We start from the raw sequence: 55,732 nt of genomic DNA on the forward strand, positions 1-55,732 counted from the left end.
CATAACGGTGGCCGCGGACAGCGAGACGCCCGGCTGGGACGTCCAGCCGGGCGTCCGCCCCGTGGCCTCCGGGGACGTCTACCAGCCGCGCTCGGCGAGGCGGTGCGGCGCCGGGATGTCGTCGACGTTGATGCCGACCATCGCCTCGCCCAGGCCGCGCGAGACCTTGGCGATCACGTCGGGGTCGTCGTGGAACGTGGTGGCCTTGACGATGGCGGCGGCGCGCTTGGCGGGGTCGCCGGACTTGAAGATGCCCGAGCCGACGAACACGCCCTCGGCGCCGAGCTGCATCATCATGGCGGCGTCGGCCGGGGTGGCGATGCCGCCCGCGGTGAACAGCACCACCGGCAGCTTGCCGGTCTTGGCGACCTCGGCCACCAGCTCGTACGGCGCCTGCAGTTCCTTGGCGGCGACGAACAGCTCGTCCTCGGGCAGCGAGGTGAGGCGCTTGAGCTCGCCCCGGATCTTGCGCATGTGGGTGGTGGCGTTGGAGACGTCGCCGGTGCCGGCCTCACCCTTGGAGCGGATCATCGCGGCGCCCTCGGTGATGCGGCGCAGCGCCTCACCGAGGTTGGTGGCCCCGCACACGAAGGGGACGGTGAACTGCCACTTGTCGATGTGGTTGGCGTAGTCGGCCGGGGTGAGGACCTCGGACTCGTCGATGTAGTCGACCCCCAGCGCCTGGAGCACCCGGGCCTCGACGAAGTGGCCGATCCTGGCCTTGGCCATCACCGGGATCGAGACGGCCTCGATGATGCCGTCGATCATGTCGGGATCGCTCATCCGGGACACGCCGCCCTGGGCGCGGATGTCGGCGGGGACACGCTCCAGCGCCATGACCGCGACGGCTCCGGCGTCCTCGGCGATCTTCGCCTGCTCCGGGGTGACGACGTCCATGATGACACCGCCCTTGAGCATCTCGGCCATGCCGCGCTTCACGCGGGCGGTGCCGACGGCGGTGGTCTCGTTGACTTCGGGGGTGCTGCTGGACACGGTGCTACCTCACGACGGCGGGCCTACGGATTCCCCTCCATGGTAGGCGCTGGCCGATCCCGCACCCGACGCGCCCTTATGTCAGAGTCGATCACGCTGTTTGTCCGTCACGGCGCGACGGGCTTGCGCGAGGCGAGCACGACCCAGACCTGGCCGCGCGCGAACGGCATGGGCGTGCCGTCGGCCATGGTGTAGGTGGTGCCCTTCTTCTCCGAGGGGCGCGACCATTTCACGCGGTAGGCCTGGCCGTCCCTGAGCACGACGCCGGTGCCCTTGCCCACCGTGTGCACGAGCGGCGTGTAGCTGCCGGTGAAGTCGTGGAACTCCGAGCGATCGGTCTTCACCCACTGGATGACGATCGTCGGGGCGCCCTGCTGGCCGCCCTCCGCCGCCATGTCCTTCTCGCCGTCCTGCGTCACCAGCCAGCGCTTCTGGGCGGCCGACCAGGCGAACGTGAAGCGGGCCGCGGGATAGCGGACGCTGACGCTCTTCTGCGGCGTGCCCCCGGCCGGCGGTTCGTCGGAGAAGACGAAGCCGATGTCGTCCGCCTTGCTCGCCTGCGGCGCCTTGGCCAGCAGCTTCCTGGGGCTGCCGACCAGGTTGTACGGCGCGACCCGCCCGGCGGCGCGGGTGTATGCGCCGGGGACCCGGCTGTCGGACACGTCGAACAGCGAGGCCTTCTGGACGTAGGGGATCATCTTCGTCTGCACGCCGGAGTAGGCCAGGGCGGGCTTGCCGAACATGGGGAGGATGTGCAGGTCGGAGATGCGGGCGCTGCGGACCGGCCCCACCTGGGCGGGCAGCTTCGAGGAGAAGATCGCCATGAGCCGGGTGAGCCCGCCCTCGACCTGCTCGACGAAGACGACGTCGGCGCTGCGCAGGCCCATCTGCGGCTTGCCCGCGTGGGTGTTCTCGATCTTCACGGCGAGGACCGGTCTGCGGGCGGCGACGGGGCGGCCCGTGAACGGATGCTCGGGAGGCGGCGTCGGCGAGGGGGACGCCAGCGGGCTCGCGTCCTGAGACTGGGCGGCCGGCTTGTCACCGCCCGAGCACGCGGTTCCGGTCAGGATGACCGCCATGGCCAGCGTGAAGCCGATCCCTGCCCGCACCGTACCCGCTCCTCCCGGTGGAGAGCCCCCCGCCGCCAGGCACGACGAACCTGGCCCACGCGGACCCGTTGATCAGCATGGCGATGAAAACGCGATGAGCTTACCGGGATCAGACCGTAATGCCCGACAAAAGGTGACTATCCAGTAGCGAGGGATTCGGGTGGTTCGTCGTCGATGTCGAAGAAGCGGGGCGGATCGGTGTGCCCGGCCAGGCGCAGCGACCGGGCCAGCCAGCGCCGCTGCGCCGTGCGGGTGACGCCGGCGGCGTTGTTGTAGAACCGGCGCGAGTAGCCGACCTTGGCGACGGCCGTGTCCAGCTCCTCCAGCAGCGCCGCCCCCGCGGGATGCTCGGCCAGCTTCTCCCGGAACCGCTCCTGGCCGACCACCGCCCGCAGCGTCCTCGACAGGTCGCTCTCGGCGTGCTCGCGCTCGTCCGGCCCCGCCGTACGGGCCTCGTGGGCGGCCGCGGCGAGCACCAGCGAGGTGGCGGGGTCGAGGATGCGCGAGCCGGCGAGCTCAAGGCAGACCGCGGCGCGGCGCAGCAGCGCGGCGTCGAGCGCGGCCTGCGCGGTCTCCAGGCGGATGTGGAGACGGTCGAGCCGCCCGGCCCGCCAGGAGACGTAGACGGCGAACAGCACGACGACCACGGCGGCCACGAGGATCAGGGTCGTGGTCACGCAGGCACCTCCCCGTGCGGCGCCGGGCCGCCGGGCCCGGCCGCGCCAGTGTCGACGGTCACGGCAGCGCCTCCTCCACCACGCCCCCGCCGGCGTGGGTGACCGTCTCATAGACGCGCACGACCTCCCGCGCGACCGTCGACCAGTCGTACTTCCACACCGCGTGGCGGGCCTCGTCGGAGAGCTTGGCGCGCCGCTCGGCGTCGTCGAGCAGCCGGGCGGCCTCCCCGGCCAGGGCGGCGGCATCCCCGGTGGCGAACAGCGCCCCCGCCTGCCCCTCGCCCAGCACGCGCCGGAAGGCGGGAATGTCGCTGGCGAGGATCGGCGCCCCGGCCGACATGGCCTCGGTGAGCACGATGCCGAAGCTCTCCCCGCCCAGGTTGGGCGCGCAGAAGACGTCCACGGAGTGGTAGGCGCGCACCTTGTCGGCCTCGCTGACCAAGCCGAGCAGCCCGACCCTGTCCCGGTACGGCTTGGGCACCCGCCCGAGCACGTCGTCGGGGTCGCCGGGGCCGGCGATCAGCAGGCGCAGCGCGGGCCGCTCGGGGGCCAGCAGGGCGAACGCCTCCAGCAGCACGGCCAGGCCCTTGCGCGGCTCGTCCATCCGCCCGAGGAAGCCGATCACGTTGCCGTCCGGGCCCCAGCCCGGCAGCGGCTCGCCCTCGGCGTACCTGCGCACCGTGACGCCGTTCGGGATCAGCACCGCGTCGCCGCCGAGATGCTCCACCAGCGTCTTGCGGGCGGCGTCGGAGACCGCGATCCTGCCCGTGATCTTCTCCAGCGCGCTCTGCAGCATCGGCGCGGCCACCGACATCGCCCGCGACCGCTCGTAGGAGGCGTGGAAGGTCGCCACGATGGGCCCGCGGGCGACCCAGCAGGCGAGCACGCCGAGGGACGGCACGCCGGGCTCGTGCACGTGCAGCACGTCGAACCCGCCTTCCCTGATCCATCTGCGCACCCGGTTGGCCGACAGGAACCCGAAAGCCAGGCGGGCGACCGACCCGTTGTACGGCACGGGCACGGCGCGGCCCGCCGAGGTCACGTACGCCGGCAGCTCGGCGTCGTCGGCCGCGGGGGTGATGACGGACACCTTGTGCCCGTCGTCGATGAGCGCCTCGGCGAGGTCCCTGATGTGCGCCTGCACACCCCCGGGGACCTCCCAGGTGTAGGGGCAGACGATGCCGATCTTCACGACTCGGTCCCGGCGCGGGGCTCCAGGTCGTCGAGCCACAGGCGCTGGAGCATGTGCCAGTCCTCCGGATGCTCGGCGATGCCCTTCTCGAACACCGCCGCCAGGGCCTGGGTCATCACCTGGGTCTTCTGCTTCCGCGTCCCCTCGGTGGGGACGGGGATCTCCTCGTGGATGCGGATGCCCCAGCCGTCGCCGTCGAACCACAGCACGGCGGGCAGCAGTGCGGCGCCCGTCTGGATCGCCAGCACGGCGGGGCCGGCGACCATGCGCGTCCTGGCGTCGAAGAACTCGACCTCGACCCCGGAGGCGGTCAGGTCGCGCTCGGCGGGCAGGCAGACCGGCCTGCCCGCGCGCAGCCGCCTGGCGAGCGTGCCGAACGCCATGGCGCTGCCGCCGTCCCTGCCGGTCAGCGGCAACACCTCCATGCCGAGTCGCTCGCGGTAGGCGGCGAACCGCTCGAACAGCGACTCCGGCTTCAGCCGCTCGGTGACGGTGGTGAAGCGGTGACCCATGTGGACCAGCCAGGCGCCGGCGAGGTCGTAGTTGCCCATGTGGGGCAGCGCGACCACCACTCCCCTGCCCCGGGCCAGGTTGTCGAAGATGTGCTCGCCCCCGGTGGCCCGGGTGCCGTCGAGGATGCGCTCGCGCGTGTAGGCGGCGAAGCGGAACGACTCCATCCAGTACCGGAAGTAGGAGCGCATGCCGGCCCGGCTCAGCTCGCGTACGGCGTGGTCGCCGGGGTCACCGCCGACGACGCGGGCCAGGTTGGCCTCCAGGCGGCGCACGGACTTGCCCCGCCTGAGCCACAGCCAGTCGGCGAGGACCCGGAAGAACCAGGCGGCCGCCCGTTCCGGCACGTATCGGACCACGGCCCAGCCGGCGATGTACGCCGCCGCGACCAATCGGTCGGCGAGCGGCACCCTGCCGGATCGCGGGGGCCGCCCGGGGGGTGGGCCGGCCGTGCCCTTCATTTGACCACCGCCTGTCTGTAGACGTGCACCATCCGCTGGACCACCGTGACGGAGCTGGCCGCGGCGAGCAGCCAGAGCCCGGCCGCCAGGATGTACGGCACGCCGAGGCCGGACAGTCCGGCCGCGACGAGCACGACCACGAGACGCTCCCCCCGTTCGGCGATGCCGACGTTCGCGGTCATGCCGAGGCCCTCGGCCCTGGCCTTGGCGTAGGAGACCAATGCTCCCGCGACGAGACAGAAGAGCGCGACGATCGCGAGGACGATCTCAGGCTCGTCCTTGAGGACGAAGTAGAGGATCAGCCCCGAGAAGATCGAGGAGTCACCGAGACGGTCGAGGGTGGAGTCCAGGAAGGCGCCCCACGTGCTCCCCTTGCCCGTCATCCGGGCCAGCACGCCGTCCAGGAGGTCGGCGAGCACGAAGAACGTGATGACGAGCGTTCCCGCGAACAGATGCCCGAGCGGGTAGAAGACGAGAGCCGAGGCCACCACTCCGAGTGTGCCGATCGTGGTGATCACGTCGGGCGAGATCCCCCAGCGGGCGAGGGCTCGCCCCAGCGGGGTCATGACCCGGGTGACGGCGGGGCGCAGGATGTTCAACATCGCCGTCCGATCGTAGGCCATCCGGCGCCGCCGCACCTCGCAAGCACATTCCGCCGAAAAGTCTTGTGATATGCGCCACATGGGTAAAGGGTGAAGAACACGCGCCCGCAGGACCGCGCAGAGATGTCACGGAGGTGAACCGCCGTGTCAGCCGCCGCCGCACGGTCCTGGAAGGGCGAGGCCCCCGGGCGCGGACAGCGACGGCACGAGCGGCCGGCGCGGGGTGCGTGCCACGTGCCCATCCCGACCGCTCAGAGATTCGGGAGGCGATGTGGCCGAAAGATCAACCGGCGCGACAACAGGGGCCGCGGGCAGGGCACCCGCGGCCGATCGGCCGGACATGGTGCGCAATGTCGTGCTGGTCGGCCATTCCGGGGCCGGGAAGACCACGCTGGTCGAGGCGCTGCTCGCGGAGACGGGCACCATCCAGCGTCCCGGCCGGGTCGAGGACGGCACGACGGTCAGCGACTTCGACGAGGTGGAGGTGCGCCAGCAGCGTTCCGTCAACCTGTCGGTCGCCCCCGTCGTTTACAACGGCATCAAAATCAATTTTCTGGACACCCCCGGGTACGCGGACTTCGTCGGCGACCTGCGGGCCGGGCTGCGCGCGGCCGACGCGGCGCTGTTCGTCGTCTCCGCGGCCGAGGGCGTGGACGGGCTCACCCGCATGCTCTGGGAGGAGTGCGCACTCGTCGGGATGCCCCGCGCCGTGGTCATCACCAAGATCGACCACCAGCGCGCCAACTTCGACGAGGTGCTCGCCACCTGCCAGGACGCGTTCGGCGACGGCGTGGCGCCGCTCTACCTGCCGGTGGACGGCACCGGGCTGCTCGGCCTGCTGTCGCATCGGCTGTTCGACTACAGCGGCGGGCGCCGGACCGAGCGGGAGCCGGACGCCGACCAGCTCGCGCTCATCGAGCAGTACCGCGGCGACCTCATCGAGGGGATCATCCAGGAGAGCGAGGACGAGTCCCTGATGGACCGCTACCTCTCCGGCGAGACGATCGACACCAAGGTGCTCATCGACGACCTGGAGAAGGCGGTCGCCCGGGCCGGCTTCTACCCGGTCCTCGCCACCGCGCCGGGTGTCGGCATGCTGGAGCTGCTGGAGATCGTCACTCAGGGCTTCCCGTCGCCTCTGGAGCACCCGCTGCCCAAGATCACCTCGATCGACGGCAAGCCGTGCAGGCAGATCACCGCCGATCCCGACGGCCCTCTCGTGGCCGAGGTCGTGAAGACCACGAGCGATCCGTACGTGGGACGGATCAGCCTGGTCCGGGTCTTCTCGGGCACACTGCGCCCGGACATGACGGTGCACGTCTCCGGTCACGGCCTGGCGGAGCGGGGGCACGAGGACCACGACGTCGACGAGCGGGTGGGCGCGCTGTCGTCGCCGCTCGGCAAGTCGCAGCGGACCCTGGGCAAGTGCGTCGCCGGGGACATCTGCGCGGTCGCCAAGCTGTCGCGGACCGAGACGGGCGACACGCTCTCGGACAAGGACGACCCGCTGCTGGTCGAGGCGTGGACCATGCCGGAACCGCTGCTGCCGGTCGCCGTCAGGGCCAGGTCGAAGGCCGACGAGGACAAGCTCAGCCAGGCCCTGAGCCGCCTGGTGGCCGAGGACCCGACCCTGCGGCTGGAGAACAACGCCGAGACCCGCCAGCTCGTGTTGTGGTGCATGGGTGAGGCGCACTCCGACGTCCTGCTCGACCGCCTGGCCAAGCGGCACGGGGTGGAGGTCGAGAAGATCGGCCTGCGCGTGCCCCTGCGGGAGACGTTCGCCGGCAAGGCGCAGGGCCTGGGGCGCAACGTCAAGCAGACCGGCGGCCACGGTCAGTACGCGATCTGCCACATCGAGGTCGAGCCGCTGCCGTCGGGCGGCGGGTTCGAGTTCGTGGACAAGATCGTGGGCGGCGTGGTGCCGAGGCAGTTCATCCCGTCCGTGGAGAAGGGCGTGCGGGCCCAGATGGAACGCGGGGTCGTCGCCGGCTATCCGATGGTCGACGTGCGCGTCACGCTCTACGACGGCAAGGCCCACTCGGTCGACTCCTCCGACATGGCCTTCCAGATCGCCGGTCAGCTCGCGCTCAAGGAGGCCGCGTCCAAGGTGGCGACGCACCTGCTCGAACCGGTGGACGAGGTGTCGGTGCTCGTGTCGGACGAGTACGTCGGAGCCGTGATGTCCGACCTGTCCTCCCGCCGCGGCAGGGTGCTCGGCACCGAGCCGGTCGGCACCGGCCGCACGCTGGTGCGCGCCGAGGTGCCGCAACTGGAGATCACGCGGTACTCGATCGACCTGCGGTCGCTGTCCCACGGGGCGGGCACGTTCAGCCGCTCCTTCCTTCGGTACGAGCCCCTGCCCGCCCACCTTGCCGACAAGGTGGCCGCGACGGGCGAGTAGCGGAGCGATTCGCAGCCCCGGCGGCCCGCCTCCCGGCCGCCGGGGTTTTCGCAGCTCACCCATGCCGTCGCCGACGCCGGGTTTCGCGCCTCCCGGGTAAGGGGAGCCCCAGAAGGTGCCCCGCGTCACGTCTGTATCACAAATTCATTTCGTTTTTCTGGCTAGACCGCTCTTTTGCCGATGTAAGACTTGTGGCCGGACTTACTGGCAAATCGGAGGGGTAGCCACGTGACCGAGCGGAGACAGGTCGTCCGCCCGCTGATCGCGACCACCGTCATCGCCGCCCTCGCCGTCGGAGCCGCCTACACGTTCGGTCCCGGCGCCCAGGCCGAGAAGGTCGGCGCCGAGAAGGACGGCCGTACGGCGGTGCCGAAGGCGACGCGGCAGCACGTCGACGCGGAGACTCTCACGGCGGCGGCCACCTGCGCCACCAGCGCGCAGTACCCCAAGCGCCAGCTTCGCGGCGTCTGGATCGCCACCGTGCACAATCTCGACTGGCCGTCGAAATCGGGTTTGTCACCCGATAGGCAGAAGGCCGAATATGTGAAACTCCTCGACAACGCGGTCACAAGGCATCTGAACGCGGTGTTCTTCCAGGTGCGGCCCGCCTCGGACGCGATCTACCGCTCGTCACTGGAGCCGTGGTCCCAGTGGCTCACTGGCACGGCCGGCCGGGACCCGGGCTGGGATCCGCTGCCGTTCCTCGTGGATGAGGCCCACAAGCGCGGCCTGCAGTTCCACGCGTGGTTCAACCCCTACCGGGCGGCCGACTCGGCCTCCTCGAAGCTGCCCGCCGGGCACCCGGCGCTGCTGCATCCCGACTGGACCGTCAAGCACGAGGGCAAGCTGTATTACAACCCCGGCCTGCCGCAGGTGCGCGACTGGGTGACCAAGGTCGTGACGGACGTCGTCAAGCGCTACGACGTCGACGGCGTCCACTTCGACGACTACTTCTACCCCTACCCCGGCCAGGGCACGCGCTTCGCCGACCAGGCCGCGTACAAGAAGTACGGCAAGGGCCTGACGCTGGCCGACTGGCGGCGGCGCAACGTGAACCAGCTCGTCGCCCAGGTCTCGCGGGCGGTCCACACGGCCAAGCCGTACACCGTCTTCGGGATCAGCCCGTTCGGCATCTGGCGCAACAAGAACGAGGACCCGGCCGGCTCGGCCACCAAGGGCATGTCGGCCTACGACTCGATCTACGCGGACGCCAAGGCGTGGATCAAGGCGGGCTCGGTCGACTACGTGATGCCCCAGCTCTACTGGCCCCGGGGATTCGCCGCCGCCGACTACTCCGTGCTCGCCAAGTGGTGGGCCGACGCGGTGAAGGGCACCGGCGTCGGCCTCTACATCGGGCAGGCGCTCTACCGGGTGGGCACCGCCGACACCCCGGCCTGGACCAAGGCGGGCGAGCTGCCCGCCCACCTCACGCTGAACCGCAGGTATCCGGAGATCTCGGGCGACGTCTACTTCAGCGCCGCGCAACTGGTGAAGAACCCGCTGGGCGTGCTCGACCGGATCGTGAAGAGCCACTACGCCCGCCCGGCGCTGCCGCCGGTGCTCAGGCAGGGGTCCGCACCCGCGGCCCCACGCGGGGTGAAGGCTGCCGGTGGGACGCTGATGTGGCAGGCCCAGCCGGGCGCCCAGTCATACGGGATCTACCGGGTGACGGGCAAGGACGCCTCCTGCGCCACGGCGGACGCGCGCAACCTGGTGGCCGTCGTGCCGGCGTCCCAGGCTCCGTCGTACGCCGCCCGCGGCCCCGGCGCCTATTACGTCACCGCCGTCGACCGCCTCGGCAACGAGAGCCCCGCGACCCGGGCCTGACCACCCGGGCCTGCCACCCGGGCCGCGGCCCTGCCTCCGCCGGAACGGGTCGCCGTGGATTGCTGCGCGGCCGTCAGCGGGTCCGATAGCGTGGTCGCGAGTTTTTTCAAGATCACGCACCGGGACTGCACGTACGGGGACTGCGTATACGGGCACTGGGGGTCGCCGGTGAGAGGCACGTGGATGAAGCGGGCGGTCGTCGCCGTGGTGTTCGGCGTGTCGGCCGTGGCCTCCGCTCCCGCGGCGTCCGCGTACGCCGGGCTCACCGCCGCGTCCGCCAGGCTCACCGCCGCGTCCGCCGGGCTCACCGCCGGACCGGCGACGGCGGCCGGTGAACGGGTCGTGCTCGTCGGAATCCCCGGCCTGATGTGGAGTGACGTCACCCCGGCCGACACCCCGAACCTCTGGCGGCTCGCCGGTGACTCCGCCGTCGGCTCCCTGTCGGTGCGAGCCGTGCGCAAGGACACCTGCCCGTACGATGCCTGGCTCACGGTCTCGGCCGGGGTGCGGTCGGCGGTGGGGGGAGCGTGCGGCATGGCCCCCACGCCGAAGGCCGACGGCGAGGGGGCGGTGATCCCCGAGTTCTCCTGGCTGTGGGAGGTGCGGGAGCAGCGCGAGGCGGGCACGCTCGGTCAGGCTCTGCACGCGGCCGGGCGGACGACGATGGCCGTCGGCCCGGGAGCGGCGCTCGCGCTGGCCGACCGCGAGGGCCGGGTGGACGTCTACGCCCCCTCCCCCGCCGAGGTCGCGCAGTGGACGCGCGGCGACGTGGTCGCCGTGGAGATCCCCGACCTCGTCGCGCCCTACGTCTCCGGCGACCGGCTGACCGACGTGCCCGAGCGCCTGCCCGCCGACGCGCGGCGGGCCGCCGCGCGGGCGGCCGACGCGAAGCTGGGCGCGTTCCTGCCGCGGCTCGGATCGGCGACGGTGCTGGTCGCCGGGCTCTCCGACCACGGTTCCGTCCCCCACCTCAGAACCGCGATGCTGCACGGCCACGGCAGTGATCTCGGCAGTGACCCCGGTAGTGACCCGAATGGCGGACCGGCGCGGACGCTCGGCGCCCGGTCCACCCACAGGGACAACATGATCATCCTGCCGGATCTCACCGCCACGATCCTGGCCAGGGCCGGGGTGGACGCTCCCCCGGCCGTCGTCGGCGTGCCGGTCGAGACCCACGCGACGGATGCGAACCTGGACGAACGTGTGGCGGCCCTGCGCACCGCCGACGTCGCCGGGCAGACCATCCGCGACACGACGGGCGTCTTCTTCACCACGCTCGCCGTGCTCCAGGTGGTCTTCTACGTCACCGCGTTCCTGCTGCTGCGCCGCCGCGACGGGCTGCCCGCCGTACGGGCCGCCGCCGTGGCGCTCGCCGCGATCCCCGTCTCGACCTATCTCGTCAACCTCACCCAGTGGGCCCGTACGGCACAGCCCGCCGTCATGCTCTTCGCCTCGATCGCGGCGATCGCCGTGGCGCTGACCGTGGCGGCCCTCGCGGGACCGTGGCGGCGCGGCGTGCTCGGGCCGCTGACGGTGATCGCGGCGGTGACCGCGGCCGTGCTGCTCGGCGACCTGCTGACCGGCACGCCCCTGCAGCTCAACAGCCTGATGGGCTACACGGGCGTGGTCGGCGCCCGCTACTACGGCCTCGGCAACATCCCCTTCGCGTTGCTCGCCACGGCCGTGCTGCTCGTCACCACGGCCGCCGCCGACCGGCTGGTCAGGGCGGGCCGCAAGACCGTCGCGGTGGCTCTGGTCGCCGCGCTCGGGGCCTTCGCGATGCTGCTCGACGGCTGGCCGGGCGTGGGCAGCGACTTCGGCGGCGTCATCGCCTTCGTCCCGGGCATCGCGGTCACCGCCCTGATCGTGGCGGGCAAGCGGGTGTCGATCGTCAAGCTGGGCGCGTTCTGCGCCGCGGGCGGCGTTCTGGTGATGGCCATCGCCTACCTCGACTACCTGCGCCCCCCGGCCAGCCAGACGCACCTGGGCCGCTTCGTGGGGCAGGTGGCCGACGGCACGTTCCTGCCGGTGATCTCCCGCAAGCTCGGCGCGATGCTCTCCACGCTGCTCAGCCCCAACCTGATGCCCGTGGTGATCACCGCGTTCGCGTTCCTCGTCTTCGCGCTGCTGCGGCCGGGGGCGGCGAGCGCCGGCGTCCTGCCGATCGCGTTCGAACGGGCGCCCATGCTCAGGGCGGGCCTGCTCGGCGCGCTCGTGAGCGGCCTGGTCGGCATGCTCGTCAACGACTCGGGGGCCGCGGTGCTGTCCATGGCCCTGGCTCTGGCCGTGCCGCTCGTCCTCAGCGCCGGCATCCGCGCCCTGCAGCACGGCGAGGCGGTCCTGCCCGCCGGATCGCCGGGCCCGGCCGCGAGCCCCGCGGCGGCCTGACGGCCGTCCGGGCAACCGGCTCGTGGCCGAGGAGCGGTCGGTCAGGAGGCGGGCCAGGCCTCGGCGAGCAGGTCGCGCGTGTCGCGCAGCAGTTGCGGCAGCACCCTGGTGTGCCCGACCACCGGCATGAAGTTGGTGTCGCCGCCCCACCGGGGCACCACGTGCTGGTGAAGGTGGGCGGCGATGCCCGCGCCCGCCACACCGCCCAGGTTCATGCCGACGTTGAAGCCCTGCGCCCCGCTCGCCTTGCGCAGCGCCTGCGTCGCGCGCTTGGTGAACTCGGCCAGCTCTGCCGTCTCGGGCCCGTCGAGGTCGGCGTAGTCGGACACGTGCCGGTAGGGGCACACCATCAGGTGCCCGGAGTTGTACGGATAGAGGTTGAGGACGGCGAAAACGGCCGATCCCCGGGCCACGATCAGCCCGTCCTCGTCGGGGAGCCGGGGAATCTCGCAGAACGGGCAGCCCTCATCCGCGCCGGACCCGCTGGGCTTGTTCTCGCCCTTGATGTAGGCCATCCGGTGCGGGGTCCACAGGCGCTGGAAGCTGTCGGGAATCCCGGCGCCCGCCTGCTCGATCGGCTCTGAATCCACGGCCGCGATCTCCTCCGCTCCCGTTGCCCCGGTGCGTTCAGCACTGGCAGCAGCATATGACCCCGCGGATCTCCTCTCACCGGCCGGGTTGCACCAGACTCTCGACCATCAGGGCCGCACCCACCCGGACTCTCGACCACCCAGACTCTCGACCACCCAGACTCTCGACCACCCGGACTCTGGACCACTCAGCCCACGACCACCGGGGCCGCGACCGACGGACACCGATATCCGCGGACACCGGACGGCTCGGGTGATCATCGGGCAGAATGCACGTGCCGGACGCCCACCCCCCGAGGAGCCGTCACATGAGCGAGGCCGCCGCCGTCGAGGAGCGAGTGGAAGACCAGACCGACGCGTACGCCGAGGGGAGCCTCGACGACCCGGCGGGCGTGGAGGCGGCCGTTCCGGCCGAGCCGGACCTCTCCCCGGAGACGCCGAGGCCCGGGACGCCGGCCGCCGACGTCCTCAAGGGCCGGATCAAGGTCGCCGACGAGGTGGTGGAGAAGGTGGCCGCGCTGGCCGCCCTTGAGATCCCCGGCGTGGCCGACCTGGGTGGCGACCTGGAGCGTGCCTTCGAATCCGTGCGCGACCGCATCGGCGTGGGGACCAAGCGGGCGACGCAGGGCGTGCAGGCCAGCATCCAGGACCGGCAGGTCTCGGTCGACGTGACCATCGTCATCGTGTACGGCCACGTGGTTATGGACGTCGCCACCGAGGTCAAGGTCAACGTGGCCAGGTCGGTGAGCCGGATGCTCGGCATGCGCGTGGTCGAGGTCAACGTGACCGTCGACGACGTCCGCCTCCCGGGTCAGGACGCTCCCACCGAGGATGCCCCGGCCGCCTGAGCCCGCCCGGTGTAGGCGCGGTGCCGGCCGGTGTCAGCGCGGTGCTGGCCCAGTGCCGGCCGGTGTCAGCCCGATATCGGCCCGGTGCCGGCCTGGTGCCGGCTGGTGTCCGGCCGGTGCCGCCGGAGGACCTTCCCACAGCCGCGAGATTCCCCCACGCTGCCGGGAGAAGCGAGAACGCGGGGGCCCCGGATGGGGGCCGCCCGCGTTCGCGACGATGACGGGTCAGACCTGGACGCGGCGGCGGACCGCGTCGACGATCTCGTCGATCGCCTGGTCGATCGGCACGCCGTTCTTCTGCTCGCCGTTGCGGTAGCGGAAGGACACCGCGCCGGCCGCGATGTCGTCGTCGCCCGCGAGCAGCATGTACGGCACCTTGGCCTTCTGGGCGTTGCGGATCTTCTTCTGCATGCGGTCGTCGCTCTCGTCGACCTCGATCCTGATGCCCTGCTCGCGCAGCCGCTTGGCGACGTCCTGCAGGTAGGGCGCGTGGGCGTCGGCGATCGGGATGCCGACCACCTGCACCGGGGCGAGCCACGCGGGGAACGCGCCCGCGTAGTGCTCGACCAGCACGCCGAAGAAGCGCTCGATCGATCCGAACAGCGCCCGGTGGATCATGACCGGTCGCTGCCGGGTGCCGTCGGGAGCCTGGTATTCGAGGTTGAAGCGCTCGGGCAGGTTGAAGTCGAGCTGGATGGTCGACATCTGCCAGGACCGGCCGATCGCGTCCCGGGCCTGAACGGAGATCTTGGGCCCGTAGAAGGCCGCGCCGCCCGGGTCGAGGACCAGCTCCAGCTTCTCGGACTCGGCCACCTCCCGCAGGGTCTGAGTGGCCTCCTCCCAGGTCTCGTCGCTGCCGACGAACTTCACCGGGTCCTTGGTGGAAAGCTCCAGGTAGAAGTCCTCCAGGCCGTAGTCGCGCAGCAGGTCGAGCACGAACCGCAGCAGCGAGGTGAGCTCGTCGCGCATCTGCTCGCGGGTGCAGTAGATGTGCGCGTCGTCCTGGGTCAGGCCGCGTACGCGGGTCAGGCCGTGCACCACGCCCGACTTCTCGTAGCGGTAGACCGTGCCGAACTCGAACAGCCGCAGCGGCAGCTCACGGTAGGACCGCCCGCGCGCCCTGAAGATCAGGTTGTGCATCGGGCAGTTCATCGGCTTGAGGTAGTAGCGCGCGCCCTCCAGCTCCATGGGAGGGAACATGCCGTCGGCGTACCAGTCGAGGTGGCCGGAGATCTTGTAGAGGTTGTCCTTCGTGATGTGCGGGGTGTTGACGAAGGAGTAACCCGCCTCCTCGTGCCTGCGGCGCGAGTAGTCCTCCATCACCCGGCGGATCACGCCGCCCTTGGGGTGGAACACCGGCAGGCCGGAGCCCAGCTCGTCCGGGAAGGAGAACAGGTCAAGCTCGGCGCCGAGCTTGCGGTGGTCGCGCTTCTCGGCCTCCTCCAGGAGCTTGAGGTACTCGTCCTGCTTCTCGCGGGTCTCCCAGGCGGTGCCGTAGATGCGCTGGAGCTGCGGGTTCTTCTCGCTGCCCCGCCAGTAGGCGCCGCCGGACCGCATGAGCTTGAAGGCCGGGATGACCCGGGTGCTCGGCAGGTGCGGCCCCCGGCACAGGTCCTTCCAGCACAGCTCGCCCGACTTGGCGTCGAGGTTGTCGTAGATGGTGAGCTGGCCGCCGCCGACCTCGACGTTCGCGCCGTCGGCCGCCTCGGCCGCGCCGCCCTTGAGCCCGATGAGCTCCAGCTTGTACGGCTCGGCGGCGAGCTCGGCGCGGGCCTCGTCGTCGCCGATCGGGCGGCGCCGGAAGGTCTGCCCCTGCTTGACGATCTCGCGCATGCGCTTCTCGATGCGCTTGAGGTCGTCGGGGGTGAACGGCTCGCGGACGTCGAAGTCGTAGTAGAAGCCGTTCTCGACCGGCGGGCCGATGCCGAGCTTGGCGTCGGGGAAGATCTCCTGGACGGCCTGGGCCATGACGTGCGCGGTGGAGTGGCGCAGGATGGCCCGGCCGTCGGGGCTGTCGATCGCGACCGGCTCGACCACGTCGCCCTCGGCGACCTCGGTGGCCAGGTCGCGCAGCTCGCCGTCGATCCGGGCGGCGATCACCGACCTGCCGTCGGCGCCGAGCGCCTCCCCGGCCGTCGTACCCGCCGCCACCACGCGCTCGGCTCCGGCGAGGGTGATGCGTATCTCAAGGGCGGCGGACACGGTGGCTCCTTAGGACAGGTCGGCGCATGGATCTCGGATGGCCGCGCGCCCGAGGCGGCGGCTCCGGTCGCATCCGATGCTACCGGTGCCGTCGCCCCCGAATGGCGGTGATGCGCCGCGTCCGCCGCCGTGCCCGCCGCCGTGCCCGCCAGCCATGCCCGCCGTCGGACTCGCCGCCGTCCCCGCTGCCGGACTCGCCTCCCGGAATCAGTAGGGCCACGTCCAGTCGCGGATCTCGGCGGGGTCCTCGCCGAACTCGCGGGTGTACGCGCGGGCGCGCAGCCGGGCGTCGGCCATGCGCTGACGCAGGTGGGCCGTCCTGCCGCCCAGGCCGGGCACCCGATCGATCACGTCCATCACCAGGTGGAAGCGGTCGATGTCGTTGAGCATCGCCATGTCGAACGGCGTGGTCGTGGTGCCCTCCTCCTTGTAGCCGCGCACGTGCAGGTTGTCGTGCCCGGTCCGCCGGTAGGTCAGGCGGTGGATCAGCCAGGGGTAGCCGTGGAAGTTGAAGATGACCGGCTTGTCCGTGGTGAACAGCGCGTCGAACTCGGCGTCGCTCATGCCGTGCGGGTGCTCGGAGGCCGGCTGCAGCCGCATGAGGTCGACCACGTTGATCACCCGGATCCGCAGTTCGGGCAGGTGCTCGCGCAGCAGCGCGGCGGCGGCCAGGGTCTCCAGCGTGGGCACGTCACCGGCGCAGGCGAGCACGACGTCGGGCTCGGCGCCCGCGTCGGTGGAGGCCCACTCGAGGATGCCCAGCCCGCGGGTGCAGTGGACGACCGCCTCGTCCATGCTCATCAGGTCGAGCACGGGCTGCTTGCCCGCCACGACGACGTTGACGTAGTCGCGCGAGCGCAGGCAGTGGTCGGCGACCGACAGCAGGGTGTTGGCGTCCGGCGGCAGGTAGACCCGGACGACCTCGGCCTTCTTGTTGAGGACGACGTCGAGGAAGCCGGGGTCCTGGTGGCTGAAGCCGTTGTGGTCCTGGCGCCAGACGTGGGAGGACAGCAGGTAGTTCAGCGAGGCGACCGGCCGCCGCCAGGGGATCTTGCGGGAGGACTCCAGCCACTTGGCGTGCTGGTTGAACATCGCGTCCACGATGTGGATGAACGCCTCGTAGCAGTTGAACAGCCCGTGGCGGCCGGTCAGCAGGTAGCCCTCCAGCCAGCCCTGGCACTGGTGCTCGCTGAGCACCTCCATGACCCTGCCCCGGGGGCCGAGGTTCTCGTCGGTCGGCAGCAGGGCGGCCTCCCACTCCTTGTCGGTCGCCTCGAAGACGGCCGACAGGCGGTTGGAGGCGGTCTCGTCCGGGCCGAGCAGCCGGAAGTTCGCAGGGTTGGCCGCGATGACATCGCGCAGGAACGCCCCGAGGACGCGGGTCGGCTCGCTGGAGGCGCTCGCCGGCGCCTTGACCTCGACCGCGTAGTCGCGGAAGTCGGGCAGCACGAGCGGGCGCAGCAGCTCCCCGCCGTTGGCGTGCGGGCTGGCGCTCATCCGCAGCGGCCCGTCCGGGACGGTCCGCGTGATGATCTCGACCGGACGTCCGTCGACGTCGAAGAGCTCTTCTGGCCGGTAGGAGCGCATCCACTCCTCCAGAGCCTCCAGCCGGTCGGGCCGGTTCCGCACGTCGGTCAGCGGCACCTGGTGGGCGCGCCACGTGCCCTCGACCGGGAGCCCGTCGACCTCGCGCGGCCCGGTCCAGCCCTTCGGCGTACGCAGGATGATCATCGGCAGCGGGCCGCGGTCGGCCATCTGCTCGAAGACGGTGTCGAGGGTCGCGGCCATGAGCTCGTGCATCTCCGCCGGTTCCTGGCCGGCGACGATGTGCGGGCGGTAGCCGTACCCCTCGAAGAGCTTGACCAGCTCGTCCTCCGGGATCCTGGCCAGCACGGCCGGATTGGCGATCTTGTAGCCGTTCAGGTGCAGGATCGGCAGGACCACCCCGTCGGTGTCCCGGTTGAGGAACTTGTTGGAATGCCAGCCGGTGGCGAGCGGGCCGGTCTCGGCCTCGCCGTCGCCGACGACGCAGGCCACCACCAGGCCGGGGTTGTCGAAGGCCGCGCCGTACGCGTGGGAGAGGGCGTAACCGAGCTCGCCGCCCTCGTGGATGGAGCCCGGCGTCTCGGGGGCGACGTGGCTGGGGATGCCACCGGGGAAGGAGAACTGGCGGAAGAGCCTGCGCATGCCCTCGGCGTCCTGGGTCACATGGGGGTAGCGCTCGGTGTAGGTGCCTTCGAGCCACGCGTGGGCGACCGCCGCCGGGCCGCCGTGACCGGGGCCGGCGATGTAGATCATGTCCTGGCCGCGCTCCCGGATGATCCGGTTGAGGTGCGCGAAGCAGAAGTTGAGCCCCGGCGTCGTGCCCCAGTGGCCGAGCAGCCGCGGCTTGACGTGCTCGGGGCTGAGCGGCTCGGTCAGCAGCGGGTTGTCCATCAGGTAGATCTGGCCGACGGACAGATAGTTCGCGGCCCGCCAGTAGGCGTCGATGTTCCCGTATGCGTCCATGCCCCTGACACTTTCCCAGCGGTGGCGGGTGAACCAGGGTCTTTCGCCCACAAAACAGCGTGCCCACCGACGGTAGTCTTGGCGCCATGCCCGGCACCCGATGGCTCGACGAGGAGGAGCAGCACACCTGGCGTTCCTACCTGCGGACCAGCCAGCTCCTGCAGGAGGCCCTCGAACGGCAGCTGCAGCGCGACTCGGGCATGCCGCACGCCTACTACATGATCCTGGTGGTCCTCTCCGAGTCGCCCGGGCGGACCATGACGATGACCGAGCTGTCGGCCATCCTCCAGTATTCGGTGAGCCGCCTGTCCCACGCCGTCTCCCGGCTGGAGGAGAAGGGCTGGGTGCGGCGGCTCAAGCGGCCGGAGGACCGGCGAACGACCGTCGCCGAGCTCACCGACGAGGGCTTCGCCGCGCTCGTGGAGGCGGCGCCGGGCCATGTCGAGGAGGTCCGCCGGGTGCTGTTCGACCCCCTCACCCCCGGTCAGGTGCGGCAGTTCGGTGAGATCCTCGACACGATCCTGTCGGCCTTCGAGTACCACAGGGCCGCGGAGGCCGAGGGTTCGCCCGCGCTCGACGCCGCCGCCCAGTGAGATACGGCCGCACCGACATCCGGCCGCAGCGAGATCCGGCCGCAGCGAGATCCGGCCGCACCGCGATCCGGCGCAGTGAGATCCGGCGCAGTGAGATCCGGCCGCAGCCGGTCTCGCGCGCGACATGGTCACGCCTGATCAGCGCAGCAGGAGATCGACGGCTACCTCCAGTCGTTCGAGGTAGACCTCCCGTGACGCGACCTGATGCTTGATTCCGATCGACGCGCTGATCATCGTCTGCGCGACAAGGGGAGCCGCCTCGCGTCCCGACGTGATGGCGACCGCGTCTGTGATCAGTTCCTCGAAACGTCGCCGCGGAGTCTCGATGATCTCTCCGAGGAGGTCGGGATTGTCCTCGATGACCATCGCGACATCGCTCGCCAGCGGGCCGATGTAGCGGCCTGCCCACTGATCGAACGCTTCGACGAGACGCTCCGAAAGGGGTCGGCCGGTGTCGGCCAGGACGTGTTCGACCGCTGTGATATCGCGATTCAGGGCCTGGGTGACCGCCGCACGGAACAGAGTCTCCTTCGAGGAGAAGAGGAAATAGAGCCCGGGGCGCGAGATGCCCGCCGCACGCGCGACCTCCTCCATCGAGGTCTTCCGGTAACCGAATCGCGCGAACGTGACCATCGCGGAGTCCAGAACCGTGATCCGACGATCGGTATCGGCGACTGTCGACGGCGGGTGACCGACCTCGGGACTGCTCATGAAACGAGCATACGAGCCAGCGGCGCACTATACAAAACCCGTCTAGTGTGTATAGTCACCGCCATGACCATGCGCGAACTCATCACTACACCCTTCACCTCCTCCAGCACCGCGGACGAGGTGCTGCGCGGCGTCGACCTCACCGGGGTCCGCGCGATCGTGACCGGAGGTTCCTCCGGAATCGGCGCCGAGACCGCTCGTGCGCTGACCTCCGCCGGAGCGGAGGTAACGCTCGCCGTTCGGAACACGACCGTGGGCGACGCCGTCGCCGACACGATCGCGAAGTCGACCGGACGGATCCGGCCCCGAGTCGTCCGGCTCGACCTCGCCGACAGAAGCACCGTCACGCGATTCGTCGACGCATGGAACGGTCCACTCCATCTGCTGATCAACAACGCGGGCGTGGTCACCGGTGGCCTCGAACGTACGCGTGAGGGCTGGGAGCTGCAGTTCGCGACGAACCATCTCGGCCACTTCGCCCTCGCCACCGGCCTGCACGACGCCCTGGCCCTGGGAGCGGCCGACCGTGATGGAGCACGGATCGTCTCGGTCAGTTCGACCGCGCACATGCGTTCCGGCATCGACTTCGACGACCTCCACTTCGAGCGTCGCGGCTACGACCCGCAGATCGCCTACGCCCAGTCGAAGACGGCGAACTCTCTTTTCGCCGTCGAGGCGACTCGCCTCTGGGCCTCCGACGGCATCATCGCCAATGCGGTGAACCCCGGCGGTGTCGCGACGGGACTGCAGCGCAACTTCACCGCGCGGCAGAAGGCATCGCTCGACGCGGCCGAGGCCGCCGGAATCTTCACCTACAAAACGGTCGAGCAGGGAGCCGCCACCAGCATCGTCGCGGCCGTCGCCCCGGAGTTCGCCCACTTCGGAGGCCACTACCTCGACGACTCACAAGAGGCTTACACCGTGCCGGACGACGCCGACCTCGCCCAGCACCCGCACGGCGTCAAGGAATGGGCGCTCGACCCCACTGCCGCCAAGCGCCTCTGGACGGTCTCGACCGACCTGCTCCGCGTCTGACCTCTCGACGCCGCAGCAACCGACAGGAGTCAGCCTGCGTGGCTTCGAAGCACCAGTCAGCAGGCCGGACCGGCCTACGACCGGAGTGGCTCGCAGGTAGGTCCGCCACCCCGGCATCCCGGGCTCCCCGTCTGCGGAGCCGCCCTGCGCCGGCACATCCACGACAGCCCCGCGCCGGTCATCGCAGGACGCGGATGCTCATCCCCACCGGGTGCCGGTGGATGCGATCGGCTGACCCTCAGACCTTCGGGTTGTGCCGCGCTTCCGGGTTGTGCCGGGCGATGGCGGCGTTGAGCGCGGTGGCGAAGACCGTCCACCCGGCGTACGGCAGCAGCAGAAGCCCGGCCGTGCGGTCCTGCCGAAGGAGGCGGCGGGTCAGCAGCGCGTTCGACACGTTGAGCGCGAGGATCTCCGCGAGCGCGAGGCGGGGGTTGCGGGCCTTGAAGAAGAGCGGCGGCCAGGCCGCGTTGAGCGCCAGGTTGGCGGCGAGCGCACGCCGCAGGGCCGGCCGGGAGCCGTCGTCCCCGTGCGACAGCGCCCGGGCGGAGGCGTAGGCGATCGTCGCGTACAACGGCGTCCAGACCAGGCCGAACGCCTTCGGCGGCGGCTGCCAGGAGGGCTTGCGCAGGCGGGCGTACCAGCCGGAGCGGGCGTCGGTGGACAGGCCGCCGACCGCGGCGGTCGCGGTCACCGCGAGGGCCGTCCGCACTAGCGTCTTCTTCGATGTGCGCCTCATGCGTCCTCTTTCTTCCCCCTCGTCCGCACTCATGCGGGAACGGGGTTACTCCTTGGGCCCCGTGGTCAGGCTGCCGGCCGCAGCAGGGTGGACAGGCGGTGCAGGCCGCGGGCCGTGCGCGCCTTGACCGTGCCGAGCGGGACCCGCAGGTGCTCGGCGATCTCCCGTTGTGTCAGGTCTCCGTAGTAGGCCAGCTCGATCGCCTGGCGCTGCACCTGCGGCAGCGAGGCCAGCGCTCGGCGGATCCGGTCGCGGTCGGCGAACTGGTCGCCGTCCAGCCGGCCGTCGCGCCCCGCCGGGTCGGGGACCGCCTCCAGCGGCACCGTCGCCGGGGCCCGCGCCCGCAGGTGGTCCACCGCCCGGTTGCGGGCGATGCCGAGCAACCAGGCCGGCAGGCTGCGGCCCGGGTCGAAGCGGTGCCGGAAGCGCCACACCTCGGTGAAGACGACCTGCATGACGTCCTCCACGTCCTGAGGTGGCACGAGTTTGCGCAGGTAGGAGCGCACGGCCGGCGAGTGCACCCGGTAGCACTCCCCCAGCGCTCCCGTGTCCCCCGCGGCGAGGCGGAACTCCAGGGTCTCCTCCATCAGCCCCCCTTGGGCAGAAGACTCGGCGAAAACTTATTCAAAACCTATTCATAGCTGCCCGCGCTGGCAGCGGACAACCATGGGGGCCGAACACCGGATCAAAGATGCGCCAAAGAGGGCGAATCACCGCAGAGTGGTCATTACCGCCGACAGGGCGTCACGAAACGTGTTCACCCGGATGACATGCGTGGGCAGGCCGTCGCGCCACCCGGGGCCGCCGACCACGACACGGCAGGCGGGACGGAGCCCCGGCAGACCGGCCAGCGGGGTCGGATCGCCCGTCTCCCGCAGCTGCGACCACACGAACACCGCCGCGGGACCGAGGCGCCGCATCGCGTCCGCCAGCGTGGTGTACGGCGTGCGCGCCCCGAGCACGCGGGTCTCCACCCCGAGCACGCCGAGCGCGGCGGCCAGCGCGTGGATCGGCAGCGCGTGCTGCTCCTCCTCCGCAGCGGCCAGCAGGACAGGACGGGGATGCACGGGCGAGGGCACACGCGCGGAGAACCGCGCCAGTGCGGCCTGGAGCCGGTCGGAGAACAGGTGCTCGACGTCGATCCCGGCTCCGGTGTCCTGCTGCCTGCGGGTGACGGCCGCGAACACCGGCAGCACGAGCCGCTCCCACGTCCACATCACGCCGTGCGCGGCCAGCGCCGCGTCCAGTCCCGCGTCCACCGTCTCGGTGTCCAGCACCGTCACCGCGCGGGCCAGCATCGCCGCCGACAGCAATCCGATGTCGGCGGCCGGCCGTACGGCGGAGGCGGACGGCCCGGCGGGCTCCGGCCGTCCGGGCGACTCCGTTGACCCGGCCCCCTCCCGGGCCGGGGCGGACGCCGCCCGCTCCCCCGGCGCGGGCCTAAGCCGCAGCGCCTGCCTGGCGGCGTCGGCCGGCGGCATCCCGGCGCGGATCAGCCGGTTCATCTCCTCCAGGCGGCGCAGGTCCGCGTCGTCGTAGCGCCGGTGCCCGCCGGGGCTGCGCCTGCTGGGGCCGATGCCATACCTGAGATTCCACGTGCGCAGCGTGGACGCGGGCACGCCGAGCCGGCGGGAGACGGCCCCGATGCCGTAGCCCGGCTCCTCTTCGGCGGCCGCGTTCTCCCCGGCCCCCGACCCGCCCTCGCGCGTCACGTGCTCACCCCGTGTCCATCCGGTCGTCGCCACGCCTTCCGCGCCCGGCGCCCGTGCCCGGCCCTGACCGTGTTTCGGCCCTGACCGTGTTTCGGCCCGGGGGCCTTGCCCGGATGCAACCGCCGGAGCGGGCGGGCGCGAAAACTCTACTGACGGCGCCGCCGATCACCGTAACGATCGAAGGAGCAGTGCGCATGCTGACGTTGACCCGCGAGAGCGGCGGCGTTCGGGACGACCCGCGGGAGCCGTTCGATCGCCACCTTTCCGGCCTGTTCGACCACGCCCTGGACGAGCTGCTCCGGCGCGAGCTGAGCCGGTTGTCCTTCCTTGGCGCCGACGACCGGGAGGTGCTGCGACGTCACCTCGCCGACTTCGTCGCTCGCGGCGGCAGGCGGCTGCGGCCGGCGTTCGTGTACTGGGGTCACCGGGCCTGCGGCGGCTCACCCGACGACCTCGGGGCCGTGCTGGCGGCGGGCTGCTCGATCGAGCTCCTCCACGCGTGCGCGCTGATCCTCGACGACGTGATGGACGAGTCGCCCCTCAGGCGCGGCCGGACGACCGCCCACCTGGCGCTCGCCGAGCGTCACCGGGAGCTCGGCTGGGCCGGGTCGTCGCAGCGGTTCGGGGAGTCGGCCGCCATCCTGCTCGGCGTGCTCGCCTTCACCTGGGCCGACTCCGCGCTGCTGGCCGACCGCCGCAGGCTGGCCGACGCCCTGGAGGTCTTCACCCAGCTCCGCGTCGAGCTGATCGCCGGGCAGTACCTCGACCTGACCTGCGCCGCCCGGGGGGGCGGCGACCACCGGGAGGCACTGCTGATCTCGACGTACAAGTCGGGCAGGTACACGGTGGAACGGCCGCTGCACCTCGGTCACGCCATCGCCGGTGGCGACCCGGGGCTACGCCGGGTCCTCAGCGCGTACGCCCTCCCGCTGGGCGAGGCGTTCCAGCTCCGCGACGACGTCCTCGGCGTCTTCGGCGACCCGGCGCGGACCGGGAAGCCGGCCGGGGCCGACCTGCTGCAGGGCAAGCGGACCTACCTGCTGACGCTGGCGCGCGAACGCGCGGACGGCCCGGGAGCGGCGCTGCTGGACGCACTGCCGGGCACGGGCGAGGCGCGGCCGGACCGCCTGGCCGCGGCCCGGGAGGTGATCGTCGCGACCGGCGCGCTGGAGGCGGTCGAGCGGCGCATCCGCGACCTGACCGAGTCCGCGGGCGAGGCGCTCTCCGGGGCGGACATCCCCGCGGACGCCCGGACGGCCCTGCTCGGCCTCGCCCTCCGCCTGGCCCAGCCCCACCCCGCGGCCGAGCCCCACCCAGCAGCTCGGCCCGACCACACGACTCGGCCCGGCCAGGCCGGAAACGCGGCCTCTCCCGGCCCCGCCCCTCAGGCCGGCTCCGCCGAGCCCGCCGCCGGCGGGGCGGCCTGATGACCGCGGGCGGGCCGGTCGTGGTGATCGGCGCCGGGCTGGGCGGTCTGTCCGCCGCGATGCGCCTGGCCGGGGCGGGCCGTGAGGTGACGGTCGTGGAGGCCTCCGACGTGCCGGGCGGCTGCTGCGGCACGGCGACCCTGGGCTCCCACCGCTTCGACACCGGCCCCTCGGTGCTGACCATGCCGGGGGTGCTGGCCGACACCTTCGCCGCCGCCGGACAGGACATGGAGCGCTGGCTGCCGCTGCGGCGGCTCGACCCGTACTACCGGCTGACCTTCCACGACGGTTCGCGGCTCGACGTGGTGGCGGGTGCCGACGCGATGGCCGAGCAGGTGCGGGAGCTGTGCGGGCCCGAAGAGGCCCGGCGCTACCAGCGGTTCCGGCGCCTGCTCGGAGAGATGTTCGAGGCCGAGTGGGGCGCGTTCATCGACCGGGACATGACCCGGCTGCGGGCGCTGGCCCGGCCGTACGCGCTGGCGCGGCTGGCCGCGCTCGGCGGCTTCCGCCGGCTGGACGGGCTCGTGCGGCGTCACCTCACCGACGAGCGGCTGATCAGGGCGCACACCTTCCAGGCGCTGTACGTCGGCCTGTCGCCGCGCCGCGCCCTCGGCGTGTACGCGGTGATCGCGCACATGGACACGGTCGGCGGGGTCTACTTCCCCAGGGAGGGCGGCATGCACGCCGTCCCCCGGGCCATGGCCGCCGCCGCGGAGAAGGCCGGGGCGGTCTTCCGGTACGGCGTGCGGGCCACGCGGATCGAGACCGACGGCGCGGGGGTCGTCGCCGTCCGCCTCGCCACCGGCGAACGGCTCGCCGCCCGGCACGCCGTGGTGGCCTGCGACCTGGTCCGGGCGCAGGGCCGGCGGGGCGGCGACGGCCTGCTGCCGGAGGAGGCGGCCGACTGGCGGCTGCGGCGGCCCCGCTTCTCCCCCTCCTGCCTGGTGGTGCACTTCGCGCTCGACCGGCGTCCGGAGGGCCAGGCCCATCACACCCTGCACTTCGGGCGGGAGTGGGAGTCGACGTTCGCGGCTCTGGAGGCGGGCAGGCCGCAATCGGACCCGAGCCTGCTGGTGACCTGTCCCGATAACCACGGGCCCGATAACCACGGGCCAGACAACCACGGGCCAGACAACCACGGACCACACGACCACGGGCCGGGCGACGGCGGCCCCGCCGTGCTCAGCGTGCTGGAACCCACCGCGAACACGCGGGGCGGCGCCGACTGGACCGCCCTCACCCCCCGCCTCGTGGACCGCATGCTGAGCCGGCTCGCCGACCTCGGATACGGCGACCTGTCCGCCACGCCCCGGCTGGTGCTCGATCCCCCCGCCTGGCGGCGGCGCGGCCACTCGGCCGGCACGCCCTTCGCACTCGACGCCCGGTTCACCCAGACCGCGTGGTTCCGCCCGTCCGGCGCGGCCAGGCGGGTCCCCGGACTTCACTTCGCCGGCATGTACACGGCACCCGGGGTCGGGGTGCCGCCCGTGCTGATCTCCGGCCGTCTGGCCGCCGAACGTATCCTGGAGAGCGCCCCATGAGCACGCTGAGCACGCCATCCCGGGCGCCGGCCGCGACGCTGACGGCCGGCTACGAGCGGTGCCGCAGGTTGCACGCGAGCTACGGCCGCTCCTACTACCTGGCCACCCGCCTGCTGCCCGCGTGGAAACGACCGCACGTCCACGCGTTGTACGGCTTCGCCCGCTACGCCGACGAGATCGTGGACTCGCTCGCGATGACCGGCGACCGCGCCGCGGCGCTGGAGCGCCTGTCCTCCCGGCTCGCCGCCGCGCTCGACGGCGAGCGCGTCCACGATCCGGTGCTCCCCGCGTTCACGCACACGGTGCGGGCGTTCGGGATCGACCAGGCCGACGTGCGGGCGTTCCTCGCGTCCATGCGCGCCGACCTGACCGTGGACCGGTACGCGACCTACGACGACCTGCTGGGATACATGGAGGGGTCGGCGGCGGTCATCGGGACGATGATGCTGCCGGTGCTGGAGGCACTGCCGGGCGAGGATGCGCGGGCCCGCGAGCCCGCCCGCCAGCTCGGGCTGGCCTTCCAGCTCACGAACTTCATCCGCGACGTCCGGGAGGACCTGGCGCGGGGCCGCATCTACCTGCCGCTGTCGGATCTCGAGAAGTTCGGCGTGACCGAGGCCGATCTGGCCGCGCCGTACGCCACGCCGGCCGTGCGGGAGCTGGTGGCCTACGAGTGCGACCGCGCCCGCGACCACTACCGGCGGGCCCGCGACGGGATCGCGCTGCTCGCGCCGTCGTCCCGGCCGTGCATCACCGCCGCGTACGAGCTGTACGGCGGCATCCTGGACGAGGTCGAGGCGGCCGGGCACGACGTGCTGGTGAGGCGGGCCGCGGTGCCCCGGCGGCGCCGGCTCGCGATCTTCGTCCGGCACCTGCTCGCCGCGCGTTCCGCCGTGCGGGCCGAGCGCCGGGTGGGGGTGGCCTGACGTGGATCCCGGACAGGACGCCGCGCCCGGCGCCGGTCCGGTCCCCGGGCAGCGGATTCCCGCCCGCGAGCGGGACGTGATGTCCCGGCGGGTCGTGGTGGACGCCATGGGCGGGGACCACGGGCCCGCGCAGATCGTGCGCGGGGCGGTCGAGGCGTGGCGGGAGCACGGCGTGCCGGTGGTTCTCGTCGGCCGGTCCGGGGCCGTGCGCGGAGAACTGGCCCGCGCCGGGGCGGCGGGCGAGATCGACGTCGCGCACGCCGCCGACGTCGTGCCGATGACCGAGCGGGGCGCAGGCGCGGTCCGCATGGCCTGCTCCAGCCTGGCCGTCGGCTTCGATCTCCTGCGGGCCGGAGCGGGCGCGGCCTTCGTGTCGGCGGGGTCCACCGGGGCCTTGGTCGCCTGCGCGGTCGACCGGCTGGGCACCGCGCCCGCCGTGCTGCGCCCCGCGCTGGCCGTGGCGCTGCCGACGACGGCGGGCGGGGCCACCGTATTGATCGACGCCGGGGCGACCGTGGACCCGACGCCCGAGATGATCGCCCAGTTCGCGCTGCTCGGGGCGTCGTACGCGCAGGTCGTGCTTGGCGTGCCCGACCCCCGCGTCGGGCTGCTGTCGATCGGCGCGGAGCCCGGCAAGGGCAACCGGCTGACCCGCCGCGCCGAGACCCTGCTGCGCGGCATGCCGCTGCGTTTCCACGGCAACGTCGAGGGCGGCGACGTGCTCACCGGGGCCGTCGACGTCATCGTCACCGACGGCTTCACCGGCAACGTCGTGCTGAAGAACGTGGAGGGGACCGTGCGCGCCGCGCTCACCCTCGCGGCGGCGCAGGGCGTGGCCGGGTCCGCCGAGCTCGGCCGGGTGGCGCGCCGTTACGACCCCGAGACGCACGGCGGCGCGGCCCTGCTCGGGCTCACCCGCACCGTCGTCGTGGCGCACGGCTCCTCCCGGGCAGCGACCATCGCCAGGGCCTGCGTGGTGGCGCGCGACCTGGCCGAGGGCGAGGTCGTGGCCCGTCTCGGCGACCGTCTCGCCATCCGCCCCGTGTCGTGATCTCCCACACCGCCGGGCCCGGCCCCGGCTCGCGTTCCGGCTCGCGTTCCGGCTCACGAGGACGCCCGAGCGGCCCGCCGGACTGCTCAGGGATCGGCGAGGGGACCGGCGTGGGGACCGGCGTAGGGGTCGGCGAGAGGGTCGGCGCCGTCCCAGGTGCCCGCGCTGGCGTAGGGGACGAACCGGGCGAACAACTCCTCGGAGTACCAGTCGTGGGCGCGGACCCGTTCGACGACCTCGCGGTGCGCCCGCCCGGCGTAGGCGAACGCTCGTACGGCGGCGGCGTCCCGCCACAGCGAGAAGGTCGCCTGCCTGGCCACCGGCCACTCCCCCATCCCGACGGAGGCGAGGCAGCCCTCCTGGGCCCGCAGCGACCGGTCGACGGCGGGTGCGGACCGGTAGAACGCCGGCAGCCGCGACGGCCGGATCGACGCCCGGGTCAGCACCGCCACCGGACCGCTGCGCGGCTCGCCGTACGGGCCGCCGGTCACGGGGGCGAACGGCTCGGCGCCGTTCCAGCGCCCGCGCGAGGCGGTCGGCGCGAGCCGCACGTGCCAGGTCTCGATCGCCTCGCGCCGCCACCTCGCGGGGATCGGCGAGCATGCCAGGAACTCTTCGACCGCCTGCTCGTCCCGCCAGACGGCGAGCAGCGCCCAGCGGCGCAGGTCGGCGCCGAGGGTCGTCGACGCCCCCCGGCCCGTGCCGAGCAGCCGCCAGAACAGCAGGCCCCCGGTGCGGCGCAGCACCGGACGGTCGAAGGCCATGTGCCGCATCGCCCCCCGACCGGCGTATCTCTGGAGGTGGAACGTGACGACGCTCCCGCCGCTCGTCCCCATGCTGGTGGCGCTCATCGGCGGCTACCTTCTCGGCTCGATCCCGGTGGCGGTGCTGGTCGCGGGGCGTCGGGGCGTCGATCCCCGGGAGGTGGGCGACCGCAACCCCGGCTTCTGGAACGTGCGCGAACGGCTCGGCCGCCGGGCCGCCGCGCCGGTCTTCGCCGGGGACACGGCCAAGGGCGTGCTCGCCGGGCTGCTCGGCCTGCTGGCCGGGGGCGCGCACACGACCGGGCCGGGAGTGGTCACCGGCCCGAGCGCCCCGGCCGCATACCTGGCGGTGGGGGCCGCGATGATCGGGCACGCCTGGCCCGTCTTCGCCGGGTTCCGCGGCGGGCGGTCGGTGCTGACCTTCGCCGGCGGCGTCGCGGTGATCTGCCCGCCCGCGTTCGTGCTCGCGCTCGCCCTGCTGGCGGTGACGTTCCTGCTCACGCGGTCGTTCGCGATCGGGGCCAGGGCCGGGGTCTTCGCGATCCCGCTGCTGCAACTGCCGTTCGCGCCGATCGGCCACGTCGCCGCGACCGGCGCGCTGATGTGCCTCATCGGGCTGCGTTTCGGTCAGGCGGCGCTGGCCGCGCGCCGGACGTGACGGCGCCGGCGGCGACGGCTGGGCGGCCGAGGCCGTAGGCGCGGCTCCGCCAGGTCCTGACGGGCCGCAGCGTCGCCTGCGTCAGCCGTACGGCCGTGGCCGGGTCGAGCAGGAACGACAGCATCACGCCCGCGCCCGGCCGGGCGTAGCTGCGCCGCAGCGCGGTGGTGAGCAGCACCCGTACGGCGAGCAGCGTCAGGTCGAGCCGGGTCGGCCGCCCGGCGGCCAGGCGGAGCGCCGGCAACGCGGCGGCGAGCCAGACGACGGCGAGATCGGCCACCTGCCAGGCGGGGCGGGTGACATCGCGCAGCGGTAGCGAACGCCCCCACTCCCGCCACACCTCGGCCGCCGACTCGTGCATGTCGACCTCCAGCAGGCCCCCCGCGTCGAGGAAGCCGACCCTCCAGCCGTCGGCGGCCAGGGTCCTGGCGAGGGCGACGTCGTCGGTCATGTGGCCGCGTATCCGGGCGAAACCGTCGGCCCGCCGCATCGCCTCCCGGCGGAAGGCCAGGCACTGGCCGTTGGCCACCACCCGGTGGGGCGGCGGCGGGGCCGGGGGCCCGATGGGGCCGAACCGGTAGACCAGCGTGGCGAGGAACGACGCGTGCAGCGCCTGCTCGGCGAGGCCGTCGCAGACGAAACGCGGGCCAGCGCTGACCAGGTCGTGGTCCCCGAGGGCGGCGGCGAGCGCGCCGAACAGGCCGGGCCGGGGCCGGGTGTCGGCGTCCAAGGTGACCACGATCTCGCCGCGCGCCTCCCGCAGCCCCTGGTGCAGCGCCCACTGCTTGCCCACCCAGCCGTCCGGCAGCGGGCGTCCGCGCACCACCGTCGCCCCGCTGGCTGCGGCCAGCCGGGCGGTGCCGTCCGAGGACTCGTCGTCCACCACGATCACCTCGGTGACGGCGGGATCGGCCAGCACCGCCCGCAGGCAGGGACCGATCCGCCGTTCCTCGTCCCTCGCCGGGATGACCACCGAGATGTCCGGATCTCCCCCACCGGGCGTTCCGTCGCGGCCGATCGGCGCCGCCGGGTCGCCCCTAAGAGCTGACTCGCCGCCTCCGGCCCACCCACCGCCTCCGGCCGCGCCATCACCACCCCGCGACATCCCGCCTCCGACCGACCCACCGCCTCCGGCCGCGCCATCACCACCCCGCGACATCCCCCCACCGGCGGACGCCCGCGACGCCCCGTCACCGGCGCCGGGGGACCTTTCTGGCGCGGGTGCGGTGAGCGGCGGGAGGCGCCGGCGGCCCCGGGTGAGCCGCACCAGCACGACGACCGCGGCGACGGCCTGGGCCGCGGCGAGCACCCGGGCGGCGGTCCCGGGCCGCTTGCGTCCGGCCGCCCTGGCCGTCTTGGCCGCCCCCACAACCCCAGCCGTCTTCACCGCCCCGGCCGCCCTGCCCAGCTTGGCCACCCCGGCCGTCCTGGTCGTCACCGTCCCGCCTCCTCCGGCCGCGGCCTGGAGCGGGGGAAGTCCCTGCGCACCAGCGCGGCCACGATGCGCCCGCCCATCGCCACCAGCGGCAGCCCGCCTCCCGGATGCGCCGACCCGCCGACGAGGTACAGCCCGCGCCGCGGCCCCCGGTTGCCGGGACGGCGGAAGGGGGCGAACGGGTCGCCGTACGCGCCGCCGTAGATCGCCCCGCCCCAGGTGCCGTACCGGTCACGCAGGTCGGCCGGGGTCAGCAGGTCGAGGAAGCGCAGCCGTCCGGACAGGTCGTGCCCCCGGCGGGCCAGCCGGTCGAGGACCAGCTCCGCGTACGCCTCGGGCGGCGTCGGCCAGCGCCCGGGGTCGCCTGCGGGGACGTTCACCAGCATGCTCCAGCTCTCCGCGCCGGCGGGAGCCTGGGTGGCGTCGGTCACCGCCGGGCAGCCGATGTAGACCGTGGGGTCCTCCGGCGGCCGCCGCCGGTCGAAGATGTCGCCGAACTCGCGCCGGTAGTCGGCGGAGAACACGACCGAGTGATGCGGCAGGCCCTCGGTCCGCCCCTCCACGGCGGCGAGCATCAGGAAGGCGGACGACGACAGGCCCAGCCGGGCGATCCGGCGCAGCCGCGCGCGGTCGGGCAGGAGCCGCCCGTAGAGGGAGGCCGCGTCGGCGTTGACGATCACGACGTCAGCCCTGACCACCTCTCCGAGGACCGTGCGGACGCCGCCGACCCGCTCGCCGTCGGCGACGATCTCGGCGATCTCGGTCTCCAGGCGGATCTCGACGCCCGCCTTGTCCAGCGCCGCGGCCAGCGCGTCGGCGAGGCGGGGCAGCCCGCCCCGCACGTACCATCCGCCGTCACCGTGCTCGATGGCGGGGACGCAGCCGAGGGCGGCGGGCGCCCGGTAGGGGTTCGACCCGGCGTAGGTGGCGTAGCGGTCGACGTACTGGCGCAGGCGGGCGTCCCGGAAGAATCGGCCCGCCAGAGCATGCAGGGTGCGGCCCGGCGCGACCGCGAGCAGGTCGCCCAGCCGGGGACGCGGGAGAGGGCCGCTCGGCTGCCCGCCCGCCGGTCCGACCGGCCGTTCGCCGGGCCGCCGGCCCGCGACCCGGAACGGCGGCTCGACGACGGGCCCGGACGGCGGTCCCGCGAAGAAGGTGCGCGTGGAGGCGTCCAGGCAGCGCTCGGCCCAGCGGTGGAAGGCCCGCCAGTTGCGGCCCTCGCCCGGCGCGAGCCGGTCCACCGCCTCTGCCGTACGCTCCGGGTCCCGGCAGGTGGACAGGGTCGAGCCGTCCGCGAAGCGATACCGGCACAGCTCGTCGAGTTCGACCAGGTCGAGCGGCACGCCGAGGTCCAGGAAGAGGCCGGGCAGCGTGAGCAGCGAAGGGCCGATCGAGAACGTGAACCCGTCCCGCCTGTGCTCGGCCAGTTTGCCGCCGAGCCGGGGCAGCCGCTCGTAGATCCGCACGTCGTGCCCGTCCCGCGCGAGCAGCAGGGCGGCCACCATGCCGCCGACGCCACCCCCGACCACGATCACCTCCGCCACGCGCGCCTCCAGGCGAGCAGGGCGAAGGCGCCCATCGCGAGCCCTCCGGCGGCGGCCACGAACGGATCGGGCGGCCGGAAGACCACGGCGAAGCCGACGGTCTCCATCATCGCCATGACCGTGTAGAGCGTGACGAGCCCGGTCGTCCCCGCCGCTTGGGCGCCGCTCACGGGCCGGTTCGCGGCGGCGCGGCCCGTGACGCGGTCGACAAGCACCATGACCAGGACAGAGACCAGCAGCCAGCCGGCGAAGTTGGTGAGCGGCACACCGTGGTACGGCCCCGGCTCCGCCCAGACCCACAGTCCGAGCCTGAGCATCTGGGGGTCGAGGAACAGGTCCCACGCGGTGAGCGCCAAAGCTCCGGCGAGGATCGGCGTCAGCCGCCCGCGCGGCGCCATACGGCGGGCGACGGCGTGGGCGGCCAGGCCCATGCCACCCCAGGCGAGGGCGACGATCAGCGGAACGCCGCCGGGCCGCGGCCACAAGGCGTCGGTGTAGCGGTAGTCGCCGAAGGGCAGGCCCGTCCTCGTGCCGATCCACTCGGCGGCGTAACCGGCCGCCACCGCCGCCGCGAACGCGCCCGCCGCCCTGCGCGGGGTGTGCGCCGCCGCCGCGAAGGCGAGTGCGCTCACCGCGAGCAGAACCACGACGGCGGTGGTGAGGCGCAGATCTTGGGGCCGCAGTCCCGTCGCGATCTGGGCGGCCACCATCGCGACCAGCGCGGCCACGCCGGCCGCGATCGGCCACGCGCCTGCCAGGCGGGGCGCGTTCGCCGGCGGTGTGCCGTCAGCCTCGGCCGCGCTCTTCCGTGCGGTCTCCCAGGTCTCCACGTAGGGTCATTCGAGCGCATCCCCCTGATCGGATGCGCTCCGCCTCACGCGGGTGCGGCCGGCGGGGACGCCCCGCCGTACGCACCGGCCCGGAGATCACCAGCGGTGGTGCACCTGCGGGCGGATCAGGTCGTCGTAGACCTGGCGGACCGCGTCGTGGGTCTCGGCCGACAGCGGCGGGAACTGCGCCGCCGCCACGTTGGCCCCGGCCTGCCCGGGGTTGCGGGCTCCGGGGATCACGACGCTGACCCCGGGCTGGTCGATGATCCAGCGCAGCGCGAACTGCGCCATCGTCATGCCCTCCGGCACGAGGCCGCGCAGCCGCTCGACCGCCTGGAGGCCCACGCCGTACTCGACGCCGGAGAAGGTCTCGCCGACGTCGAACGCCTCGCCCTGGCGGTTGAAGTTGCGGTGGTCGTCCTCGCCGAAGACCGTCTGCGGGCCGTACTTGCCCGACAGCAGGCCGCTCGCCAGCGGGACCCGGGCGATGATGCCGACTCCGGCCTTCTCCGCGGCCGGCAGGACCTCGTCCAGCGGCTTCAGCCGGAAGGCGTTGAGGATGATCTGCACGCTGGCCACGCCGGGGCGCGCGATCGCGGTCAGCGCCTCGGCCACCGTCTCCACGCTCACGCCGTACGCCGCGATGCGACCCTCGGCGACCAGCGTGTCGAGCGCGTCGAAGACCTCGTCGGTCTCGAAGACGGCGCTCGGCGGGCAGTGGAGCTGCACCAGGTCGAGCGTGTCGACGTCCAGGTTGGCGCGGGAGCGGTCGGTCCAGGCGCGGAAGTTGTCCAGGGTGTAGGCATCGGGGGTCTGCTGCACCCTGCGGCCCATCTTCGTGGCCACGGTCAGGCCGGTCCGCTCCTTGAGCAGCTTCCCGATGACCTTCTCACTGCGGCCGTCGCCGTACACGTCGGCCGTGTCGATGAAAGTGGTCCCGGCGTCGACCGCGGCGTTGAGCGTGGCCAACGCGTCGGCCTCGCTCACCTCGCCCCAGTCGGCCCCGAGCTGCCACGCCCCCAGCCCGACGACGCCGACCTGCCTGCCTGTCCTGCCCAAAACGCGCTGTTCCATGAGGTCAGATCGTAGCGGGGCGGCTCAGGCGGAGGCCCCTCCACCCGCGAGGTGGTGCAGGAACCAGTCGCGGGCGAGCCGCGCGACCGTCTCCAGTGCCCCGGGCTCCTCGAACAGATGCGTGGCGCGGGGCACCGTCTCCAGCCGGACCGGCGCGGTGATCGCCCGCATCGCCTCCCTGTTGAGGTCGAGGACGACGGTGTCGCGCTCCCCCACAATCAGCAGCGTCGGCTGGCGCACCGAGCGGAGCGCGTCCCCGGCGAGGTCGGGCCTGCCGCCCCTGGACACCACCGCGCTGACGCCGCCGGGCCGCGTCGCCGCGGCGACGAGTGCGGCGGCGGCGCCCGTGCTCGCGCCGAACAGGCCGATGGGCAGACCTCCGGCGACCTCGTCCTCGGGCAGCCGGTCGGCCAGCGCGCCCACCCGGTCGGCGAGCAGGCCGATGTCGAAGCGCAGGTGGCCGGTGACCGCGTCGACGCGCTCTTCCTCCGCCGTGAGCAGGTCGGCCAGGACGGTTGCCAGCCCGGCCCGCTGCAGTTCCCTGGCGACGTACCGATTGCGCGGGCTGTGCCGGCCGCTGCCGCTGCCGTGGGCGAACAGCACCGCCCCCCGGGCCTGCCGGGGAACCGTCACGTCGGCGTCGAGCACGACATCGCCGACCGGCATCCGCACGCTGAGTTCGACCTCGCCCATGGCGCCCGCCCCTTCCGGCCGCGCCCGGCTCAGCGGCGCTGGACGACCAGGACGGCGCCGCACAACCAGGACGGCACTGGACAATCGGGGGGCCTACCCCCGGCCTGCCGGGGCAAACCGGAGACGATGTGGCCTCCGCCTGCGGAAGAGGCCGCGCCGGCGGTGATGTCAGGCGGCGGGTGACAGGCGGCGGGTCGTCGCGCGCCCATGCCGGCGTCAGGCGATGTCAGGAGCGTGACGAGCATCACCGCGCCAGGAGTGACGCGTGCATCGCCGCGTCAGGAGCGACGTGAGCGCATCGCCTTGAGCACCCGCACGCCGCCGCCCTCCCCGGTCCGTACGCCGCGGGACGCGCCGTCCGCCAGGCGCCGGTACTCCTCCGACTCCATGGGACACAGCGCGATGCGGCCGTCCGGGTCGAACAGCAGCCCCCAGCCGTACCTCTTCGGCAGCGGGGACGCCCTCAGGCACGCCTGGGAACGGGAGAAGAACTCCTTCCTGAGCTCCGCGCGCCGCCCGGCGGGCAGGTCCGCCGGCAGGTCCTGGCGGCGCAGCCAGGTCTCGAACAGCACGTCCTCCTGCGTCAGGCCGTACGGCGCGCCGGAGATCAGCTCGTACTGGAGGGAGGCGACGGTGGGCTTGCCGCCCCGGGCCACGGGCACCTCCGCGGCGGTCACCGGGCAGTCGTCGGCGACCGCGATGAGCGTCGAGTAGTAGTTCAGGTCCTCGGCCATGTCTCCACTATGCCGCGGGAGACCGGACGACTCACCCCGCTACAGGCGGGCCCGCGGAACGCTTGCCGAAGGCGGCGGTCGGGCGGGTCTCACAGATGAGGCCCACGTCCTCGGGCAGGCCGCTCACGTGCACCTCCGCGCTGTCCTCCCATGCCTCCAGATCGACCCGGGTGCCCGCGATCGGGAAGCCGCAGATGCTCAGCTGCCCGAACCCCTTGGGCAGCACCGGCGCGATCCACACCTTGCCGTGCGGCACCCACGGGTCCACGCGGAGCAGGAGCCGTACGAGCTGGATCGGGGTGGCCGAGGCCCAGGCCTGCGGCGAGCACGAGGTCGGGTACGGCACCGGCATGGGGAACTCCTCGCGGTCGAACCCGCAGAACAGCTCGGGAAGCCGGCCGCCGAAGGCGCGGGCGGCGTCGAGCAGGCCGGTGGCGACGCGCTGGGCCTCCTCCACGAATCCGTAGCGCATGAGCCCGGCCGCGGCGAGCGCGCTGTCGTGCGGCCAGACGGACCCGTTGTGATAGCTCATCGGGTTGTAGGCGCCCATGTCGGAGGCGAGGGTGCGGATGCCGAAGCCGGTGAACATCCGGGGCGACAGCAGGTGCTCGGCCACGGCCGGGGCCTTGTCGCGGTCGACGATCCCCGACCACAGGCAGTGGCCCATGTTGGAGGCGAGGGCGTCGATCGGGCGGCCCTCGTGGTCGAGCCCGACGGCGAAGTAGCCGCGGTCGGGCAGCCAGAACCGTTCGTTGAACCGGGCGCGCACCTCCGCGGCCCGGTCCCGGTAGTGCCGCTCGGTCTCGGTGTCGCCCTCCTCCTGGGCGAAGTAGTGGCGGGCGATGCAGGCGGCGTAGACGTATCCCTGCACCTCGGCCAGGGCGATGGGCGCCCGGGCGATCGTGCCGTCGGCGAAGTTGATGCCGTCGAAGGAGTCCTTCCAGCCCTGATTGAGCAGACCCTGGTCGGTCTTCCGCTGGTACCACAGGAACCCGTCACGCATGCCGTACCGCTCGATCCACTCCAGCGCCGCGTCCGCGTGCGGGAGCAGCCGCTCCACCGCCGTCCGGTGCAGACCCCAGCGGCGCAGCTCGCCGAGGAGGATGACGAACAGCGGGCTGGCGTCGACCGAGCCGTAGTAGGCGTGCCCGGCGGCCGACGTGTCGTCCTGCCGGGCGCCGTAGCGCAGCTCGTGCATGATCTTCCCGGGCTCCTCCTCGGTCAACGGGTCGATCTTGGTGCCCTGCAGCGCGGCCAGCCGGCCCAGCGTGCCGTACGCCAGCTCGGGGTCGAGCGTCAGCGCCATCCACGCGGTGAGCAGCGAGTCGCGGCCGAACAGCGTCATGAACCAGGGCGCCCCGGCCGCGACGGTGGGCGGCAGCTCGGGATGCCCGGGGTCGAACAACCGCAGCGCGCCGAGGTCGTTGTGCGACTGGCGCAGGATTTTCGCCAGAGCGGTGTTGGTCGTCGTCACCTTGGGCAGGCGCTTGTCCCACTCGAACAGCTGTCCCGCCCGCCGGGCCAGCGCGGGCGACAGCCGCTTCTCCGAGTACCACGGCTCGGTCTCGACCCCGTCGATGATCGGGTTGGCCTGCACGCAGGCCGTCCACTCGCCGCGCGGCGGCACCACCGCGCGGAAGATGATCACGCGCGGGTTGAGCATCGGCAGCACCGGGGTGCCGCCGGCCTTGGCGGCCACCCGCACCCCTCTGCCCTTGCTGATCGAGAACATCCGCAGCGACCCTTCCTCCGCCGCGGTCGACACGTCGGCCACCCAGTGCACCCGGTGGGTCTTCACCTCGAACAGGTCGCACACGTCGGAGCCGACGTGCAGGGTCACCATGCAGCCGGCCGGCTCGTGCGACATGTTGCGGATGGTGAGGTCCTCCGACAGCCCGCCGCCGACGTACCGGTCGCGCACGACCAGCAGCGTGCTCTCCGCCTGCCCCGGCCGCGGCGCCGCCCGGCCGATGAAGGTCGCGTGGAACGGCTCGCCGGTGATGACCTGGAGCTCCTCGATCAAGCCGTCGTCCACGCGCAGTTCCCAATGGGACAGCAGCCGGGTGTCGGCGTAGTAGATCCCCTGCGCCGACCCGGGGAGGATGTCGCCGTTGCGGGCGGACACGCAGAACGATCCCCCGGCCACAAGCGTCATGGCGCCCCCGCCGATGGCGTTGGGCTGCCCCTCGAACGTCCACCCGCTCGTCATGCCGATCACCCCGGCCCGTCCCTGGTCCTGACGGTTGCCCTCATACCCATAGGTCGAGCCGGTTTTCGCCAACTTTGCCGCATCGAGGGGTCCAGAGTGGCCTTTACTAGGCTATGACCTGCTGTTTCCTACTCTTCCGGCATGCGCAGGTGGGTGAGCTCGGAGGGGCACGAGGTGGACCCGGTCGTCATCGAGGGCCGCCCGCTACTGCGCGTACGGCACCGGGGCTACCACATCGGCTACTGCGCGTCCGTCGCGGAGGTGGCGGCCCACGTCGATCTCGCCGACCTGGTGGAGGTCGTCGACCTGCGTCACGCCGCCAGGGCGCACGGACAAGGATGAGGGGTGAGCCGGACCGGCTCACCCCTCCCTCTGGCCACCGCGTCGCCTCACCGCGGCGCGGGCGCTCAGTCCTCCCAGCCCGGCATGTTCCAGAAGTCGCCGGCGCCCGCCTTGGGCTGCGCCTTGACCTGGGTCTTGGGCTTGGCCTTGGCTGCGGCGGGCTTCGCCTTGCCCATCTGCGGCATCCCCCAGCCCGGCATCTCCCGCACCCAGGCGTCGGCGGCCTCGTCGTCGGTCTTCGCGCTCGACGGCTTACCCGTGAAGTCGTTGCCGGACATCTTGGTGTACGTCGGCTGGTTGGACGTCGGGTGAAGGAAGACGTCCTGCGGCGCGCCCTGGCTGTTGTTCTTTCCGGTGGCGGGCATCGTGAACATGGAGCCCGGCTGCGATCCGTTCGCCTGGTTCCCGTTCATCGGGATGCCGGCGAGGGGGTTGCCCCCGGAGGGGCCTCCGGCCGGCTGCTGGCCGGCCTGCCGGCTGCCGGCCGTGTCGCCGCCGGGCGCCTGCCTGCCGGTCATCGAGCCCTGGGGGCTCTGGCCGTTCGCCATCGGTCCGTTCGCCTGGTCCTCAGCCTCGTCGTCCGCCGGCATGTACGGGCCGACCTTGGTGCCCTTGTCCAGAATGTCCAGGGCATTGGACGCGACGATGTCGGGCTCCTCCGGGTGGTTCATCGCCATTGCGGCGATCTGCTTTCCGGGCGACATCGGCTCCTTGGCGGACAGCGGAGCCGGGTCCGCGGAAACGGGACCCGACAGGAGAGCCGCGGCCAGTACGGCTGTGCATATAGGCATGAGAATTTCCCCCGAAATCTTGTGGACGGTACAAGAACGAAGGTAAGCGCACGATGCCGGACCATCACGGACCCGATGCCCAGTGTCCGGTCAAAGAAGAGGATCAGCCGCTTCAGGGCATAGACCCCAGGCCACCCCTGCTCCGCCGATTACCGGCACCACAGCGCGAAGCCGGTCACGGCCGGTACGGCCGCGCGTCGTGGCCACCGCCTCCGGGGGCGACACGGCGGCGGTCGGGGAGGCGGGACACGGCGGCGGTCCGGAAGGGGGACGCGAAGTCCGCCCGCACCCGGGACGTGTCCGAGACGGGGAAGGGGCAGGGAAGGGGCGGGGAAGGGGCAGGGAAGACGGTGGAGAAGGGGTGGGAACGGCACGGGGGTGAGCCGCGAGCGGCTCACCCCCGTCAATGCGGTCGCAGGACGACGGCCGGTTACCTCGGCATGAGGACCTTGTCGACCTCGTAGATGGTGGCGTTGCTCGTCGCGATGTTCCCGCAGGTCACGGCGGCGTCGTTGACCTTGAGGCTGGAGTCGGAACCCGAGACGGTGAGCTTGCGCCCTTCGAGGGAGGTCAGCTGGCCGTGCATGTCCGCCGGCGCCTTGCGTCCCTTGACCACGTGGTAGGCGAGCAGCCCCCTGAGCGACTTGCGGTTCGACATCAACTGGTCGAGTTGGTTCTTCGGAATCTTGCTGAACGCGTCGTTCGTGGGCGCGAACACCGTGATGTCCTGCGCGGAGTTGAGGGTCTCGGCCAGCCCGGCCTTCTTCACGACGCGCGCCAGCGTGGACAGCGTCGGGATGTCGGCGAGCGCCGTGCCGACCGGCACCTTGGCCAGCTCGGCGGGGCTGCCCTTGCCCGAGGCCGGCAGCGAGGAGCAGCCCGCCCCGACGGGCGCCCCGGAGACCGACGGCGTTGCGGACGCGGTGGCGCTCTCGCTCGCCTCGGCGCTGGGGGTCTCGCTGGTCATGTCTGTGGCGGTCTCATTGGCCGCGACAGGAGCCGCGGGACTGCCGCCGCCCTGGCTACCGCACGCGGCGGACATCGAAAGCGCCGCGGTCAGGGCGGCGAGGGCGAGCAGACGGGTATTCATGATCGTGTTCCCTTGGTCGTGGAAAGGTCGTTGCCGGGTGGCGGGTCGGGTGCGTGATGAAACACGGAACGGACGCACCGGTCGGCCCTGGGGCCGGAGGCGGTGCCCGGCGTGCCACCCGCACGACCGCACGCGCCCTGCACCCCTGCGGACGGCGACACCGGAAGAGCCCGCCGCACCGGTTCAGAACCGGTGTGGCGGGCCGTTGAGATGGGCCGGGTCACACGGGCCTGTTCAGTCAGGCCGTCTGTGACGGGCTCACCGGTCGCGTCCGCTGATGCTGGCGGGGCCGTGTGATCGCCTTCTGGCGCGCCGTCTTCGGCTGCGCCGTCTTCTGCTCCCCCCTCGGCAGCGGATAGGTCCTGGTCGACTGGACCCCCTGCATGGGACCGAAGGTGAACGGCTGCGGCGTCTGTCCGGCCTTGCCGGAGGCGACGACGGGTTGAATGAAGACGTCGCGTGTCTTGGGATCGATCACCGGAACGTACTTGGTCCCCGCGGTTCCTCCGTCCGCCCCGTCATCCGCCCTGTCGCCCGCCCTGTCGTCCGCCGTCGCGGAGGGTCGTCCGGTGTCCCAGCGCGGGCCGGAGACTCCGGCCGGCGACCGAGGATCGGCGGCGCTGTCGTCGCGCCCGCCGTCCATCCCGCCGGGAGCCATCCATGGCGGCGCCTTGGGGAGGGTGAACGGAAGCTCCCCGGCCTGCGGCGCCATGCCGGGCAGCGACGCGAATTGAGGCCGGCCCGCGGACGGCGGTGCGGCGTTGTTGTTGTCCGTGGTTGCCCTCGTCCCGGGCGGGGCCGGGTCCGGCGGCACGGCGACCGGCCCGGACAGCAGGGCGGCGGCCAGCACGGCTGTGCAGAGAGGCATGAGACTCCCCCGAGGTCATCGATGGTACGAGCACGACGGTAAGCGCCGCACCGGGGAGTGATCACGCATCCGACGACCAATGTCCGGTCAAGCATGGCGATCGGGCGCTTCACCCGCAAAGATCCCCCGCACCCGCAGGCGGCCCGGGGAACGCCGCCGGGCCAGCGTGATAGGCCACCGAAGACACCCTCATCCGAGAAGGACGCCGCGGGCCCGGGGTGAGGAGCGCGACGGGCTCAGTCCGGCAGCCTGACCTCGATCGGCACCACGAGCGGCGGCTGCGAGGGCGGGCGCGGCGCGGGCCGGCGCGCGAAGTAGTGCTCCAGGGCGTGCCGCAGCCGGTCGAGCGCCTCGTCGACCGTCTGCCCTTCGCAGGCCACCTCGACCTGGACGCACCGCGCGCAGTACGTGCCACCGTCCTCGGCGTTGACGGTCGCGGTCAGCCGCACGGTCCGTCCCATGCTTCCTCCGTGCGCGGCAACCGATCGGGGTAATCCCGGCGCGCGGGCAACAGCGCGGAGATTCCCACCCCGCCGGCTGCGGCCCGCGCGCGCCGCGCCCGGATTTTGCCTGATGAGGAGGCCCGCCGACGTCCCGCCGCGGGAGCGGCTCGTTTCCTGGGGTAGGGCCGGGCGCATGGGCAGGAAAGACAAGAAGGAAGAGCCGTCGGTGGGCGACGAGGTCACCTGGAAGAGCCACGGCGGCGAGGCGGCCGGCAAGGTCGAGAAGAAGATCACCGAGCGTACGGAGGAGGCGGGCCGCACCGTGGCCGCCTCGCCCGAGGACCCGCAGTTCCTCGTACGCAGTGACAAGAGCGGCGGGACGGCGGTGCACAAGCCGTCGGCCCTGCGTCCCAAGGAGTGACGTGACCACCGGCGCAAGGCGGACCGCGGCCGGACTCGCGGGCGACATGTGCGCTGCCGAGCCGGAGCGCTGACTGCGCGAGGAGCGGCCGAAGGGGGTCGGTGCGACAACCCGGACGACGGCGAGCCGACGGGCCACGAGTCCGGCCGGCACGTCGTGGCCAGGGCCGCGGGCGCGCGCGGGGATCGCGCCCGCAGTGTCGGCTGTCCGTTCCCGCGAGGTGTTCCCGCTTGGTGTTTCCGCTAGTTGAGCGTCTTCTTCCAGTGGAAGCCGCCGGGCAGGTTCACGGTGAGGGTGCGGCGCCCGTCGGCCGTCTTGGTGACCCGGAAGGCGCGTCCGCCGTAGCTGTGCCCGACGCCGCCGCGCGAGAGGTTGAGCCTGAACGGCCCCATCTTGATCGATTTCCGGTAGCTCCAGCCCATGGTTCCTCCATGAATTGTCCGTGACCCCGCGACTACCCCGGAAGACGATCAGCACACCGGCCGACCGGTTCGCCGCTGTTTAGTGGCGTGCCGCCGGGTATGGCCAACAAAGGGGCTTTTGGCCGTCAGGAACGCGATCGGATCGCCGGGCGGGCGCCGGGGGCTCACCGTCCCGACCTCATCGGCGGGGTCTGCGCGTCCTTACGGGGACGCCCGTCCAGGACCGGAAGGAGCGAGCCATGGGACACGCCGGAGTGATGCTGGAGACCTATCCCGCCGACCTCGGCGGCGTGGACAGGCAGGCGCTCGCGAAGTGCATCGAGGCCTGCTTCGACTGCGCGCAGACCTGCACGGCCTGCGCCGACGCCTGCCTGAGCGAGCATGCGGTGGCGGAACTCGTCCGCTGCGTCCGCACCAACCTCGACTGCGCCGACATCTGCGCGACGACGGGCCGGGTGCTGTCACGGCACACCGGTTACGACGCGAACCTGACCCGCGCCCAGCTTGAGGCGTGCGCGCAGGCGGCACGCAGTTGCGGCGACGAGTGCGGCCTGCACGCCCACATGCACGAGCACTGCCGGGTCTGCGCCGAGGCGTGCCGCCGCTGCGCCCAGGCCTGCAACGAGTTGCTGGCCGCGCTCGGCTGAGCACCTCCGCCCTGAGTTGTTCTCAAGGCGCCGCCCGCGCCCGCCGCACGTTTGGCGGTGCGATGACACGGCCGTGAGAAGGACCGTGTAAAAACGGTTCCTATGGCAAAGGAAGCGGACGAAGAGCCGACCGGCGACGACATGGAAGCCGTCACCGCCGCCGTGCTCACCGCCTCGCGTGTGCTCGTCGCGATATCGGCGCGGTCCCTGGCCGCCGCGGAGGACAAGGTCACCCTGCCGCAGTTCCGCATGCTGCTGGTGGTCGGGCAGGACGAGACCAAGCTGGTGACGCTGGCGGACAAGCTCGGCGTCAATCCGTCGACCGCCATGCGCATGGCCGGCCGCCTCGCCGTCGCCGGTCTGCTGAAGCGCGAGGTGAATCCGCAGAACCGGCGGGAGACGCTGCTGCGGCTGACCGACAACGGACGGCGGATCGTGGAGGAGGTCACCTCCCGGCGCAAGGAGGAGATCGCCGCGATTCTCACGCGGATGCCGACGCCCCAGCGGCAGGCCCTCATCACCGCCATGCGGGAGTTCAACGACGCGGCGGGCGAACCGCCCGCCCGCATCGCCTTCCCGCTCGGCTGGCCCGGCCCGTCCTCCTGACCACCGCCTGACGCGGCCTCCTCACCGGGGATTCAGCAGCCGGAGGCGGCGCAGGCCCCGGGAATGAGCCCAGGGGCTCCGTCGGCGCCCGACGGCACCTCACCCTGGTCCTGGCTGCCGCCGCCCTTCGAGGAGCCGCTCGTCTTGCCCGACGAGCCGGTCCCGGCCCGGCCCGCGCCGGCGCTCTTCCCCCCGGAGGAGGAGCCGCCCGAGGAGCCGGAGGCGGTGTCCACGCCGCCTCCGCCGGGCGCCTGCGCTCCGCCGGAGCCGTCCCCGCCGGAGCCGATCGCGCTCTGGTCCGCCGCGCCTTGATTCCCTGAGCCCTGATCCGCCGAGTCCTGATTCCCCGTGCCTTGATCCGCCGAGCTCTGATCCGCCGGGCCCTCCGCGTCCTGTCCGCCCTCCGCGGCGGAACCGGCGTCCTGGGCGGGGGCCGACTGCCCCGCGCCGGTCCCGGCTGGCGGGCCCGCGGGACCGGCGCCGCCGCGGAGCGCGAAGCCCGCTCCCCCGGCGGCCAGCACTGCCACCAGGGCCGCGGCGGCGATGACGACGGGCTTCCTGTTCTTGGTCGTGGGGGGTGGCTCCCCCTGGCTGGAGAGGATCTCCTGCCGGAACCGGTCATCCTGGCTCGTCTGTGACGGGACGCGCCCTTGCATGTGAGACAACTCCCAGCGGTCGTTTCGGGGGAAACCTCCACGGCTTCCGCGGGTGGCTGCCCACCCTAACCCCACTGGTGACCGAAGTTCACAAAGACGACTAAACAATCATGAATGACCCCACGCGCCAACAGACCGATCGCATGAACGCGGCGAGCCCCGCCCGGCCGGACCGTCAGGTCACAGAGCCGCCCGACGCGCCGAGGACCGCCTCGGCGGCGCGTGCTCGCCGCGGGCCGGTCCATCTCTCGCGCTTCGGCGTCGGGCGGTCCCCGATTCCGCGCGGAAGTGGACGAGAGATCAGCGGCTGTGCGTCGCGGCGCTGTGGTAGTCGGTGTACGTGTAGGGGTTGTCGAGGATCTTCGTCTCGGGGACGTCGGGGTTCATCCCCTTCTGCCATGCCTCCTCGCCCAGGGTCGAGCGCAGGTACTCGACAGTCCGCTCCACCTCGCGCCTGGCCGCGACGAGATCCACACCGACCAGACGGTGCTCGTGCTTCACCACGCGGCCGTTCACGAGGACCGTGTGCACGTCGCCGCGCTGCGCCTGGAACGCGACGTGCCCGTACGGATTGAGCAGCGGGAACGACACGGGCGACGCGTCGTTCTTGATGAGCACGATGTCGGCCTTCTTGCCCACGTGGATGCTGCCCAGGTCGTCGCTCCGGCCGATGGCGCGGGCGCCTCCGCGCGTCGCCCAGTCCACCACCTGGTCGGCGCGCAGGCTGCAGTGGGTGATCGTCTCTCCCCTGGCGTGCGCCTCCATGTGCTCGCGGGAGCGGTCGGCGCCGAGCGTGGTGCGCATCGCCGAGAACAGGTCGCCGCTCCACCAGACGCTGGTGTCCATCGACAGCGAGACCGGGATGTCGTGCGCGCGGATGGCCCAGGTGGGCGGGTAGCCCTGGCCCGCGCTCTGCTCGCTCTCGGTGGAGACCGAGATCGAACCGCCGGTGGCGGCGATGCGGTGGTAGGAGTCCGCCGACAGCGAGGCGGCGTGGACGTAGACCGTCTCGGGCGTCATGAAGCCGTGCTCGTGCATGAGGCGGATGCCGTCGTCGCTGGTCGCGCCCCACACGCCCGCGTGGGTCGTGACCGGGACGCCGAGCTCGCGGGCCACCTCGAAGGCCTGCTTCTCGGGGAAGGCCGGGTCGCCGGTGACGTCGAAGGCGATCTGGAAGCCCAGCATGTCGTCGCCGGTGATGCGGCGCCGGACGAAGTCGCGGAACTCCGGCGCGCCGGTCCACTCGGCCGGCGGCGCCTGGATGTTGCCGTAGGCCAGCACGAACCGGCCGGGCACCGCGTTCAGGGCGTCGACGGCCGCGTCGGCGTGGTCGACGGTCCGCAGTCCGTGCGACCAGTCCACGACCGTGGTGACGCCGGCGTCGATCGCCTCGATCCCGGCCAGCAGGTTGCCCGCGTGCACGTCCTCGGGCCGCCACAGCTTGCCGTACTCCAGGTAGTACCAGACGAAGTACTGCGTCAGCGTCCAGTCGGCGCCGTAGCCGCGCATCGCCGTCTGCCACATGTGCCGGTGAGTGTCGATCATGCCGGGCATGACGATGCCGCCGGTCGCGTCGACGACGACGGCGCCGTCGGGCGCGGGCAGGTCGGGCCCCACCTCGGCGATCCGGTCGCCGACGACGAGGACGTCGGTGCCCGGCAGCACGCTGTGCGCGTCGTCCATCGGCAGCACCGTGCCGCCGCGCAGCAGCACGGGCCGGTCCGGTCCGAAATCGGTCGGGTCGTTCATCGTCGAACTCCTCACCTTCCCACTGGCCGAGCGCGCTCAGCGATGGCGAACACTTGTCCGCTATACGGTCAGCGCTGCTTCCGCTGTTACTGTCCCGAGCCCCACCCTTGCTGTCAACCATACGTTTCTCGTATCAACCGGCGACGAAGAGCCGGTCGACCATTTGACGAGCGAGCCGCCTGTGCCAGAATCGGCGTCACGGACTTCTGTCCGTTCAGCGGACAGTGCTGCGACAAGCAAGGAGGGGAGCCGGATGACAGACGACACCGCGCCCGAGCGGGGAGGCGGGCCGCTGTCCGGCGTGCTTGTGGCCGACTTCTCGCGGGTCCTGGCCGGGCCGTACGCCACGATGCTGCTGGCCGACATGGGCGCCGAGGTCGTCAAGGTCGAAGGGCCCAAGGGGGACGACACCCGCACCTGGACGCCGCCGGTGCGCGGCGACGTGTCGACGTACTACCTGGGGGTCAACCGGGGCAAGCGGTCGATCGCACTCGACCTGCGGGACCCCGGCGACGCCCGGGTGGCCCGGGAGCTGGCCCGCCGCGCCGACGTGCTGGTGGAGAACTTCAAGCCGGGCGGGCTCGCCAAGTACGGCCTCGACTACACCGCGGTGAGCGCGGCCAACCCCGGCGTGGTGTACGCCTCGATCAGCGGGTTCGGCTCCGGCGCGGGCCGCGACGTGCCCGGCTACGACCTCATGGTGCAGGCCATGTCGGGGCTGATGAGCCTCACCGGCGACCCGGAGGGGCCGGCGTACCGCGCGGGCATCTCGGTCTTCGACGTCATGGCGGGCAACCACGCCGCCATCGGCGTCCTCGCCGCCCTGCGCCACCGCGACGCGACCGGGCAGGGCCAGCACGTCGAGGTCAACCTGCTGTCCTCGGCGCTGACCGGCCTGGTCAACCACAGCTCCGCGTACGTCGCCGGCGGTGTCGTCCCCTACCGCATGGGCAACGCCCACCCGAGCGTCTTCCCCTACGAGCCGCTGCCCACCGCCGACAACGACATCATCGTCGCGGCAGGCAACGACGGCCAGTTCCGCAAGCTGTGCGAGGTGCTCGGCATCCCGGAGATCGCCGACGACCCGCGCTTCGCGCGCAACGCCGACCGGACCGCGCGCCGCGAGGAGCTGCGGCCCGTCCTGGTCGGACGCCTCGCCACGCGCGGCGCGCTGGAGTGGTTCGAGCTGCTGGTCGCGGCGGGGGTGCCCTGCGGGCCGATCAACACCATCGACGGCGGGTTCGCCATGGCCGAGCGCTTCGGGCTCGACCCGGTCGTGGAGGTGGGCGAGGGCGACCGCGCGGTCCCGACCACCCGCCACCCGATCCGGTTCTCCGCGACCCCCGCCGCCTACCGGCTGCCGCCGCCGGAGCTGGACGAGCACGGGGACGAGCTGCGCAAGTGGCTGACCCAGGAGGAGGACGACGATGTCTGACCGGCCCGAGATGATCGAGCGGCCGTCGTACCCCACGGCGTTGGGGGCGTCCTCGCTGAAGTCGATCACGCTCCTCGGCTGCGACCTGGCCGAGGACGTGATGGGCAAGGTCGGGTTCGGCGAGCTCGCGTTCTGGCTCGCCGCCCAGCGGCGGCCCACGCCGGGAGAGACCCGCGTGTTCGAGGCCGTGCTCGCCGCGCTGGCCGATCACGGGTTCACCCCGACCGCGATCGTCACCCGGCTGACGTACCTGTCCGCGCCCGACTCGATCCAGGGCGCGCTCGCGGCCGGGCTGCTCGGCGGCGGATCGCGCTTCCTCGGCGTGACCGAGGACTCCGGCCGGTTCCTGCACGACGTCCTGGCGGCGCACGACGGGCCGCTGCCGCCGGACGACGCCGGCTGGGACGCCCTCGCCCTGGAGACCGTACGAGCCCGGCGGCAGGAGAGGCGGTTCATCCCCGGCCTCGGCCACCACGTGCACAAGGAGGGCGACCCCCGCACGCCCCGGCTGCTGGAGATCGCCGCGGAGGAGAACCTGTTCGGGCCGCACCTGTCGCTGTTCGCCGCGATCGGCCGCGTGCATCCGCAGGTGCTGGGAAAGACGCTGCCGCTCAACGGCGCGGGCGTCTGCGGCGCGGCGCTCGCCGACCTCGGCCTGCCGCTGGAGCTGCTGCGCGGCTTCGCCCTGCTCGCCCGTACGGCCGGCCTGATCGGCCAGCTCGCCGAGGAGCTGCGCCGCCCGGTGGCGAACGAGATCTTCCTGTCGGTGGACCTCAACAACCGGTCCGTCGACCCCGAGCCCTACACCCCCTGAGGCCACTGGAGGTTCGAATGGCCGAACTCGTCGCGGTGATCGCGTCCACCCATCATCCGTTCTACTACCGCGCCAGCACGGCCACCGGCGAGGACCGCCCGCCGTTCGCGGACGAGTGGGTGCGCAAGGTCGAGGCGTTCCGGGAGACGCTGACGAAGGCGCGGCCCGACGTGCTGGTCATGGTCGGCTCCGACCACTTCCACCAGCTCTGGCTCGACAACATGCCGCAGTTCCTCGTCGGCAAGGCGCCGTTCTACGACGCGAACTGGCACAACGAGGAACGCGAGTTCGGCCTGCCCCGGATGTTCTTCACCGGCCAGGAGGACCTGTCGGCGTACATCCTGCGGGAGGGCCTCGACGCGGGCTTCGACCTGGCCTTCTCCAACGAGCTGCGGATCGACCACTCGATCACCTGCCCGATCATCACGCTGCGGCCGCAGAACGACCTGCCGATCGTGCCGATCTACACCAACATCTTCGCCCCGCCGCTGCCGCGGCCGCAGCGGTTCGTGCAGCTCGGCCGTACGATCCGGGAGCTGGTGGAGTCGTGGCCGGCGGACAAGCGGGTGGCGGTGATCGGCACCGGGCACCTGTCGCTGGAGCTCGGCGGGCCGCGCCAGTTCGGCCCGCACGGGCCCGATCCGGAGTTCGACCGCAAGGCGGTCGAGTGGATCTCCTCGGGCGACATCGAGGGGTGCCTGTCGGAGGTCACCCTCGACAGCCTCCACCTGCCCGGCAACGCCACCCACGGCTTCATGGACTTCATGCTGATGATGGGCGTGGCCGGCGAGGGCGCCAAGGCCGACTACGTCGACACCTACGACCTGTTCCACACCATGGAGGCCTACTTCACCTGGTACCCCGACGGAGGCGTGGCGTGAGCAAGTACCTGCTGAACAAGTTCCTGTTCACCGTCGACCGCGATCCGGAGCTGGTCGAGCGCTACCGCGAGGACCCTCGCGGCACGGTGGAGTGGTGGGAGGCCGAGTACGCCAACCGGCTGCTGAGCTGTCACGGCGGGGAGGCGTCGACCTGGCTGCGCTTCGAGGACGCCGAGCGCGAGGCCCTGGCCGGCCACGACTACCCCCGGCTGTTCGAGCTGGGCGCGCACCCGTTCCTCACGCTCACGCTGTTCATCGCGATGTTCGAGCGCGACCACGAGCCGATGGGCTTCCAGACCGATTACGCCAGGCGGCTGGCCCACATGACGATGCCGTACCCCGACATCGCGACGTGATCGACCTACCCGCCTCCCCAAGGCGGGCCGGGCGGCGCAGGCGCCGGGCACGCCGTGCGGGGCGTGCCCGGCGGCCGTCGCCGATGACCATGTGCGGTGTCCGGGAGAAGAGGTGGAACATGCGGGCGGCGCAGATCGTGGAACCCGGCAGGCCGCCGCTGGTGGCCGACCTGCCCGTGCCCGTCGCCGGGCCCGGCGAGACGCTGGTCGAGGTCGGCGCCGCGCCCGTCACGCCGCTCGACCTGCTGTGCGCGACCGGCACGTCCTACTTCGGCAGGCCGCGCACGCCGTACGTGCCGGGCGTGCAGGGAGCCGGCGTCGCGAACGGGCGGCCGGTGTGGTTCGCGACCTCGGCCGGAATGGCCCCGGGTGACGGCAGCATGGCGCAGTTCGCGGCGGTGCCTGCGGACGACCTCGTCGAACTGCCCGCCGGGGCCGATCCGGTCGCGGTGGCCGCGCTCGGGCTCTCGGCCGTCGCCGCGCACATGGCGCTGACCTGGCGCGGCGAACTCGTCCCCGGCGAGCAGGTGGTGGTGCTCGGCGCGGGCGGCGTCGTCGGGCAGGCCGCCGTACGGATCGCGCGCATCGCCGGCGCCCGCAGGGTCGTCGCGGGCGCCCGCTCCCCCGCCGCCCGCGACCGCGCCCGGCAGGCGGGCGCTGACGCCGTGGTGGCGCTCGACACCGGCGACGTCGCCACGCTGGCCGCCCGCCTCGCCGAGGCCTGCGACGGACCCGCCGACCTGGTGCTCGACCCGCTCTTCGGCCCGGCGGCCGCCGCCGCGGCCCGTGCCCTGCGCCGGGGAGGCCGGTGGGTCAACCTCGGTTCCTCGGCGGACGAGACCTGCCCGATCGAGTCCTCCACGCTGCGCGGCAGGTCGCTGCGGCTGCTGGGATACACCAACAACGAACTGACCGCCGAGCAGCGGGCCGCCTCGATCGTCTTCGTCGCCGAGCAGGCGGCGCTCGGGCGGCTGGCCGTCGCCTGCGAGACGGTTTCGCTGGAGGACGCCGGCGCCGCCTGGCTCCGTCAGGCGGCCGGCGCCGCCTCCGGCAGGATCGTCCTGATCCCCGGCGCGGCTCCTAGGCTAGAACCCTGTATCGAAGTCCTTGGTGATGCGTGAGTCGGTTTGAGGTGGGCCGTCGGGCCGACCAGGACGTGCCCGGCCCAGTCCTCAGTGCGGCGTTCTGCCGGGCCTGTCGTCGCGATGTGACAATCCTGGTGTGACTTTTCCCCGCATCGTCGCAACCGACCTTGACGGTACTCTTCTCAACTCCCTCGGCTCCGTATCCGCACGCACCCAGCAGGCCCTTCGACTGGCCAGTGATGCTGGCGCGCAGATCGTGTTCGTGACCGCGAGACCGCCGCGCAGCGTCGTCCCGATCGCCGAGCAGGCCGGCGTCACAGGCACGGTGATCTGCAGCAACGGCGCTATCGTGTGCGACCTCGCCACCCATCGTTTCACCGCTAGCTACGCCCTCGCTCCGGCCACGATCAGGAAGCTCACCGCCGCCCTCGCCGAGGCCGTGCCGGGGGTGGCGTTCGCAGCGGAGACGGGCAGGAAGGTGCTGGTCGAAGGGGGCTACACCTGGCCCGACGTCCACGACGCGGCCTTCATACAGGAGGTAGATGCCATCTGCGACGAGGACCAGCCCTTCGTCAAGCTGCTCGCCCTCTCAGACCGAGCACACGGCCGACGGCATGCTCGCGATGGCGCTTCCCGTCGTCGAGGGGCAGGCGGAGATCACCCACACGGGCGTGCACGGCCTCGTGGAGATCAGCGCCCCCGGCGTGACCAAGGCGGGTACGTTCGCCCTGCTCTGCCAGGAGCTGGGGGTGGATCCCGCCGAGGTGGTCGCGTTTGGCGACATGCCGAATGACCTGGCGGTCCTCACGTTCGCGGGCACCGGGTATGCCATGGCCAACGCCCACCGCCTCGTGCTGGCCGCCGTCGAGCGCCGCACCCTGTCGAACGATGAAGACGGCGTCGCGGTCGTCCTGGAGCGGCTGTTCTCCTACTACGCCGTTTCCGGAGGTGACGTCATCGTCGGCCCCGCGCCCGCGGGGATGTTCCCAGGCCGCCCAGCAGCTCGTGCCATCCGGCGCTGTCGGCCCCGCGCCCGCGGGGATGCTCCCGAGCGGCGCGTGATGGAGGTCCATGAGGATCCGTCGGCCCCGCGCTTGCGGGGATGCTCCCGGGTCTGTCCAGTGGGTCCGGGCGGCATACGAGTCGGCCCCGCGCCTGCGTGGGAGCGACGTCCCGCAGCTCACCCCCGATCGCGACTCCGCGCTGCCTGCTATGGATCAGCCCGCAGCGGTATTCACATCGGGGTCGCCGTCGGCCGTGGGTACCGGGAGGGCGCGGACGGACCGCTCGGCCACCGCGGACTCGATCAGTTCCGGGTTGCCGAGAGGGCGAGTCGTCTGCTCGACCGCATGAAGTTCCCGCAGCTGGGTCTCGACGAGCTTGAGTGTGTGGAACTTGCGGGCGGTGACCATGACCCGGCCCTCGATCGAACCCACCGTCTCGTTGTACGCCTTGACCGACCGGTCGAGCGCCTTGCCGAGCTTGTCGAGGTGACCGCCCATAACCGACAGCCGCTCATAGAGCTCACGGCCGAGCTCGTAGACCTGCTTCATATTGTCCTGCAGCACGGCCTGGGTCCAGGCGTAGGCGACCGTGCGCAGCATGGCGATCAGCGAGGTCGGCGTCACGATCAGGACCTGCTTGTTGACGGCGTACTCCAGCAGGGCCGGGTCGTGATCCAGCGCGGGCTGGAGGAAGGCGTCGCTCGGCACGAACAGCACGACGAACTCCGGTGAGGCGACGGCGCGGAAGTACTCCTTGCTGCCGAGAATGTCCACGTGCTTGCGCAGCTGCCGCGCATGGTCCGCCCAGTGCTTGATCGCCTCGGCCTCGTCGGGCGCTTCGATCGCCCGCATAAACGCGTCCATCGGGACCTTGGCGTCAACGATGACGTGCTTGCCGCCGGACAGGTGGATCAGCATGTCGGGCCGCAGCGTGGTGTCCTCGTCGACGATGTGGACCTGAAGGTCGAAGTCGCAATGTTCGACGAGGCCGGCCAGTTCGGCGGCGCGCTTGAGGTGCATCTCTCCCCACTGCCCCCGGACCTGCGGCTTCTTCAGTGCCTCAACCAGCTTGCGGGTCTCCTGGCGCGTGCGGATTCCTTCCTCGGTCAGATTCACCAGCTGCTGGTCGAGCCTGGCCTCAGCGGCAGCGCGGGTCGCGCTGAAGTCCTTGAGCTGCTGGTCCATCAGCGTGAGCTGTTCCTTGACGGGCTTGTTGACCGCACCGAGCGAGGCCTCCGCCCGCGCCACCAGTTCGTCCCGGGACTGCTTGAGCATGTCTGCCGCGGTGGCCCGGAGCGTCTCCTCCAGTAGGCGGTTGTTCTGCTCCCGGGTCTCGTCGAGCTCCTTACGCACCGCTTCCAGCCGGGCGGCCTGCTCCTGGAGGCCCTGCTTCTGCGCTGAGAGCTCGCTGAGCTGCTCCCTGAGCTGTCGAATCTCGTCGCGAAGCTCGGTCTCCTTGGCCTCCAGCGCGGCGACCGCCAGCTGAGCTTCGCGGAACCGGCGGTCGCTCTCAGCGAACCGCTCCCGCTCGGCATCCAGGGACACCTTCAGCCTCTCGGCCTCGGCCTGGTAACGACGCAGCTCCGTACCGGCCGTCTCCAGCTTGGCCTGCAGCCCGACGAAGTCCTCACCGAGCGTCTTGAGCTCCGTAAGCGTGGCGGTGTGCTCCCGGTCGAGGTCGGCGGCGCGCTCCTGCGCCTTGTCACGCTCCGAGCGAAGGTCGTTCACCTGCACCTGGGCCTGACGATGCTGCTCCTGGGCGACCTTCAGGTCGGCGCGTTCGGCAGCGGTACGGCTGCGCGCGACGAGGTAGGCGATCGCGGCGCAGGCGAACGCAAGCAGGATCGACAAAAACATGGGGAAGCTCCTTGTGGTGTGCCGCGCGGATCCACTCAGGACCCGCAAGGGGGAAGTCGCGGTCACCGGGAAAGTGGCCGTCACGAGAAGAGCGCGGCCCCGGCGGAACAAACCGTAAGCCCTCAATGGACTCATTCATTCTTGTAACGGTGATAACCCCAGTTATCACCATTCGATACACTCTTATAAAGGAAATTCGCGAGCACCTCAGGGCAGTGCCTCGACGATGTGGTGGGGCTGGACAGGCCGCCGTTCCTCATACACCAGGGGCATGGTCCGTCACTCGGTGGTCACGTCTCCGGAAGCCTCGTCCGTCGGTCGATCTCCTGCGCGGCTTCGCTTGGCCTCGATCTCAGGGCGGTAGCGGTCGAAAGCGGCCCGCACGCGCGGGTCCTCCTCGGCGGCTAACTCCTCCTCGATGACCTCGCGCGCGTCGGCCTGGTGGACCCAGCGAACGGCGTATCGGTACCCCCTCAGTTTCGCCCGGGCGCCGGGGCTGTACTTCCTCTTGCCGTCGGGGGTCCTGCCCTCGATGCGGGAGGTGACGCCTGCGCGGGCTTGGGCGCAGGTCCGTTCCCGGTGCAGCGTGGAGTAGTGCACGACTACGTTGTGGTCGTGCGCCAGGACGAGGCCGTACCCGAAGGGCTTGCTGGTCACCAGCATCCATGACCCGTTGTTGCTGCGGGAGGCTTTGGTTTGGGGAGTGCCGAGCAGCAGGTCCTCCAGCAGCGATCGGATCTGTGCCTCGGCCTCGGCAGGGCGACCGCCGTGTGCGGCGAGGAACGAACGGATGGCGGCACGGGACACCTGGACCGTGTAGGCGTCGTCGGGGTCGAACGGGACGGCTGACAGCGGCACGACCTGCTTGAGACGCAGTATCTTCTGCGGTGCCTCGGCCGGCCGCTCCCCCTCCGAGGCCCACACGGCGTCCGGGCGGCTAAAGCCGTCGCAACCATCGGAACGGCACCATCCGTCGGCGTACGTGGTGGTCTCAGGGCACTTGCTGCCGTCCCGACGGTAGCGCGTGCACCTGCGCATCGGCGGCTCTGGGGCCGGGCGGACCGAGCGGGAGGGGATGTCCGTCATCGAGCGATCACCCGACGCGCTTCCAGGGCTGACACCGCTTGGTCTCGAAGTACTCGCCCTTCTTGAGAGTGACGCGCGCCGGACCAGTGATGTTGTCGTTGGCGATGATCGCGCTGAACTCGCCCGTCGCGTTCCTCAGCCGCGCCCAGTAGCAGGCGAAGCCGCCGTCCGTGCCCGCCGTCTTGTACGTGCCGGGCTTGATGTCCTCGCCGACCAGGTACTGGCCGTCGCCTGCCATGGTCGTCGTGGGGCCGCTGTCTTCCGTCTCCTGTGGCTGCTCGGCTTCCGAGGTGACCGTCTCCGTGATGGTGACGGTGGGTGCGGGCTCGGCCTCTTCGGTCACCGTGACGGTGGGTTGCGGCCCGGCGACGCTCCTCGTCTCCGCACCGCTGCCGCCGGCGCCGATGGCGACGCCGATGACCAGGGCGACCAACGCCGTCACGCCGTACGACAGCCAGCGCCTTCCGCTCCGCGGAGGCTGGGGAGCGTGCGCCGGCGCGGGGGGCCATCCGCCGGGCCCGTGGCCGCCTGACATCTGCCGCCCCGGATGCAGAGGGGGGTGTGGCTGATACGGCTGACCGGGCTGTGAGCCGAAGGGCGGGTTGGGGCCAGGGTGAGACATGGTCGTGGTCCTCTCGCGTTCGGGGGGAGGCGGTCCAACAGCTCTCGGGACCCGCTGAGCTCGGTGGAGCGCCGTGGAGGACAGTGTCAGAAGCTTTGGATGACTGGTCGAAGAATGCTTGATAACCCTCGTTATCAGATCTTCATGGCCACGACATCTACTTTGCCGCTAAGGTACCGATCACGTCGATCACTGATCGGCCGTACTGATGCAGGTGCGCAGATCGGAAGGAGGTGGCGACGATGCCCGAGGACGCCCGCTGGCCGATCTCCTACGCTGAGATCGCGGCACTGGCTGAAGTGCAGCGACCTGTGCCTACCACGTGGGCTCGTCGGCACCACGACACGTTTCCCGAGCCGATCACGCAGGAGAGCGGGCGCCCCCTCTTCGACGGACGGGAGGTGATCGCCTGGTTACTGGCCACCGGACGCGGCAACGCGGATCCCCGGAAGCTCCGCGCCGAACTGGCGCTGCACACTCTGGCGGGCTGGCGCGGCCGTTTGCCCGCCCGCGTCCTGCTGAACGGGCTCACCGCGCTCATCTGCCTGCGGCAGCAGCAAGACGCACCGCTCGGCG

At 72.1% G+C, this 55,732-nt stretch carries 53 protein-coding genes and 1 pseudogene (1 of these 54 running past the window's edge); 23 read left to right on the plus strand and 31 right to left on the minus strand.

Annotation, left to right across the window (positions count from 1 at the left end; all coding sequences use genetic code 11):
• Positions 1 to 78 precede the first annotated feature (78 nt).
• The 6 genes from pdxS to pgsA all read right to left on the minus strand — a co-directional run bounded on the left by pdxS (position 79) and on the right by pgsA (position 5,544).
• The gene (gene pdxS / locus ACGFIB_RS35190; protein ID WP_142575189.1) at positions 79 to 993 is read right to left on the minus strand and encodes a pyridoxal 5'-phosphate synthase lyase subunit PdxS; all 915 of its coding nucleotides are present in this window, start codon (positions 991 to 993) and stop codon (positions 79 to 81) included.
• A gap of 107 nt (positions 994 to 1,100) precedes the next feature.
• Positions 1,101 to 2,102 (minus strand): DUF3048 domain-containing protein, encoded by a 1,002-nt coding sequence (locus ACGFIB_RS35195; protein WP_142575188.1) that lies wholly within the window; start codon positions 2,100 to 2,102, stop codon positions 1,101 to 1,103.
• A 137-nt stretch (positions 2,103 to 2,239) separates the two neighbouring features.
• Positions 2,240 to 2,779: a hypothetical protein gene (locus ACGFIB_RS35200; RefSeq protein WP_142575187.1), complete on the minus strand. Its 540-nt coding sequence runs from the start codon at positions 2,777 to 2,779 to the stop codon at positions 2,240 to 2,242.
• A gap of 58 nt (positions 2,780 to 2,837) precedes the next feature.
• A complete protein-coding gene (locus ACGFIB_RS35205) occupies positions 2,838 to 3,971 on the minus strand; it encodes a glycosyltransferase family 4 protein (protein WP_393377701.1) in 1,134 nt (377 codons plus the stop codon).
• Entirely contained in the window at positions 3,968 to 4,942 is a 975-nt protein-coding gene (locus ACGFIB_RS35210; RefSeq protein ID WP_357250962.1) for a phosphatidylinositol mannoside acyltransferase, read from the minus strand. Before ACGFIB_RS35210 ends, ACGFIB_RS35205 begins: the two co-directional genes overlap by 4 nt.
• Positions 4,939 to 5,544, minus strand: a complete 606-nt coding sequence (pgsA, locus tag ACGFIB_RS35215) for a phosphatidylinositol phosphate synthase (RefSeq protein WP_142575238.1) — start codon at positions 5,542 to 5,544, stop codon at positions 4,939 to 4,941. Before pgsA ends, ACGFIB_RS35210 begins: the two co-directional genes overlap by 4 nt.
• A gap of 271 nt (positions 5,545 to 5,815) precedes the next feature.
• Between pgsA and ACGFIB_RS35220 the strand changes: the two genes are divergently transcribed.
• From ACGFIB_RS35220 to ACGFIB_RS35230, 3 genes are all read left to right on the plus strand, one after another.
• Positions 5,816 to 7,945: an elongation factor G-like protein EF-G2 gene (locus ACGFIB_RS35220; RefSeq protein WP_357264991.1), complete on the plus strand. Its 2,130-nt coding sequence runs from the start codon at positions 5,816 to 5,818 to the stop codon at positions 7,943 to 7,945.
• A 228-nt stretch (positions 7,946 to 8,173) separates the two neighbouring features.
• On the plus strand, positions 8,174 to 9,772 hold the full coding sequence (locus tag ACGFIB_RS35225) for a glycoside hydrolase family 10 protein (protein ID WP_393377704.1): 1,599 nt from the start codon (positions 8,174 to 8,176) through the stop codon (positions 9,770 to 9,772).
• Between the two features lie 168 nt (positions 9,773 to 9,940).
• Positions 9,941 to 12,160, plus strand: coding sequence for a hypothetical protein (locus tag ACGFIB_RS35230; protein WP_393377707.1), 2,220 nt, complete (start codon positions 9,941 to 9,943; stop codon positions 12,158 to 12,160).
• Positions 12,161 to 12,201: 41 nt separating this feature from the next.
• Here ACGFIB_RS35230 and ACGFIB_RS35235 read toward each other — a convergent pair whose 3' ends face one another.
• Entirely contained in the window at positions 12,202 to 12,750 is a 549-nt protein-coding gene (locus tag ACGFIB_RS35235) for an HIT family protein (protein ID WP_357250974.1), read from the minus strand.
• Between the two features lie 308 nt (positions 12,751 to 13,058).
• On the opposite strand from ACGFIB_RS35235, the gene ACGFIB_RS35240 reads away from it, so the two are divergent.
• Positions 13,059 to 13,598, plus strand: a complete 540-nt coding sequence (locus ACGFIB_RS35240) for an Asp23/Gls24 family envelope stress response protein (protein ID WP_393377710.1) — start codon at positions 13,059 to 13,061, stop codon at positions 13,596 to 13,598.
• A gap of 225 nt (positions 13,599 to 13,823) precedes the next feature.
• Here ACGFIB_RS35240 and thrS read toward each other — a convergent pair whose 3' ends face one another.
• Together thrS and ACGFIB_RS35250 are read right to left on the minus strand one after the other, a co-directional pair.
• Positions 13,824 to 15,800 (minus strand): threonine--tRNA ligase, encoded by a 1,977-nt coding sequence (gene thrS, locus ACGFIB_RS35245; protein WP_357250980.1) that lies wholly within the window; start codon positions 15,798 to 15,800, stop codon positions 13,824 to 13,826.
• A 207-nt stretch (positions 15,801 to 16,007) separates the two neighbouring features.
• Positions 16,008 to 18,308 (minus strand): phosphoketolase family protein, encoded by a 2,301-nt coding sequence (locus ACGFIB_RS35250; RefSeq protein ID WP_357265001.1) that lies wholly within the window; start codon positions 18,306 to 18,308, stop codon positions 16,008 to 16,010.
• A gap of 86 nt (positions 18,309 to 18,394) precedes the next feature.
• Between ACGFIB_RS35250 and ACGFIB_RS35255 the strand changes: the two genes are divergently transcribed.
• A complete protein-coding gene (locus tag ACGFIB_RS35255) occupies positions 18,395 to 18,901 on the plus strand; it encodes a MarR family winged helix-turn-helix transcriptional regulator (protein WP_357265003.1) in 507 nt (168 codons plus the stop codon).
• 138 nt (positions 18,902 to 19,039) lie between these two features.
• Here the strand turns inward: ACGFIB_RS35255 and ACGFIB_RS35260 are convergent, their stop codons facing one another.
• Positions 19,040 to 19,612: a TetR/AcrR family transcriptional regulator gene (locus ACGFIB_RS35260; protein ID WP_357250989.1), complete on the minus strand. Its 573-nt coding sequence runs from the start codon at positions 19,610 to 19,612 to the stop codon at positions 19,040 to 19,042.
• 63 nt (positions 19,613 to 19,675) lie between these two features.
• On the opposite strand from ACGFIB_RS35260, the gene ACGFIB_RS35265 reads away from it, so the two are divergent.
• Positions 19,676 to 20,647, plus strand: coding sequence for an SDR family NAD(P)-dependent oxidoreductase (locus tag ACGFIB_RS35265; protein ID WP_393377714.1), 972 nt, complete (start codon positions 19,676 to 19,678; stop codon positions 20,645 to 20,647).
• A gap of 238 nt (positions 20,648 to 20,885) precedes the next feature.
• Here the strand turns inward: ACGFIB_RS35265 and ACGFIB_RS35270 are convergent, their stop codons facing one another.
• The 3 genes from ACGFIB_RS35270 to ACGFIB_RS35280 all read right to left on the minus strand — a co-directional run bounded on the left by ACGFIB_RS35270 (position 20,886) and on the right by ACGFIB_RS35280 (position 23,095).
• A complete protein-coding gene (locus tag ACGFIB_RS35270) occupies positions 20,886 to 21,383 on the minus strand; it encodes a TspO/MBR family protein (RefSeq protein WP_393377717.1) in 498 nt (165 codons plus the stop codon).
• A gap of 65 nt (positions 21,384 to 21,448) precedes the next feature.
• Positions 21,449 to 21,970: an RNA polymerase sigma factor gene (locus tag ACGFIB_RS35275; protein ID WP_393377718.1), complete on the minus strand. Its 522-nt coding sequence runs from the start codon at positions 21,968 to 21,970 to the stop codon at positions 21,449 to 21,451.
• 123 nt (positions 21,971 to 22,093) lie between these two features.
• Complete coding sequence (locus tag ACGFIB_RS35280) at positions 22,094 to 23,095, minus strand: MerR family transcriptional regulator (protein WP_393377720.1); 1,002 nt, start codon at positions 23,093 to 23,095, stop codon at positions 22,094 to 22,096.
• Positions 23,096 to 23,289: 194 nt separating this feature from the next.
• On the opposite strand from ACGFIB_RS35280, the gene ACGFIB_RS35285 reads away from it, so the two are divergent.
• From ACGFIB_RS35285 to plsX, 4 genes are read left to right on the plus strand one after another with little or no spacing between them, the layout of a single operon-like run.
• Positions 23,290 to 24,522, plus strand: coding sequence for a polyprenyl synthetase family protein (locus ACGFIB_RS35285; protein ID WP_393377722.1), 1,233 nt, complete (start codon positions 23,290 to 23,292; stop codon positions 24,520 to 24,522).
• A complete protein-coding gene (locus ACGFIB_RS35290) occupies positions 24,522 to 26,063 on the plus strand; it encodes a phytoene desaturase family protein (RefSeq protein ID WP_393377724.1) in 1,542 nt (513 codons plus the stop codon). The genes ACGFIB_RS35285 and ACGFIB_RS35290 overlap by 1 nt, the downstream gene beginning before the upstream one ends.
• The gene (locus tag ACGFIB_RS35295; RefSeq protein ID WP_357251009.1) at positions 26,060 to 26,989 is read left to right on the plus strand and encodes a phytoene/squalene synthase family protein; all 930 of its coding nucleotides are present in this window, start codon (positions 26,060 to 26,062) and stop codon (positions 26,987 to 26,989) included. Before ACGFIB_RS35290 ends, ACGFIB_RS35295 begins: the two co-directional genes overlap by 4 nt.
• Position 26,990: 1 nt before the next feature.
• Complete coding sequence (plsX, locus tag ACGFIB_RS35300; protein ID WP_393377727.1) at positions 26,991 to 28,040, plus strand: phosphate acyltransferase PlsX; 1,050 nt, start codon at positions 26,991 to 26,993, stop codon at positions 28,038 to 28,040.
• Between the two features lie 86 nt (positions 28,041 to 28,126).
• Here plsX and ACGFIB_RS35305 read toward each other — a convergent pair whose 3' ends face one another.
• A complete protein-coding gene (locus ACGFIB_RS35305) occupies positions 28,127 to 28,891 on the minus strand; it encodes a spheroidene monooxygenase (protein WP_393377730.1) in 765 nt (254 codons plus the stop codon).
• On the opposite strand from ACGFIB_RS35305, the gene ACGFIB_RS35310 reads away from it, so the two are divergent.
• A complete protein-coding gene (locus ACGFIB_RS35310; protein WP_357028271.1) occupies positions 28,848 to 29,462 on the plus strand; it encodes a glycerol-3-phosphate acyltransferase in 615 nt (204 codons plus the stop codon). The genes ACGFIB_RS35305 and ACGFIB_RS35310 overlap by 44 nt on opposite strands.
• Here the strand turns inward: ACGFIB_RS35310 and ACGFIB_RS35315 are convergent.
• The 7 genes from ACGFIB_RS35315 to ACGFIB_RS35345 all read right to left on the minus strand — a co-directional run bounded on the left by ACGFIB_RS35315 (position 29,413) and on the right by ACGFIB_RS35345 (position 37,981).
• A complete protein-coding gene (locus tag ACGFIB_RS35315) occupies positions 29,413 to 30,900 on the minus strand; it encodes a glycosyltransferase (protein ID WP_393377732.1) in 1,488 nt (495 codons plus the stop codon). The genes ACGFIB_RS35310 and ACGFIB_RS35315 overlap by 50 nt on opposite strands.
• Positions 30,897 to 32,441, minus strand: a complete 1,545-nt coding sequence (locus ACGFIB_RS35320; protein WP_393377734.1) for a phytoene desaturase family protein — start codon at positions 32,439 to 32,441, stop codon at positions 30,897 to 30,899. The genes ACGFIB_RS35315 and ACGFIB_RS35320 overlap by 4 nt, the downstream gene beginning before the upstream one ends.
• Positions 32,429 to 33,271, minus strand: coding sequence for a carotenoid biosynthesis protein (locus ACGFIB_RS35325; RefSeq protein ID WP_393377735.1), 843 nt, complete (start codon positions 33,269 to 33,271; stop codon positions 32,429 to 32,431). The genes ACGFIB_RS35320 and ACGFIB_RS35325 overlap by 13 nt, the downstream gene beginning before the upstream one ends.
• A gap of 96 nt (positions 33,272 to 33,367) precedes the next feature.
• The gene (locus ACGFIB_RS35330) at positions 33,368 to 34,345 is read right to left on the minus strand and encodes an aldo/keto reductase (protein ID WP_357251026.1); all 978 of its coding nucleotides are present in this window, start codon (positions 34,343 to 34,345) and stop codon (positions 33,368 to 33,370) included.
• Between the two features lie 24 nt (positions 34,346 to 34,369).
• Positions 34,370 to 35,038, minus strand: a complete 669-nt coding sequence (locus tag ACGFIB_RS35335) for a dienelactone hydrolase family protein (protein WP_357251028.1) — start codon at positions 35,036 to 35,038, stop codon at positions 34,370 to 34,372.
• Between the two features lie 278 nt (positions 35,039 to 35,316).
• Positions 35,317 to 35,772 carry a DUF6157 family protein gene (locus ACGFIB_RS35340; protein WP_393377739.1) on the minus strand — a complete coding sequence of 152 codons (456 nt, stop codon included), beginning with the start codon at positions 35,770 to 35,772 and terminating at the stop codon, positions 35,317 to 35,319.
• Between the two features lie 31 nt (positions 35,773 to 35,803).
• A complete protein-coding gene (locus tag ACGFIB_RS35345) occupies positions 35,804 to 37,981 on the minus strand; it encodes an amylo-alpha-1,6-glucosidase (protein ID WP_357251033.1) in 2,178 nt (725 codons plus the stop codon).
• A 141-nt stretch (positions 37,982 to 38,122) separates the two neighbouring features.
• On the opposite strand from ACGFIB_RS35345, the gene ACGFIB_RS35350 reads away from it, so the two are divergent.
• Positions 38,123 to 38,323: a transposase gene (locus tag ACGFIB_RS35350; protein WP_142575163.1), complete on the plus strand. Its 201-nt coding sequence runs from the start codon at positions 38,123 to 38,125 to the stop codon at positions 38,321 to 38,323.
• 65 nt (positions 38,324 to 38,388) lie between these two features.
• Here the strand turns inward: ACGFIB_RS35350 and ACGFIB_RS35355 are convergent, their stop codons facing one another.
• The 4 genes from ACGFIB_RS35355 to ACGFIB_RS35370 all read right to left on the minus strand — a co-directional run bounded on the left by ACGFIB_RS35355 (position 38,389) and on the right by ACGFIB_RS35370 (position 41,533).
• A complete protein-coding gene (locus ACGFIB_RS35355; protein ID WP_357251038.1) occupies positions 38,389 to 39,114 on the minus strand; it encodes a hypothetical protein in 726 nt (241 codons plus the stop codon).
• A gap of 430 nt (positions 39,115 to 39,544) precedes the next feature.
• On the minus strand, positions 39,545 to 40,204 hold the full coding sequence (locus ACGFIB_RS35360) for a fasciclin domain-containing protein (RefSeq protein ID WP_142575161.1): 660 nt from the start codon (positions 40,202 to 40,204) through the stop codon (positions 39,545 to 39,547).
• Between the two features lie 238 nt (positions 40,205 to 40,442).
• Positions 40,443 to 41,072: a hypothetical protein gene (locus ACGFIB_RS35365; RefSeq protein WP_393377743.1), complete on the minus strand. Its 630-nt coding sequence runs from the start codon at positions 41,070 to 41,072 to the stop codon at positions 40,443 to 40,445.
• Positions 41,073 to 41,308: 236 nt separating this feature from the next.
• Positions 41,309 to 41,533: a type II toxin-antitoxin system HicB family antitoxin gene (locus tag ACGFIB_RS35370; protein ID WP_142575159.1), complete on the minus strand. Its 225-nt coding sequence runs from the start codon at positions 41,531 to 41,533 to the stop codon at positions 41,309 to 41,311.
• A 175-nt stretch (positions 41,534 to 41,708) separates the two neighbouring features.
• Here ACGFIB_RS35370 and ACGFIB_RS35375 point away from each other — a divergent pair, with 175 nt between their 5' ends.
• Positions 41,709 to 41,936, plus strand: a complete 228-nt coding sequence (locus ACGFIB_RS35375) for a hypervirulence associated TUDOR domain-containing protein (protein ID WP_191054388.1) — start codon at positions 41,709 to 41,711, stop codon at positions 41,934 to 41,936.
• A gap of 242 nt (positions 41,937 to 42,178) precedes the next feature.
• Here ACGFIB_RS35375 and ACGFIB_RS35380 read toward each other — a convergent pair whose 3' ends face one another.
• On the minus strand, positions 42,179 to 42,358 hold the full coding sequence (locus ACGFIB_RS35380; RefSeq protein WP_142575157.1) for a DUF4236 domain-containing protein: 180 nt from the start codon (positions 42,356 to 42,358) through the stop codon (positions 42,179 to 42,181).
• Positions 42,359 to 42,597: 239 nt separating this feature from the next.
• On the opposite strand from ACGFIB_RS35380, the gene ACGFIB_RS35385 reads away from it, so the two are divergent.
• Positions 42,598 to 43,005, plus strand: coding sequence for a four-helix bundle copper-binding protein (locus ACGFIB_RS35385; protein ID WP_357028234.1), 408 nt, complete (start codon positions 42,598 to 42,600; stop codon positions 43,003 to 43,005).
• 102 nt (positions 43,006 to 43,107) lie between these two features.
• Positions 43,108 to 43,611, plus strand: a complete 504-nt coding sequence (locus ACGFIB_RS35390) for a MarR family winged helix-turn-helix transcriptional regulator (RefSeq protein ID WP_393377745.1) — start codon at positions 43,108 to 43,110, stop codon at positions 43,609 to 43,611.
• Between the two features lie 32 nt (positions 43,612 to 43,643).
• Here ACGFIB_RS35390 and ACGFIB_RS35395 read toward each other — a convergent pair whose 3' ends face one another.
• Both ACGFIB_RS35395 and ACGFIB_RS35400 read right to left on the minus strand, forming a co-directional pair.
• A complete protein-coding gene (locus ACGFIB_RS35395; protein ID WP_393377746.1) occupies positions 43,644 to 44,267 on the minus strand; it encodes a hypothetical protein in 624 nt (207 codons plus the stop codon).
• Between the two features lie 300 nt (positions 44,268 to 44,567).
• Positions 44,568 to 46,016 (minus strand): amidohydrolase family protein, encoded by a 1,449-nt coding sequence (locus tag ACGFIB_RS35400; RefSeq protein ID WP_393377748.1) that lies wholly within the window; start codon positions 46,014 to 46,016, stop codon positions 44,568 to 44,570.
• Between the two features lie 253 nt (positions 46,017 to 46,269).
• Between ACGFIB_RS35400 and ACGFIB_RS35405 the strand changes: the two genes are divergently transcribed.
• The 7 genes and pseudogenes from ACGFIB_RS35405 to ACGFIB_RS35435 form a co-directional block, all read left to right on the plus strand.
• Complete coding sequence (locus tag ACGFIB_RS35405) at positions 46,270 to 47,451, plus strand: CaiB/BaiF CoA transferase family protein (RefSeq protein ID WP_142575152.1); 1,182 nt, start codon at positions 46,270 to 46,272, stop codon at positions 47,449 to 47,451.
• Entirely contained in the window at positions 47,444 to 48,265 is an 822-nt protein-coding gene (locus ACGFIB_RS35410) for a citryl-CoA lyase (RefSeq protein WP_393377751.1), read from the plus strand. Before ACGFIB_RS35405 ends, ACGFIB_RS35410 begins: the two co-directional genes overlap by 8 nt.
• Positions 48,266 to 48,282: 17 nt before the next feature.
• A complete protein-coding gene (locus ACGFIB_RS35415) occupies positions 48,283 to 49,146 on the plus strand; it encodes a DODA-type extradiol aromatic ring-opening family dioxygenase (protein ID WP_142575150.1) in 864 nt (287 codons plus the stop codon).
• A complete protein-coding gene (locus ACGFIB_RS35420; RefSeq protein WP_142575149.1) occupies positions 49,143 to 49,502 on the plus strand; it encodes a hypothetical protein in 360 nt (119 codons plus the stop codon). The genes ACGFIB_RS35415 and ACGFIB_RS35420 overlap by 4 nt, the downstream gene beginning before the upstream one ends.
• Positions 49,503 to 49,621: 119 nt before the next feature.
• Positions 49,622 to 50,623 carry a quinone oxidoreductase family protein gene (locus tag ACGFIB_RS35425; RefSeq protein WP_393377754.1) on the plus strand — a complete coding sequence of 334 codons (1,002 nt, stop codon included), beginning with the start codon at positions 49,622 to 49,624 and terminating at the stop codon, positions 50,621 to 50,623.
• A gap of 100 nt (positions 50,624 to 50,723) precedes the next feature.
• A complete protein-coding gene (locus tag ACGFIB_RS35430) occupies positions 50,724 to 51,380 on the plus strand; it encodes an HAD family hydrolase (protein ID WP_393377757.1) in 657 nt (218 codons plus the stop codon).
• Positions 51,322 to 51,441: pseudogene (locus tag ACGFIB_RS35435) on the plus strand (HAD family hydrolase); the annotation flags it as partial. The gene ACGFIB_RS35430 and the pseudogene ACGFIB_RS35435, both read left to right, overlap by 59 nt.
• Before the next feature lie 363 nt (positions 51,442 to 51,804).
• On the opposite strand, the gene rmuC reads toward ACGFIB_RS35435, so the two are convergent.
• From rmuC to ACGFIB_RS35450, 3 genes are all read right to left on the minus strand, one after another.
• Positions 51,805 to 53,448, minus strand: coding sequence for a DNA recombination protein RmuC (rmuC, locus tag ACGFIB_RS35440; protein ID WP_393377759.1), 1,644 nt, complete (start codon positions 53,446 to 53,448; stop codon positions 51,805 to 51,807).
• A 279-nt stretch (positions 53,449 to 53,727) separates the two neighbouring features.
• Positions 53,728 to 54,534 carry a hypothetical protein gene (locus tag ACGFIB_RS35445; RefSeq protein ID WP_393377761.1) on the minus strand — a complete coding sequence of 269 codons (807 nt, stop codon included), beginning with the start codon at positions 54,532 to 54,534 and terminating at the stop codon, positions 53,728 to 53,730.
• Between the two features lie 7 nt (positions 54,535 to 54,541).
• Positions 54,542 to 54,976, minus strand: a complete 435-nt coding sequence (locus ACGFIB_RS35450) for a hypothetical protein (protein WP_393377764.1) — start codon at positions 54,974 to 54,976, stop codon at positions 54,542 to 54,544.
• Between the two features lie 422 nt (positions 54,977 to 55,398).
• Here ACGFIB_RS35450 and ACGFIB_RS35455 point away from each other — a divergent pair, with 422 nt between their 5' ends.
• Positions 55,399 to 55,732, plus strand: partial view of a hypothetical protein gene (locus ACGFIB_RS35455; protein WP_393377767.1) — the start only. It continues 1,796 nt past the right edge of the window; the window shows 334 of its 2,130 coding nt (coding positions 1-334); its start codon is at positions 55,399 to 55,401; the stop codon falls past the right edge of the window.

Origin of the sequence: Microbispora bryophytorum (assembly GCF_043197435.1) — a bacterium.
Lineage (GTDB): Bacteria > Actinomycetota > Actinomycetes > Streptosporangiales > Streptosporangiaceae > Microbispora > Microbispora bryophytorum.

Bases quoted from the DNA above. Each gene is read 5' to 3' on its own strand.
- ACGFIB_RS35210 (WP_357250962.1), bottom strand. From the start codon at position 4,942: ATGAAGGGCACGGCCGGCCCACCCCCCGGGCGGCCCCCGCGATCCGGC.
- pgsA (WP_142575238.1), bottom strand. From the start codon at position 5,544: ATGTTGAACATCCTGCGCCCCGCCGTCACCCGGGTCATGACCCCGCTG.
- ACGFIB_RS35240 (WP_393377710.1), top strand. From the start codon at position 13,059: ATGAGCGAGGCCGCCGCCGTCGAGGAGCGAGTGGAAGACCAGACCGAC.
- ACGFIB_RS35250 (WP_357265001.1), bottom strand. From the start codon at position 18,308: ATGGACGCATACGGGAACATCGACGCCTACTGGCGGGCCGCGAACTAT.
- ACGFIB_RS35255 (WP_357265003.1), top strand. From the start codon at position 18,395: ATGCCCGGCACCCGATGGCTCGACGAGGAGGAGCAGCACACCTGGCGT.
- ACGFIB_RS35260 (WP_357250989.1), bottom strand. From the start codon at position 19,612: ATGAGCAGTCCCGAGGTCGGTCACCCGCCGTCGACAGTCGCCGATACC.
- ACGFIB_RS35265 (WP_393377714.1), top strand. From the start codon at position 19,676: ATGACCATGCGCGAACTCATCACTACACCCTTCACCTCCTCCAGCACC.
- ACGFIB_RS35270 (WP_393377717.1), bottom strand. From the start codon at position 21,383: ATGAGGCGCACATCGAAGAAGACGCTAGTGCGGACGGCCCTCGCGGTG.
- ACGFIB_RS35275 (WP_393377718.1), bottom strand. From the start codon at position 21,970: ATGGAGGAGACCCTGGAGTTCCGCCTCGCCGCGGGGGACACGGGAGCG.
- ACGFIB_RS35285 (WP_393377722.1), top strand. From the start codon at position 23,290: ATGCTGACGTTGACCCGCGAGAGCGGCGGCGTTCGGGACGACCCGCGG.
- ACGFIB_RS35290 (WP_393377724.1), top strand. From the start codon at position 24,522: ATGACCGCGGGCGGGCCGGTCGTGGTGATCGGCGCCGGGCTGGGCGGT.
- ACGFIB_RS35295 (WP_357251009.1), top strand. From the start codon at position 26,060: ATGAGCACGCTGAGCACGCCATCCCGGGCGCCGGCCGCGACGCTGACG.
- ACGFIB_RS35305 (WP_393377730.1), bottom strand. From the start codon at position 28,891: ATGAGCGCCACCAGCATGGGGACGAGCGGCGGGAGCGTCGTCACGTTC.
- ACGFIB_RS35330 (WP_357251026.1), bottom strand. From the start codon at position 34,345: ATGGAACAGCGCGTTTTGGGCAGGACAGGCAGGCAGGTCGGCGTCGTC.
- ACGFIB_RS35335 (WP_357251028.1), bottom strand. From the start codon at position 35,038: ATGGGCGAGGTCGAACTCAGCGTGCGGATGCCGGTCGGCGATGTCGTG.
- ACGFIB_RS35340 (WP_393377739.1), bottom strand. From the start codon at position 35,772: ATGGCCGAGGACCTGAACTACTACTCGACGCTCATCGCGGTCGCCGAC.
- ACGFIB_RS35345 (WP_357251033.1), bottom strand. From the start codon at position 37,981: ATGACGAGCGGGTGGACGTTCGAGGGGCAGCCCAACGCCATCGGCGGG.
- ACGFIB_RS35350 (WP_142575163.1), top strand. From the start codon at position 38,123: ATGCGCAGGTGGGTGAGCTCGGAGGGGCACGAGGTGGACCCGGTCGTC.
- ACGFIB_RS35355 (WP_357251038.1), bottom strand. From the start codon at position 39,114: ATGCCTATATGCACAGCCGTACTGGCCGCGGCTCTCCTGTCGGGTCCC.
- ACGFIB_RS35360 (WP_142575161.1), bottom strand. From the start codon at position 40,204: ATGAATACCCGTCTGCTCGCCCTCGCCGCCCTGACCGCGGCGCTTTCG.
- ACGFIB_RS35365 (WP_393377743.1), bottom strand. From the start codon at position 41,072: ATGCCTCTCTGCACAGCCGTGCTGGCCGCCGCCCTGCTGTCCGGGCCG.
- ACGFIB_RS35370 (WP_142575159.1), bottom strand. From the start codon at position 41,533: ATGGGACGGACCGTGCGGCTGACCGCGACCGTCAACGCCGAGGACGGT.
- ACGFIB_RS35375 (WP_191054388.1), top strand. From the start codon at position 41,709: ATGGGCAGGAAAGACAAGAAGGAAGAGCCGTCGGTGGGCGACGAGGTC.
- ACGFIB_RS35380 (WP_142575157.1), bottom strand. From the start codon at position 42,358: ATGGGCTGGAGCTACCGGAAATCGATCAAGATGGGGCCGTTCAGGCTC.
- ACGFIB_RS35385 (WP_357028234.1), top strand. From the start codon at position 42,598: ATGGGACACGCCGGAGTGATGCTGGAGACCTATCCCGCCGACCTCGGC.
- ACGFIB_RS35390 (WP_393377745.1), top strand. From the start codon at position 43,108: ATGGCAAAGGAAGCGGACGAAGAGCCGACCGGCGACGACATGGAAGCC.
- ACGFIB_RS35395 (WP_393377746.1), bottom strand. From the start codon at position 44,267: ATGCAAGGGCGCGTCCCGTCACAGACGAGCCAGGATGACCGGTTCCGG.
- ACGFIB_RS35400 (WP_393377748.1), bottom strand. From the start codon at position 46,016: ATGAACGACCCGACCGATTTCGGACCGGACCGGCCCGTGCTGCTGCGC.
- ACGFIB_RS35405 (WP_142575152.1), top strand. From the start codon at position 46,270: ATGACAGACGACACCGCGCCCGAGCGGGGAGGCGGGCCGCTGTCCGGC.
- ACGFIB_RS35410 (WP_393377751.1), top strand. From the start codon at position 47,444: ATGTCTGACCGGCCCGAGATGATCGAGCGGCCGTCGTACCCCACGGCG.
- ACGFIB_RS35415 (WP_142575150.1), top strand. From the start codon at position 48,283: ATGGCCGAACTCGTCGCGGTGATCGCGTCCACCCATCATCCGTTCTAC.
- ACGFIB_RS35425 (WP_393377754.1), top strand. From the start codon at position 49,622: ATGCGGGCGGCGCAGATCGTGGAACCCGGCAGGCCGCCGCTGGTGGCC.
- rmuC (WP_393377759.1), bottom strand. From the start codon at position 53,448: ATGTTTTTGTCGATCCTGCTTGCGTTCGCCTGCGCCGCGATCGCCTAC.
- ACGFIB_RS35445 (WP_393377761.1), bottom strand. From the start codon at position 54,534: ATGACGGACATCCCCTCCCGCTCGGTCCGCCCGGCCCCAGAGCCGCCG.